Annotated in this window: 56 protein-coding genes and 1 tRNA gene (1 of these 57 running past the window's edge); 9 read left to right on the top strand and 48 right to left on the bottom strand. The window is 63.0% G+C overall.

Annotated elements, in window-relative coordinates; genetic code table 11:
- Positions 1-736: the 5' portion of a MurR/RpiR family transcriptional regulator gene (locus QZS21_RS00285; protein ID WP_295578833.1), read on the bottom strand. Its footprint begins 131 nt before the window's first position; 736 of the gene's 867 nt are visible here — the first part of the coding sequence; it begins with the start codon at positions 734-736; its stop codon lies beyond the left edge, outside the window.
- A 68-nt stretch (positions 737-804) separates the two neighbouring features.
- On the opposite strand from QZS21_RS00285, the gene QZS21_RS00280 reads away from it, so the two are divergent.
- On the top strand, positions 805-951 hold the full coding sequence (locus tag QZS21_RS00280; protein ID WP_295578831.1) for a hypothetical protein: 147 nt from the start codon (positions 805-807) through the stop codon (positions 949-951).
- Between the two features lie 166 nt (positions 952-1,117).
- Here QZS21_RS00280 and QZS21_RS00275 read toward each other — a convergent pair whose 3' ends face one another.
- The 11 genes from QZS21_RS00275 to QZS21_RS00225 all read right to left on the bottom strand — a co-directional run bounded on the left by QZS21_RS00275 (position 1,118) and on the right by QZS21_RS00225 (position 9,680).
- On the bottom strand, positions 1,118-1,825 hold the full coding sequence (locus tag QZS21_RS00275) for a pseudouridine synthase (protein ID WP_295578828.1): 708 nt from the start codon (positions 1,823-1,825) through the stop codon (positions 1,118-1,120).
- Between the two features lie 12 nt (positions 1,826-1,837).
- Complete coding sequence (locus QZS21_RS00270; protein ID WP_295578826.1) at positions 1,838-2,890, bottom strand: D-alanyl-D-alanine carboxypeptidase family protein; 1,053 nt, start codon at positions 2,888-2,890, stop codon at positions 1,838-1,840.
- A gap of 83 nt (positions 2,891-2,973) precedes the next feature.
- On the bottom strand, positions 2,974-3,360 hold the full coding sequence (gene ytfJ / locus QZS21_RS00265; protein ID WP_295578824.1) for a GerW family sporulation protein: 387 nt from the start codon (positions 3,358-3,360) through the stop codon (positions 2,974-2,976).
- A gap of 30 nt (positions 3,361-3,390) precedes the next feature.
- On the bottom strand, positions 3,391-4,038 hold the full coding sequence (locus QZS21_RS00260) for a hypothetical protein (RefSeq protein WP_295578821.1): 648 nt from the start codon (positions 4,036-4,038) through the stop codon (positions 3,391-3,393).
- A gap of 33 nt (positions 4,039-4,071) precedes the next feature.
- Positions 4,072-4,698: an SMC-Scp complex subunit ScpB gene (gene scpB, locus QZS21_RS00255; protein ID WP_295579049.1), complete on the bottom strand. Its 627-nt coding sequence runs from the start codon at positions 4,696-4,698 to the stop codon at positions 4,072-4,074.
- 249 nt (positions 4,699-4,947) lie between these two features.
- Positions 4,948-5,730: a ScpA family protein gene (locus QZS21_RS00250; protein WP_295578819.1), complete on the bottom strand. Its 783-nt coding sequence runs from the start codon at positions 5,728-5,730 to the stop codon at positions 4,948-4,950.
- A gap of 9 nt (positions 5,731-5,739) precedes the next feature.
- Entirely contained in the window at positions 5,740-6,399 is a 660-nt protein-coding gene (locus QZS21_RS00245; protein ID WP_295578817.1) for a site-2 protease family protein, read from the bottom strand.
- 139 nt (positions 6,400-6,538) lie between these two features.
- Positions 6,539-7,312 (bottom strand): AIM24 family protein, encoded by a 774-nt coding sequence (locus tag QZS21_RS00240; RefSeq protein ID WP_295578815.1) that lies wholly within the window; start codon positions 7,310-7,312, stop codon positions 6,539-6,541.
- A 164-nt stretch (positions 7,313-7,476) separates the two neighbouring features.
- The gene (gene tsf / locus QZS21_RS00235) at positions 7,477-8,394 is read right to left on the bottom strand and encodes a translation elongation factor Ts (protein ID WP_295578813.1); all 918 of its coding nucleotides are present in this window, start codon (positions 8,392-8,394) and stop codon (positions 7,477-7,479) included.
- Positions 8,395-8,448: 54 nt separating this feature from the next.
- Positions 8,449-9,183 (bottom strand): 30S ribosomal protein S2, encoded by a 735-nt coding sequence (rpsB, locus tag QZS21_RS00230; protein ID WP_295578811.1) that lies wholly within the window; start codon positions 9,181-9,183, stop codon positions 8,449-8,451.
- Positions 9,184-9,395: 212 nt separating this feature from the next.
- Entirely contained in the window at positions 9,396-9,680 is a 285-nt protein-coding gene (locus tag QZS21_RS00225; protein ID WP_295578809.1) for a YlmC/YmxH family sporulation protein, read from the bottom strand.
- Between the two features lie 142 nt (positions 9,681-9,822).
- Here QZS21_RS00225 and sigG point away from each other — a divergent pair, with 142 nt between their 5' ends.
- Complete coding sequence (gene sigG / locus QZS21_RS00220; RefSeq protein ID WP_295578807.1) at positions 9,823-10,593, top strand: RNA polymerase sporulation sigma factor SigG; 771 nt, start codon at positions 9,823-9,825, stop codon at positions 10,591-10,593.
- A 128-nt stretch (positions 10,594-10,721) separates the two neighbouring features.
- Here the strand turns inward: sigG and QZS21_RS00215 are convergent, their stop codons facing one another.
- Both QZS21_RS00215 and QZS21_RS00210 read right to left on the bottom strand, forming a co-directional pair.
- Positions 10,722-11,324 carry an AAA family ATPase gene (locus QZS21_RS00215; RefSeq protein ID WP_295578806.1) on the bottom strand — a complete coding sequence of 201 codons (603 nt, stop codon included), beginning with the start codon at positions 11,322-11,324 and terminating at the stop codon, positions 10,722-10,724.
- A gap of 10 nt (positions 11,325-11,334) precedes the next feature.
- Positions 11,335-12,726 (bottom strand): MATE family efflux transporter, encoded by a 1,392-nt coding sequence (locus tag QZS21_RS00210; RefSeq protein WP_295578804.1) that lies wholly within the window; start codon positions 12,724-12,726, stop codon positions 11,335-11,337.
- 240 nt (positions 12,727-12,966) lie between these two features.
- Between QZS21_RS00210 and QZS21_RS00205 the strand changes: the two genes are divergently transcribed.
- Positions 12,967-13,377 (top strand): PaaI family thioesterase, encoded by a 411-nt coding sequence (locus QZS21_RS00205; protein WP_295578802.1) that lies wholly within the window; start codon positions 12,967-12,969, stop codon positions 13,375-13,377.
- Between the two features lie 37 nt (positions 13,378-13,414).
- On the opposite strand, the gene QZS21_RS00200 is transcribed toward QZS21_RS00205, so the two are convergent.
- The 11 genes from QZS21_RS00200 to QZS21_RS00150 form a co-directional block, all read right to left on the bottom strand.
- Positions 13,415-15,112 (bottom strand): glutamine--tRNA ligase/YqeY domain fusion protein, encoded by a 1,698-nt coding sequence (locus QZS21_RS00200; RefSeq protein ID WP_295578800.1) that lies wholly within the window; start codon positions 15,110-15,112, stop codon positions 13,415-13,417.
- A gap of 113 nt (positions 15,113-15,225) precedes the next feature.
- Positions 15,226-15,459 (bottom strand): DUF6514 family protein, encoded by a 234-nt coding sequence (locus QZS21_RS00195; RefSeq protein ID WP_295578798.1) that lies wholly within the window; start codon positions 15,457-15,459, stop codon positions 15,226-15,228.
- A gap of 219 nt (positions 15,460-15,678) precedes the next feature.
- Positions 15,679-16,263: a toprim domain-containing protein gene (locus tag QZS21_RS00190; protein ID WP_295578796.1), complete on the bottom strand. Its 585-nt coding sequence runs from the start codon at positions 16,261-16,263 to the stop codon at positions 15,679-15,681.
- On the bottom strand, positions 16,260-17,315 hold the full coding sequence (gene holA, locus QZS21_RS00185; protein WP_295578794.1) for a DNA polymerase III subunit delta: 1,056 nt from the start codon (positions 17,313-17,315) through the stop codon (positions 16,260-16,262). Before holA ends, QZS21_RS00190 begins: the two co-directional genes overlap by 4 nt.
- A complete protein-coding gene (locus QZS21_RS00180; RefSeq protein WP_295578792.1) occupies positions 17,281-19,569 on the bottom strand; it encodes a DNA internalization-related competence protein ComEC/Rec2 in 2,289 nt (762 codons plus the stop codon). The genes holA and QZS21_RS00180 overlap by 35 nt, the downstream gene beginning before the upstream one ends.
- Positions 19,566-19,772, bottom strand: a complete 207-nt coding sequence (locus QZS21_RS00175) for a helix-turn-helix transcriptional regulator (RefSeq protein WP_308588629.1) — start codon at positions 19,770-19,772, stop codon at positions 19,566-19,568. Before QZS21_RS00175 ends, QZS21_RS00180 begins: the two co-directional genes overlap by 4 nt.
- An 899-nt stretch (positions 19,773-20,671) precedes the next feature.
- Positions 20,672-21,010, bottom strand: a complete 339-nt coding sequence (locus QZS21_RS00170) for a histidine triad nucleotide-binding protein (protein ID WP_295578788.1) — start codon at positions 21,008-21,010, stop codon at positions 20,672-20,674.
- Between the two features lie 20 nt (positions 21,011-21,030).
- Positions 21,031-21,204, bottom strand: coding sequence for a DUF4250 domain-containing protein (locus QZS21_RS00165; protein WP_295578786.1), 174 nt, complete (start codon positions 21,202-21,204; stop codon positions 21,031-21,033).
- A 4-nt stretch (positions 21,205-21,208) separates the two neighbouring features.
- Positions 21,209-23,848: an alanine--tRNA ligase gene (gene alaS, locus QZS21_RS00160; protein ID WP_295578785.1), complete on the bottom strand. Its 2,640-nt coding sequence runs from the start codon at positions 23,846-23,848 to the stop codon at positions 21,209-21,211.
- A gap of 260 nt (positions 23,849-24,108) precedes the next feature.
- On the bottom strand, positions 24,109-24,342 hold the full coding sequence (locus QZS21_RS00155) for a hypothetical protein (protein ID WP_295578784.1): 234 nt from the start codon (positions 24,340-24,342) through the stop codon (positions 24,109-24,111).
- Positions 24,343-24,389: 47 nt separating this feature from the next.
- Positions 24,390-24,836: a hypothetical protein gene (locus QZS21_RS00150; RefSeq protein ID WP_295578782.1), complete on the bottom strand. Its 447-nt coding sequence runs from the start codon at positions 24,834-24,836 to the stop codon at positions 24,390-24,392.
- 75 nt (positions 24,837-24,911) lie between these two features.
- Here QZS21_RS00150 and QZS21_RS00145 point away from each other — a divergent pair, with 75 nt between their 5' ends.
- Positions 24,912-25,487, top strand: coding sequence for a DUF5662 family protein (locus QZS21_RS00145; RefSeq protein WP_366557559.1), 576 nt, complete (start codon positions 24,912-24,914; stop codon positions 25,485-25,487).
- Between the two features lie 145 nt (positions 25,488-25,632).
- Here the strand turns inward: QZS21_RS00145 and QZS21_RS00140 are convergent, their stop codons facing one another.
- From QZS21_RS00140 to mltG, 8 genes are all read right to left on the bottom strand, one after another.
- Positions 25,633-25,920 carry a metal-dependent transcriptional regulator gene (locus QZS21_RS00140; protein WP_295578780.1) on the bottom strand — a complete coding sequence of 96 codons (288 nt, stop codon included), beginning with the start codon at positions 25,918-25,920 and terminating at the stop codon, positions 25,633-25,635.
- Positions 25,917-26,528 (bottom strand): class I SAM-dependent methyltransferase, encoded by a 612-nt coding sequence (locus QZS21_RS00135; protein ID WP_295578778.1) that lies wholly within the window; start codon positions 26,526-26,528, stop codon positions 25,917-25,919. Before QZS21_RS00135 ends, QZS21_RS00140 begins: the two co-directional genes overlap by 4 nt.
- Before the next feature lie 77 nt (positions 26,529-26,605).
- Positions 26,606-27,181 carry a TetR/AcrR family transcriptional regulator gene (locus QZS21_RS00130; protein WP_295578775.1) on the bottom strand — a complete coding sequence of 192 codons (576 nt, stop codon included), beginning with the start codon at positions 27,179-27,181 and terminating at the stop codon, positions 26,606-26,608.
- Positions 27,182-27,510: 329 nt separating this feature from the next.
- Positions 27,511-28,284: a helix-turn-helix domain-containing protein gene (locus tag QZS21_RS00125; RefSeq protein ID WP_295578773.1), complete on the bottom strand. Its 774-nt coding sequence runs from the start codon at positions 28,282-28,284 to the stop codon at positions 27,511-27,513.
- Between the two features lie 118 nt (positions 28,285-28,402).
- On the bottom strand, positions 28,403-29,416 hold the full coding sequence (locus QZS21_RS00120; protein WP_295578771.1) for a YeiH family protein: 1,014 nt from the start codon (positions 29,414-29,416) through the stop codon (positions 28,403-28,405).
- Between the two features lie 170 nt (positions 29,417-29,586).
- Positions 29,587-30,984, bottom strand: coding sequence for an NAD(P)/FAD-dependent oxidoreductase (locus QZS21_RS00115; protein WP_295578769.1), 1,398 nt, complete (start codon positions 30,982-30,984; stop codon positions 29,587-29,589).
- A gap of 40 nt (positions 30,985-31,024) precedes the next feature.
- The gene (locus tag QZS21_RS00110) at positions 31,025-32,254 is read right to left on the bottom strand and encodes a U32 family peptidase (RefSeq protein ID WP_295578767.1); all 1,230 of its coding nucleotides are present in this window, start codon (positions 32,252-32,254) and stop codon (positions 31,025-31,027) included.
- On the bottom strand, positions 32,244-33,401 hold the full coding sequence (gene mltG, locus QZS21_RS00105; protein ID WP_295578764.1) for an endolytic transglycosylase MltG: 1,158 nt from the start codon (positions 33,399-33,401) through the stop codon (positions 32,244-32,246). The genes QZS21_RS00110 and mltG overlap by 11 nt, the downstream gene beginning before the upstream one ends.
- A gap of 187 nt (positions 33,402-33,588) precedes the next feature.
- Between mltG and QZS21_RS00100 the strand changes: the two genes are divergently transcribed.
- Positions 33,589-33,807, top strand: coding sequence for a hypothetical protein (locus QZS21_RS00100; protein ID WP_295578761.1), 219 nt, complete (start codon positions 33,589-33,591; stop codon positions 33,805-33,807).
- Between the two features lie 14 nt (positions 33,808-33,821).
- Here the strand turns inward: QZS21_RS00100 and QZS21_RS00095 are convergent, their stop codons facing one another.
- The 5 genes from QZS21_RS00095 to QZS21_RS00075 all read right to left on the bottom strand — a co-directional run bounded on the left by QZS21_RS00095 (position 33,822) and on the right by QZS21_RS00075 (position 37,384).
- Entirely contained in the window at positions 33,822-34,487 is a 666-nt protein-coding gene (locus QZS21_RS00095; protein ID WP_295578758.1) for a thymidylate kinase, read from the bottom strand.
- Positions 34,484-35,203 carry a WecB/TagA/CpsF family glycosyltransferase gene (locus QZS21_RS00090; RefSeq protein WP_295579045.1) on the bottom strand — a complete coding sequence of 240 codons (720 nt, stop codon included), beginning with the start codon at positions 35,201-35,203 and terminating at the stop codon, positions 34,484-34,486. The genes QZS21_RS00095 and QZS21_RS00090 overlap by 4 nt, the downstream gene beginning before the upstream one ends.
- A gap of 139 nt (positions 35,204-35,342) precedes the next feature.
- Positions 35,343-35,684, bottom strand: a complete 342-nt coding sequence (rplS, locus tag QZS21_RS00085; protein WP_295578755.1) for a 50S ribosomal protein L19 — start codon at positions 35,682-35,684, stop codon at positions 35,343-35,345.
- A gap of 157 nt (positions 35,685-35,841) precedes the next feature.
- Positions 35,842-36,423 carry a site-2 protease family protein gene (locus tag QZS21_RS00080; RefSeq protein ID WP_295578752.1) on the bottom strand — a complete coding sequence of 194 codons (582 nt, stop codon included), beginning with the start codon at positions 36,421-36,423 and terminating at the stop codon, positions 35,842-35,844.
- Positions 36,416-37,384, bottom strand: coding sequence for a M23 family metallopeptidase (locus tag QZS21_RS00075; RefSeq protein ID WP_295578749.1), 969 nt, complete (start codon positions 37,382-37,384; stop codon positions 36,416-36,418). The genes QZS21_RS00080 and QZS21_RS00075 overlap by 8 nt, the downstream gene beginning before the upstream one ends.
- Positions 37,385-37,524: 140 nt before the next feature.
- On the opposite strand from QZS21_RS00075, the gene QZS21_RS00070 reads away from it, so the two are divergent.
- Positions 37,525-37,600 (top strand) — tRNA-Pro (locus QZS21_RS00070).
- 325 nt (positions 37,601-37,925) lie between these two features.
- On the opposite strand, the gene QZS21_RS00065 is transcribed toward QZS21_RS00070, so the two are convergent.
- From QZS21_RS00065 to QZS21_RS00050, 4 genes are all read right to left on the bottom strand, one after another.
- Positions 37,926-38,831, bottom strand: a complete 906-nt coding sequence (locus tag QZS21_RS00065) for a recombinase family protein (protein ID WP_295578746.1) — start codon at positions 38,829-38,831, stop codon at positions 37,926-37,928.
- Positions 38,810-39,265, bottom strand: a complete 456-nt coding sequence (locus QZS21_RS00060) for a LytTR family DNA-binding domain-containing protein (RefSeq protein WP_295578743.1) — start codon at positions 39,263-39,265, stop codon at positions 38,810-38,812. The genes QZS21_RS00065 and QZS21_RS00060 overlap by 22 nt, the downstream gene beginning before the upstream one ends.
- Before the next feature lie 359 nt (positions 39,266-39,624).
- On the bottom strand, positions 39,625-40,614 hold the full coding sequence (locus QZS21_RS00055) for a hypothetical protein (RefSeq protein WP_295578741.1): 990 nt from the start codon (positions 40,612-40,614) through the stop codon (positions 39,625-39,627).
- Positions 40,611-41,168, bottom strand: a complete 558-nt coding sequence (locus QZS21_RS00050; RefSeq protein WP_295578739.1) for an RNA polymerase sigma factor — start codon at positions 41,166-41,168, stop codon at positions 40,611-40,613. Before QZS21_RS00050 ends, QZS21_RS00055 begins: the two co-directional genes overlap by 4 nt.
- Positions 41,169-42,801: 1,633 nt before the next feature.
- On the opposite strand from QZS21_RS00050, the gene QZS21_RS00045 reads away from it, so the two are divergent.
- From QZS21_RS00045 to QZS21_RS00035, 3 genes are all read left to right on the top strand, one after another.
- Positions 42,802-44,133 (top strand): ABC transporter substrate-binding protein, encoded by a 1,332-nt coding sequence (locus tag QZS21_RS00045; protein WP_295578737.1) that lies wholly within the window; start codon positions 42,802-42,804, stop codon positions 44,131-44,133.
- A 19-nt stretch (positions 44,134-44,152) separates the two neighbouring features.
- Positions 44,153-47,068: a response regulator gene (locus QZS21_RS00040; RefSeq protein WP_295578735.1), complete on the top strand. Its 2,916-nt coding sequence runs from the start codon at positions 44,153-44,155 to the stop codon at positions 47,066-47,068.
- 136 nt (positions 47,069-47,204) lie between these two features.
- Complete coding sequence (locus QZS21_RS00035; RefSeq protein WP_295578734.1) at positions 47,205-50,000, top strand: ATP-binding protein; 2,796 nt, start codon at positions 47,205-47,207, stop codon at positions 49,998-50,000.
- Between the two features lie 172 nt (positions 50,001-50,172).
- Here the strand turns inward: QZS21_RS00035 and QZS21_RS00030 are convergent, their stop codons facing one another.
- The 6 genes from QZS21_RS00030 to QZS21_RS00005 all read right to left on the bottom strand — a co-directional run bounded on the left by QZS21_RS00030 (position 50,173) and on the right by QZS21_RS00005 (position 55,753).
- Positions 50,173-51,111, bottom strand: coding sequence for a 3-hydroxyacyl-CoA dehydrogenase family protein (locus QZS21_RS00030; protein WP_295578731.1), 939 nt, complete (start codon positions 51,109-51,111; stop codon positions 50,173-50,175).
- A gap of 16 nt (positions 51,112-51,127) precedes the next feature.
- The gene (locus tag QZS21_RS00025) at positions 51,128-51,916 is read right to left on the bottom strand and encodes a sugar phosphate isomerase/epimerase (RefSeq protein WP_295578729.1); all 789 of its coding nucleotides are present in this window, start codon (positions 51,914-51,916) and stop codon (positions 51,128-51,130) included.
- Between the two features lie 155 nt (positions 51,917-52,071).
- Entirely contained in the window at positions 52,072-53,139 is a 1,068-nt protein-coding gene (locus QZS21_RS00020; protein ID WP_295578727.1) for a DctP family TRAP transporter solute-binding subunit, read from the bottom strand.
- Between the two features lie 53 nt (positions 53,140-53,192).
- Positions 53,193-54,482, bottom strand: coding sequence for a TRAP transporter large permease (locus QZS21_RS00015; RefSeq protein ID WP_295578725.1), 1,290 nt, complete (start codon positions 54,480-54,482; stop codon positions 53,193-53,195).
- Positions 54,483-54,484: 2 nt separating this feature from the next.
- Complete coding sequence (locus QZS21_RS00010; RefSeq protein ID WP_295578723.1) at positions 54,485-54,925, bottom strand: TRAP transporter small permease; 441 nt, start codon at positions 54,923-54,925, stop codon at positions 54,485-54,487.
- Between the two features lie 99 nt (positions 54,926-55,024).
- Complete coding sequence (locus tag QZS21_RS00005; RefSeq protein WP_295578721.1) at positions 55,025-55,753, bottom strand: FadR/GntR family transcriptional regulator; 729 nt, start codon at positions 55,751-55,753, stop codon at positions 55,025-55,027.
- Between the last annotated feature and the right edge of the window lie 289 nt (positions 55,754-56,042).

Raw genomic sequence — 56,042 nt, 5'->3', positions numbered from 1 at the left:
GCGCCACCATGGAGTCCACGAAGGAGATCATCTCGCAAGGGGCCAGCAGCGCCGCGTCGGACATCTGGTACACGGGGGAGAGCTCGTTGTCCGTGACGGCAATGATGGAAGCCCCCCTGGCCCGGGCGAATTTGACGGTGTTCATGGTTACTTGGGAGTACCGGGGGAAGCTGATGGCGATCACCACATCCTCCGGCCCGATGCGGAATAGCTGCTCGAAAATCTCGCCCGCGGCGGTGGACTGGACCAGCGTCACGTTTTCAAACAGCAGGTGCATGTAAAAATTCAAATAGCCCGCCACGAAGGTGGAGGACCGGACGCCCAGGATATAGATATGGCGGGCGTTCTGGATGCGGTCCACCACGTCGTCGAACTGCTTGCGGTCGGCGCCAACGGCCACCTCCCGCAGCTTCTCCATGTCGGAGTGGAGCACGGCGCCCAGCACGTCCTGCCGGTCGTACAGCTCCCCCGCCGCCTTGATCCGCTGGGTGGAGGTGAGGCGGCTGCGGATCATCTCCTGCAGCGCCCGCTGCATGCTGGGATAGCCGTCGTAGCCCAGCTCCGAGGCGAAGCGGACCACGGTGGACTCGCTGACGCCCACCAGCTTGCCCAGCTTGCTGGCGGTCATGAAGGCGGCCTTGTCGTAGTGCTCCAGAATGTACGTTCCAATGCGCTTCTGGCCCTTGGAAAAGCCGCCCATGCTGCTCTCGATGCTATGTAAGATACTCTTTGCCACGGTTGATTCCTCCGTGTGTTCCGTCCTCGGAGCGCCCGCCGGGGCGGAACGCATCCTGCCGTATTGGAATGCGTACTGAACAACGCCGAAAGCTCTGTTCAAGTGCAGGTTTTTTCCGCGAATACAGAAAAAACCTCTGCGCTCCACAGGCGGCTTTTGAAAAGCCGCCTGTAGTACACATTGAAGCAATGGCGCAACTCCATAAAAGCGGCTGAAAACGGCCGCCTTGATGGAGTTGCGCGGCATCGCCGCGCGATTCAGCCGCGAAGCGGTTGAGTCAGCAGTCATTATTGTAACACAAAAAGCCGCTGATTCAAACAGCTTTTTGCAGGAATTTTTGTAAAGCTTGCAAAAAGCGCGCGGCTCCCGGCCACGCGCCCTCTACGCCTGCTTCAGCACCGCTACCTCTTCCGCCGTCAGATACCGCCACTCCCCCGGGGCCAGGTCTCCCAGCTCCAGGGTGTGCTCCCGCACCCGCCGCAGCCGCAGCACCATCAGGCCGCAGGCGGCGCACATCCGGCGGATCTGCCGGTTTTTCCCCTGGTGGATGGTGACGGACAGCTCCGCCGTCTCCCCGGACTGCCGCAGCAGCGCCACCCGGGCGGGATGAATGGCCTCCCCCTCCAGCTCCGTCAGGGCGGACAGCCGCTCCGCCGCCCCCTGCACCGCGCCCCGGACGGACACCAGGTAGGTCTTCTCCACCTCCCCGCTGGGATGCAGGAGGCGCTGCATCAGTGCCCCGTCGTTGGTCATCACCAGCAGGCCTTCGGAGTCCAGGTCCAGCCGCCCCACGGGATACACCCGGGCGCCGCACCCCGCCGTCAGCTCCGCCACGGTCCGCCGTCCCCGCTCGTCGGAGAGGGTGGTGACATAGCCCCGGGGCTTGTTCAAAAGGAGATACACCGGGGCCTCCCGGCCCTCCAGCGGCACGCCGTCCACCAGAATCCGGTCCCGCTCCGGGTCCGCCCGCTGGCCCAGCCGGGCGGTCTCGCCGTTGACGCATACCCGTCCGGCGGTGATGTACCCCTCCGCCGCCCGGCGGGAACAGATCCCGGCGGCGGAGAGCAGTTTTTGCAGCCGCTCTTCCATAGCTTCCTCTCCCTAGGACGAAAGTCCCTCTTTCAGCACCGCCAGGGCGCTCTCCACCGCCGGCAGCACCGTCTCGCCGCACAGCAGGCCCACCCGGCCCACCTCCGCGCCGCCCACGGTGAACACCGCCTCCCCCACCCGGGTTCCCAGGAGCACCGGCGCCGTCAGCGGCGCATCCAGCTCCACCCGGGTCTCCAGGGTCTCCCCCTGGGCCAGGGGCCAGGCAAAGCCCTCCGCCGCCACCAGGGGCACCGAGGCGCTCATGCCGCCGGCCACCGCCGCCCGCCGGACCACCTGGCCCAGCACCGCCCCCCGCTGGGCGGGATAGGCGGCGAAGCCGTAGTCATAGAGGCTCTGGTGGTCCGCCCAGTCGTTGCCATCCTGGAGGGTCACCGCCACCAGGCGCTGGCCGCCCCGCTCCGCGCAGCTGACCAGGGTCCGTCCGGCGGCCCGGGTGTATCCGGTCTTCAGGCCGATGCACCCCTCCTCCATGGCGAGGAGCTTGTTGTGGTTGGTCATGGTGCGGCCGCCGATGGTGACGGTGCGGGTGGAGGCGATGCGCACCAGCGTCTCGTTGTCCACCGCCGTCCGGGCCAGGCACGCCATGTCCCGGGCGGTGGAGTAGTGGTTCTCATCGTCCAGCCCGTTGGGATTGGCGAAGGAGGAGTGCTCCATGCCGATCTCCCGGGCGGTGTCGTTCATCATCTTCACAAAGCCCGCCTGGCTGCCGCCCACATGGTCCGCGATGGCCACAGCGGCGTCGTTGCCGGAGCACAGCAGCAGGCCGTAGAGCAGCGTCTCCAGGGTGAGCTGCTCCCCCTCCTTCAAATACATGGAGGAGCCCTCCGTCAGCGCCGCCTCCCGCTTCACCGTCACCACGTCGGAGAGGTCCCCCTCCCGGATGGCCACCAGGGCCGTCAGGATCTTGGTGGTGCTGGCAATGAGCATCCGGGCGTCGGCATTCTGCTCATAGAGCACCCGGCCGCTGTCCACGTCCACCAGAATGGCGGACGCGGCGGAGGTCCCCACCGCCTTCGCCTGACAAGGGAACAGACTGAACAGCACAAGCGCCGCCGCGAAAAAACAGCGGAATCCTTTGGACAAATCCCATCACCTCGTTTGTTCACAGTGATGGTAGTATACCCTTGTCACTCGAATTCTTTTGCTTCCTTTTTGTCGAAATATTTTTCCACTTTATCCATGATATCCGGCACCATCTCCACCACCCGGTCCAGGGTGGACACCGGCGGCACCGCCACCGGCAGCACCCGGGTGGCGCCGTCCTTGATGACCAGGAAGGCCACCGGATCGATTTTCACCCCGGCGGCGCTGCCGCCGCCGAAATTCTCCTGAGGGGCCTTGCCGTAGTCCCCGCCGCCGCCGCCAAAGCCGAAGCTGACCTTGGAGATGGGGATCAGGGTCACGCCGTCCGGCGTGGTGATGGGCTGGCCCACGATGGTGTTGGTGTCCACCATCTCCCGCACCTTGTCCATTGCAGTGCGCATCATGTCGTTCAGCTGGTTTTTCTTGTCCATAGAGCCCTCCATGTCGTCCTCCGTTCTTTCTCACGCAGCCCTGCCGCTAGGCGTCTGGGCCGGCGGCATCTTCTTTTGCTGTTTTTGCAGGCGTAAAAACCACCTCAGCGCGGGGAGGCCCACGCCCGCCGCCACGCCCAGCAGCGTCCCGATGGGAAGGGACACGCCCACGGTGCCCTCCAGCACCGTGTCCGGCCGGTCAAAGTCGAGGCCGGTGTGGATGTACGGGTCCGGAATTACCAGCAGCCGCTCCAGCACCGGCATCCCGGTCCAGACGGCGGCCTGGAGCCTGCCGTACAGCACCGCCCCCGCCGCCGGATCCCCGGCGGCGCCCACCGTCACCGAGAGGCGGAAGGGGCGAACCCGGATGGCCCGCCGGGTCCTCTCCAGGGCCCGCCGCAGCGGCGGCCACAGGGCCTTTACCGCGTCCGCCACCGTCTGGGCGTCCACCTTGGGCAGCACCCGGCCGGCGGCCTCAGCGGTCTCCTCCGCCTCCGCGGCGGTCGTTTCGGCGGCGGCCTTCGGCGTCTCCCCGGCGGGCAGAAGCCGGATGCGGAAGGGACCCAGGCACAAATCCACGGTCAGATTCCCCGGCGCAGCGGAGAGGCGGACGCCCACCCGGGCCCGCAGCAGCACAACCACCAGGGCCGCCACCGCCGCCAGTACCCACCAGATCACCGCCGATCCCCTCCCTTCCTGTCTTTTAAGCCCTCACTCCTCCGCGGGAAAGCCGGCGGTCTCCGGCGTGTCGGCGCCGGTGATCTCCGCCCCCTCCGCCGGGTCCACGATCCGCCCCTCCTCGTCCAGCCGCATCTGGCCCTCGCCGCCCAGGTCCGGCATCTCCGGCAGGTCCTCCAGGCTGGTGAGGTGGAAGGCCCGGAGGAACTGCTTGGTGGTCCGGTACAGGTGGGGCCTGCCCGGCACCTGGAGCCGCCCGCACTCCTCAATGAGCTTCCGCTCCTGGAGCAGGCCCATGGTGTAGGCGCTGTCCACCCCCCGAATCTGGTCCACGTAGGCCCGGGTGGTGGGCTGGTAATAGGCGATGATGGTGAGGACCTCCAGCGCGGGCTGGCTGAGCTTGGCGGGCTTGCGGATTTCAAAGGCCCTGCGGATGATGTCCGCGTAGTCCGGCGAGGAGCACAGCTGCCAGCCGTCCTCAATGTGCAGCAGCCGGATGCCCCGGCGCTCATAGGCGTAGTAGTCCATCAGCTTTTGCAGCACCTGCTCCACCGTGGGCCGGTCCATATCCAGGGCCACGCAGATACGGTCCACCTGGACCGGCTCCCCCGAGGCGAACAGGATGCCCTCGATGGCGGATTCGATCTCTTTCATCTCCATGGGTTCCACGGTTGATTCTCCTTCAGTGATAAATAACGGCGAGTATCAGGCAAAAGAGGAACAGCGCCCCCATCAGCAGCAGGCCGCCTATTTTCCCGGATGTTCGGTACTCGACCCATTCAACAATCCATAGTCCACATACAAAAAGCTCCCTGCGATCAAATTCTTCCCCAAGCAGACCGAGTAGCGTGCACCAATGGTCAGAATGCACCGGATCACGGAAGCGGTTTTCATCAGGGACCTCCCAGCTTACAGGTGCAGGTTCTCCGGCGGCTCGCCCTCCTGGCGCACCGTGCAGTCCGTCTCGGACCCGGCCAGGTGCAGCAGATGGGCCCGGCACAGTTCCAGCACCGCCAGGAAGGTGGCCACCACCTCGCTGCGGCTGCGGTTGCCCCGGAACAGCAGCAAAAACCGGGTGATGCCGTGGTCCCGCAGCCGCTGCAAAATCTCCCGGGCCTTGCTCTCCACCGGATAGGGCTCGTGGCGCACGATGTCCCGGAAGGCGGTCTGGGGCGGCGGCAGCACCCGCTCCGCCCGGCTCTGAATCTCCGCCATGGCCAGCACTAGGTCCCCCCGGTCCTGGCTGTACTCGTAGATCTTCCCCCGCTCCATGGGCTCCGGATTCCGGGTGACGATGTTCCGCCCGAACTCCCCCATGGGCCCCAGCCGGGCCGCCATGGCCTTCACCCGGACGTAGTTCTCGTTTCTCCGCCGCTCCTCCAGGGACTGGAGCAGGGCGTCCATCTCGCTCTTGGCCTCCTCGTCCTCGATGGACAGCAGCATCCGGGTCTTGAGGTACACCAGATGGGAGGCCATGGTGACAAACTCGCTGGCCACTTCCAGGTCCATCCGCTGGCGCTGCTCCAGCCAGGTGATGTACTGCCCGCAGATCAGGGAGATGGAGATGTCCTGAATCTCCAGCTTGTTCTTGCCCAGCAAAAACAAAATCAGGTCCAGGGGGCCCTCAAAGTCCTGCATCTCCTCGGACCGGGAGCGGACCACCTTTTCCAGCTTGTATACGGGATTTTCCAAAGGCTCACCTCAATAGAACAGGTTCATCAGGGCGCTGAACACACCGAAGATGGCGTTGCCGATAAAACCGCCCATGACGCCGAAATAGGACAGGGCCAGCAGCACCAGCATGCCGTACCGCTCGTAGTGCATCAAAAGCCCGTAGGCCCGGTCCGGCAGCAGCACCGCCAGCACCTTGGACCCGTCCAGGGGCGGGATGGGGAGCAGGTTGAACAGCCCCAAGCCCACGGACAGCGGCGCCACCGTGTACAGGCAGAAGTCAAAAACGGTCTGCCACAGTGCGCTGTAAGGGGCATAAAGATAGATCACTTTACTGATTCCAATGAACAGCGCCGCCAGCAGCAGGTTGGACACCGGCCCCGCCAGAGCGGTGAGGGCCATGCCCTGCTTGGGCCGCTTGAAGTACCTGGGGTTCACCGGCACGGGCTTTGCCCAGCCGAAGCCCACCGCAAACATCATCGCAAGGCCCAGCCAGTCGATGTGGCGCAGGGGGTTCAGGCTCAGCCGGTGCATGGACTTGGCAGTGGGGTCCCCCAGGGCGTAGGCCGCCAGGCCGTGGCAGGTCTCATGGACCGTCAGGCACAAAAAAATGGCGGCCACCCGCAGGGCGGCGTTCCCCATGGAGGAAAAGTCCAGGGCGTGATACAGATTTTGCAGATGATGCAGCATAGCCTCTCCCGTCATAATAGCCCGAAATATAGATGTATTATACCAAACAGCGCCGCCCAATACAAGGAAAATCCCGCGTTCTCCCGCCCGGGGCGCAAAAAAGGGGAGGCATCCGCCTCTCCTTTTTTGCGCCCCGGGCTCAGACGTTGGGCATCTTAGCCGTGGGCATCATCAGCACCTTGCCGGTGCCCCGGTACACGTTCACCAGGCCCTCGCCGGAGGCGGCGGAGCCGATGAGGCTCTTGCCGGAGCGCTCCACGGTGAAGTCCAGGCTGCCGCTCCAGGCGATGGCGTAGTTGCCGTCGATTTTCAGGACGTCGTTCTGGAGGGTGATCTCTATCAGCTCCTCCTTGGGGCACTCCGACTCGATGCAGAAGACGCCGCTGCCGCTGAGGCTCAGGTTGAACAGCCCCTCCCCGCCGGCCACGGCGGAGGAGAAGTTGGACCGCATGACCGCCTTGTGCTTGAGGCGGGAGTCGCAGGCCAGGAACAGCCCGTCGTCCAGCACCACAGAGCCGTTCCAGTCGGCGGCGTCCAGGAGGATCAGGTGGCGGTATGTAGGCTCCAGAACCAGGATGCCGTCGCCGGTGTACTCCGGCTTGATGGCGGACTCCCCGGTGACCTTGCCCCGGACGGCCTTGCCGAAGAGGTCCCCCACGCCCTTGATGCCGGTGGTGGCGCTGACGTTGCCCAGCATCCACTGCATGGCCCCCGCCTGGATGGTCACCTGGGCCTTGGACAGGTCGCACACCAGCTGGCGCTTGCGCACGTTCATCTCCGCGCAGTAATAAGCGGTGACGGCGGAAGCGGGGGTCACGCTCAAATCCCGCTGGTACTCGATGACGGAGAAGCCCCCCAGTTGGGAGAGGGTTTTGACGTCGTCGTTGTCGGTAAAATTGGAAATCTGGTACATGTGGTTCCTCCTAAAAGTTGGTTTTGATCCGGTTCGCCCTCCCATCATACCCCATTGGGACCCCGGCGGCAAGTAAAATCGCCGGAAATCTGTGAAAGCCGCCCGGCGGGGACGCAAAAAGGGGACGGACGCATGTGCGTCCGTCCCCTGTCGGGAACACGGGATCAGCCCTTCACCATCGCGGCGATTTCCTCCGCGAAGTTCTCCTGCTTCTTCTCGATGCCCTCGCCCTTCTCGAAACGCACGGCGTTCTTGAAGGTGATGGTGCCGCCCAGCGCCTTGGCGGAGGCGGCGATATACTGCTCCACAGTCATGTCGCCGTCCTTCACGAACTCCTGCTGCAGCAGGCAGTTCTCGGCGTAGAACTTGTTCAGCTTGCCCAGAACGATCTTCTCCCGGACCTGCTCGGGCTTGGAGGCCATCTTGGGATCATTCTCCATCTGGACCATCATGATCTTCTTCTCCTCGTCCAGCACGTCCTGGGTGACCTGGGCCTTGTCCCAGAAGCGGGGGTTCAGCGCGGCGATCTGCATGGCCACGTCCTTACCCACGGCCTCCACCTTCTCGGCGGGCAGGTCGGTCTCCAGGTTCACCAGCACGCCGATCTTACCGCCGGCGTGGACATAGGCGACGGAGGTGCCGTCGGTGAAGCGGGCGAAACGGCGGACCTTGATGTTCTCGCCGATGACCAGGACCATCTCCTGCTGCTGCTGGGTCACGGTCAGGTCGGAGCCGTCGTACTTGCAATCCATCAGGGCGTCCATGTCGGCGGGGTTCTCCTTGGCCACGGTGGCGGCCACGCCCTTGACGAAGGACACGAACTTCTCGTTCTTGCCCACGAAGTCGGTCTCGGCGTTGACCTCCACCACGACGCCCACGCCGTTGACGACCTCTGCCATGGCCATGCCCTCGGCGGCAATGCGGCCGGCCTTCTTGGCGGAGGCGGCCATGCCCTTCTCGCGCAGCCACTCCACGGCCTTGTCCATGTCGCCGTCGGTGGCGGAGAGCGCCTTCTTGCAATCCATCATGCCCACGCCGGTCATTTCGCGCAGGGTCTTGACATCAGCTGCTGTAAAAGCCATTTTTGTTTCCTCCAATATCGTTGTATGGGAGACGCTTGCTCCCCCGGGAGAGACTTACTGGGCGTCCTCGGCCTTCACGGCGGCGTCCTCGGTCTGCTCACCCTGCTTGCCCTCCAGCATGGCGTTGGCCATGATGGAAGAGATCAGCTTGATGGCGCGGATGGCGTCGTCGTTGCCGGGAATGACGTAGTCGATCTCGTCGGGATCGCAGTTGGTATCGGCGATGGCCACCACGGGGATGCCCAGCTTGTGGGCCTCGGCGATGGCGTTGCGTTCCTTGCGGGTATCCACGATGAACAGGGCGCCGGGCAGCTTCTTCATGTCCTTCACGCCGCCCAGGTACTTCTCCAGCTTCTCGATCTCGCCCAGGTGCTTCATGACTTCCTTCTTGGGCAGCATGTCGAAGGTGCCGTCGGCCTGCATGGTCTTCAGCTGGTTCAGCCGGTCCACGCGGGTGCGCATGGTCTTGAAGTTGGTCATCATGCCGCCCAGCCAGCGGGCGTTGACGAAGTACTGGCCGCAGCGGGTGGCCTCCTCGCGGATGGCCTCCTGGGCCTGCTTCTTGGTGCCCACGAACAGCAACGACTGGCCGCTCTCGCTGAGCTGGCGGACAAAGTTATAGGCCTCCTCCAGCTTGCGCACGGTCTTCTGCAGGTCCACGATATAGATGCCGTTGCGCTCGGTATAGATATACGGAGCCATCTTGGGGTTCCAGCGGCGGGTCTGGTGACCGAAGTGGACGCCTGCCTCCAGCAGGGCTTTCATGGATACGACGTTAGAATTTGCCATAGTGTTGAGTTCCTCCAAATCAAATTTAGTTTGAACCTCCGGCGGTTTCCTCCCCCCCGCCAACCCGGATGGGCACAGACGGGAGGTCCACACGCCGTGCGGAATGCTGAAATATAATATCACAGCCGCCTACACCAATGCAAGCATTTTTTCCAAAAACTGCGGAAAAATTTCGGCGATTTCCGGAAATCACGGCACTTTTTTCCGTTTCCTTAAAATTTCCGCCGCCGCTTCCGCTCCAGGGCCGGGTCCCGGCGCTGGAAGGGCTTGTCGATGAGGATGATGTCGTCCCCGATACGCTGGATGCACTCCCAGGGGATATAGAACTCCTCCCCCCTGCCGAACAGGCCGAAGAAGCGGCAGGGGCCGTAGACCACGATGGCGGCCACCTGCCCCTCCGGCACCCGCACGTCCACGTCCCCCACGAATCCCAACCGGCAGCCGTCACAGATGTTGATGACCTCCTTGCACCGGAGGTCCCGGATTCTGCACTGCATAAACACCCCTCCCTGCCCTGACCCTATGCGGCCGAAAGACTGTCCTATGCATCCAGAAAGCGACAAAAGCTTCCAGTATAGGAAAATCCGCCGGGGGTCATACTGACTTTTGAAGTTTCAATTGGAGCGGAGGGCGGCTTTCATGCAGGGAAAAGTCGAAATTGCAGGGGTCAATACGTCCAAACTGAAGGTTTTGAAAAACGAGGAGACCATGGAGCTGCTGCGCCGGACCAAGGAGGGGGACCAGGAGGCCCGCAACCAGCTCATCGAGGGAAACCTGCGGCTGGTGCTCTCCGTGATCCAGCGCTTTGCCAGCCGGGGGGAGAACGCGGACGACCTCTTCCAGGTGGGCTGCGTGGGCCTCATCAAGGCCATCGACAATTTTGACATCCGCCAGCCGGTGCGTTTTTCCACCTACGGCGTGCCCATGATCATCGGGGAAATCCGCCGCTACCTCCGGGACAACAGCGCCATCCGGGTCTCCCGGAGCATGCGGGACACGGCCTACCGGGTGCTCCAGGCCCGGGACCGGCTGGTGGCCCAGACCCAGCGGGAGCCCACCGTGGAGCAGATCGCCAAGGAGCTGGACATCCCCCGGGAGGAGGTGGTCTTCGCCATGGACGCCATTGTGGACCCGGTGTCCCTCTACGAGCCGGTGTACGCCGACGGCGGCGACGCCATCTGCGTCATGGACCAGGTCCGGGACACGAAGAACACCGACGAGCACTGGACGGAGCGCATCGCCTTAAAGGACGCTCTGAAGCTGCTGGACGACCGGGAGCGGCGCATCCTCTCCCTGCGGTTTTACGAGGGCAAGACCCAAATGGAGGTCTCCCAGGAGGTGGGCATCTCCCAGGCCCAGGTGTCCCGGCTGGAAAAGGGCGCCATCAACACCATCAAAAAGCATATTTAATAAGAGGAGGGAGGCCGTACCGGCCCCCCTCCTCTTTGGTTGCGCCTACTGCGCCGGTGCCGCCCGGGAAACGGCGCTGCCCCTCCCTGCCCCACTGCGGACCAAGGAGGCGGAAAGCAGGGGCCTCTTCACCGGGAGGCGGCTCCGCTGCGGTACAGATCCGTCAAAATCTCCGCGCACTTGTCGATGCCCAGCACGCCGCTGTCCAGCGCCACGTGGTAGTTCTGGACCCGGCCCCAGGCCACGTCGGTGTAGAACTGATAGTAGGCGGCCCGGCGCTTGTCCTTGTCCCGCAGGCGCTTTTCCGGCGCCTCGGCGGTCTCGCCGTAGACCCGCACAATCCGCTCCGCCCGCTTTTGTAGGCTGGCGTGGATGAACGCCGTCAGGCAGTCCGCTGCGTCCCGGAGGATGTAGTCCCCGCACCGGCCCACGATCACGCAGGGGCCCTGCTTCGCCAGATCCAGGATGACCCGGCGCTGAAGCAGCCAGAGCTGATCCTGGTTGGTTAGGCCGTTGTCTGGCCGGCTGGCGAGGGCGTTGAGCCAGCCGCCGTAGGGGGCGTACTCCGTCTGCTCTTTTACATAGTCCCTGGTAAAACCGCTCTTCTCCGCCAGCTGTTCGATGAGCTCCTGATCGTAGCAGGGGATGCCCAGCGCCTGGGCGGTCCGGCGGCCCACGGTGCGGCCGCCGCTGCCGAATTCCCGGCTGATGGTGATGACTCTGTTTTTCATAGCTGCCTCCTTAGCACAACGTCCGGTAGGTACAGCGGATTGCCGCCGCCGAGATGAGAAACGTCAAAACGTCCGAGACCGGCATGGACCACAGGACACCGTCCAGCCCCAGAAAGGCCGGCAGCAGCAGGGCGAAGCCCACGCCGAACACCACCTCCCGCACCATGGACAGCGCCGTGGACAGCAGGGCCTTCCCCAGGGACTGAAGGAAGATAAAGGCGGCCTTGTTCACACAGGCAAGCACCAGCGTGCACAAATAGATGCGGAAGGCCCTGACGGCAAAGGCGGTGTAGTAGGTGCTCTCGTTGGCAGCGCCGAACAGGCCGATCAGCTGCTCCGGCAGCAGCTCCGCCGCCAGGAGAGCCACAGCGCCCACGCAGGCCTCCGCCGCCAGCAGGCGGGTGAACAGCCCCCGGGCCCGGTCCCTCCGCCCCGCGCCGATGTTGTAGCCCACAATGGGGATGCAGCCGGCGGCCAGGCCCACCGCCGCGGAGATGACGATTTGGAAAAACTTCATGACGATGCCCACCACCGCCATGGGAATCTGGGCGTAGGTGGCCTGGCCGAACACCGGGTCCGCCGCGCCGTATTTGCGGAGCATGTTGTTGATGGCCGCCATGGCCGCCACCAGGGAGAGCTGAGAGAGGAGACTGCATATGCCCAGGGGGAGGAATTTCCGCAGCACCGCCCCGTCCGGACGGAAGCTGCGCCGTGTCAGCCCCACCGTCTCCCTATGAAAAAGATACCACACCGCCAGGGCCGCCGTCAACACCTGCCCCAGCACCGTGGCCACCGCCGCACCCATCATGCCCCAGCGCAGGCCGAAGAGGAACACTGGGTCCAGCACGGCGTTCACCGCCGCCCCCGCCAAGGTGGAGGCCATGGCGAACCGGGGGCTGCCGTCGGAGCGGATCACCGGATTCATGGCCTGGCCGAACACGTAAAAAGGGATGCCCAGAGTGAGATAGAACAGGTAAATCCGGGACTGGAGAAAGGTCTCCTGGTTCACGCCGCCGCCGAAGGCCCGGAGGAGCGGGTCCCGGAACAGCAGGTACACCGCCGCCAGCGCCAGGCCGGATGCCGCCGACAGCACCACCGCGCTGCCGATGCTCCTGCGGGCGCTCTCCCGGTTCCCCGCCCCCAGGCAGATGCTGACGTAGGCGCAGCAGCCGTCCCCGATCATGACGGCCACGGCCAGGGCCACCACCGTCAGCGGAAAGACCACCGTGTTGGCGGCGTTGCCGTAGGACCCCAGGTAGTCGGTGTTGGCGATGAAAATCTGATCCACAATGTTGTACAGCGCCGCCACCAGCAGCGACACGACGCAGGGCACCGCGTAGCGCCCCATCAGCCGCCCCAGGGGCTCCTGTGCCAAATACGCGTTTTGATGGGTCTCATCCATGAAAAAATCGCTCCTTTTCGCAAAAAATACGGCGCGGGGCTCCGGCCCCGCCCAATTCTGCAAAAAGAAACCGCGTGGGGCCGACAACCGGATTTACGCAGTCAAGCCACACGCTGTATCCCCAGGATACCACCTCCCGCCGCCGGCGGCAAAGGCAGTTTTTCACAAATCTTCCCGGGGAAAATTTGACGCACGGGGAAAAAAAGCGTACAATCAAGCAAAAAAACGAGGAGATGCCCCATGGATTACGAAAAGCTCATCGCATTCCGAAACAGCAAAAACACCTTCTGCCGCCGCCTGGGCATCCGGGTGACGGAGATCGGCCCCGGCCGGGCGGTGGTGGTGAAGACCATGGGGCCGGAGGACCTGAACCCTCTGAACCTGCCCCACGGCGGCGTGTACTTCTCCATGGCGGACACCGCCTGCGGCTCCGCCGTGGTCTCCCACGGACATGCCGCCGTCACGGTGGACGCCGGCTACCACTTCCTGCGCAGCGCCAAGTCCGGGGACACCGTCACCGCCACCGCCCGGGAGGTGAAGGCGGGAAAGACCCTCAGCGTCTGCGATGTGGAGCTGCGGGACCAGGACGGCGTCCTGCTGGGCACCGGCACCTTCACCTTCTTCATCCTGGAGGAGCTGCTGGACCTATAAAAAAGGGGGCCTCACCTGTGGGTGAGGCCCCCTTCTCTCATTTTTTGAAGCTGTCCTTCAGGCTGACGCTGCGGTTGAACACCAGATGGCCGGGGCGGGAGTCCCGGCTGTCCAGGCAGAAGTACCCCAGGCGCATGAACTGGAAGCTGGCGGGGGCCTCGGCCCGCTCCAGCCCCGCCTCCACCTTGCAGCCGGTGAGGGTCTCCAGGGAGTGGGGATTCAGGCACTCCAGGAAATCCTTCTCCGCCGCGTCGGGATCGGCGTCGGTGAAGAGGTTGTCGTACAGCCGCACCTCCGCGTCCACGGCGGTCCCGGCGTCCACCCAGTGGATGGTGGCCCCCTTCACCTTCCGGCCGTCGGCGGGGTCGCCGCCCCGGCTCTCCGGGTCGTACTCCGCCAGGACCTCCACCACGTTCCCCGCCTCGTCTTTCACGCAGCCGGTGCAGGTGATGAGATAGGCCCCCTTCAACCGGCACTCCGGCCCGCTGGGATAGAGCCGCTTGTACTTGGGCACCGGCTCCGCCAGGAAGTCGTCCACCTCAATCCAGAGGTTGCGGGAGAAGGCCACCTCCCGGGTGCCGGCGGCTTCGTCCAGGGGGTTGTTCTCCACGGTGACGGTCTCCTGCTTGTCCGCCGGATAGTTGGTGATGGTCAGCCGGACAGGCCGCAGCACGGCCATCACCCGCTGGGCGGTCTCGTTCAAGTCCTCCCGCAGGCAGTGCTCCAAAAAGCCGTACTCCACCACGTTGCTGCTCTTGGCCACGCCGATGCGCTCGCAGAAATTGCGGATGGAGCGGGGGGTGTACCCCCGGCGGCGCAGGCCGCACAGCGTGGGCATCCGGGGGTCGTCCCACCCGGAGACCCGCCCCTCCTCCACCAGGCGGCGGAGCTTGCGCTTGCTCATCACCGTGTGGTCGATACCCAGGCGGGCGAACTCGATCTGCCGGGGCCGGGCGGGCAGGTCGCAGTGCTCCACCACCCAGTTGTACAGGGGGCGGTGGGCCTCAAACTCCAAAGAGCAGAGGCTGTGGGTGATGCCCTCCAGGGCGTCCTGAATGGGGTGGGCGAAATCGTACATGGGATAGATGCACCACTTGTCCCCCTGGCGGTGGTGGTGCATGTGGTTGATGCGGTAGAGCACCGGGTCCCGCATGTTGAAGTTGCCGCTGGCCAGGTCGATCTTGGCCCGGAGGGTCATGGCGCCGTTGGGGAACTCCCCCGCCCGCATCCGGGCGAACAGGTCCAGGCTCTCCTCCACCGGACGGTCCCGGTAGGGGGAGGTGGCGGGCACGCCGATCTCCCCCCGGTGGGCGCGGAACTCCTCTGGGCTGAGCTGGCAGACGTAGGCCAGCCCCTTCCGGATGAGGCCCACCGCCTGGCGGTAGTCCTCCTCAAAGTAGTCGGAGCCGTAGAAAAAGCGGTCGCCCCAGTCAAACCCCAGCCAGTGGATGTCCTCCTTGATGGCCTCCACAAACTCCTCGTCCTCCTTGGTGGGGTTGGTGTCGTCCATCCGCAGGTTGCAGAGGCCGCCGTACTTCTCCGCCGTTCCGAAGTCGATGGTCAGCGCCTTGCAGTGGCCGATGTGGAGGTAGCCGTTGGGCTCTGGGGGAAAGCGGGTGTGGACGGTCATGCCCTCGTACTGGCCGCCGGGGGCGATGTCCTCCTCTATAAAAGCATGGATGAAGTTCCGGCTCTCGGAGGGCTCCTCCTGCGTGGTTTTGATTTCGTCAGCCATGGCGATCCGTCCTTCCTGTGCAAGTTTTTAGCGTAGGGTTGTATTATACCGAATTCCGCTGGAAATTGCAAGGAAAATCACGCCTCTCCCAGGCCTTGCAGGGCTTTGCACCCTCAGCGCAGAAGCCAGTCCTCCACCACGTCCCCCAGGGCCACCGGCGTCACCCCGCCTTGAATCAGGCGGCGGATCAGCCCCAGGACGCTCCTCCCTGAGACCGTCAGGCGCCGGCGGGCCTCCCGCTCCCCTCCGCACTCCACGGACACCCCGTAGGCCTCCGTTCCGCTCTCCAGCTCCTCCACCAGAAGATAGTAGCACACCGTTTGGGCTTTGCATCTCGCCGTTCCCATCAAACAACGCCGCAAGACCTCTCCTCCTCACATTCAACTTCCTGTGACGGGCAGGAGGCCGCGGCCGATGCGCCGGCAGCCGCGGTCTCTCGCGTCCTGCAACAGAATAGCATTCCAAAACTGCCGGTTCTATCGAATTTCGTCGAATGTGTTCCCTCCGCGGACAAATTTCGGCCCGGTTTCAGCAAGAGACAGGCGCCGATTTCCGGCGCCTGTCTCTCATTCCTCCAGCAGGGCGAAAAAGGCCTCCCGGCCGTACAGCAGGTTCAGCGCCTCCAGCAGCCCGTTGGCGGTGAGGTGCTCCGGCAGCTCCAGCCGCCGCAGCAGCTCCCGGCGCCGCCGGGCGCTGTCCGGCCCGCCGGTGAGTCCCAGCTCGTAGAGGTCCGTCTTGGTGAGCGGCTCCCTGGCCGGGGCCGCCTCCTCGTCCAAAAAGGTGGCGCCGCAGCGCCGCAGCGCCTCCAGCAGCACCTCCGGCCGCATCCCCTCCACCCCCAGCTTCCCCTCCTTGCCGGGGAGGCGCTTGCGCCGCTCCTTGCCGCGGATGTCGGGAATGTAGGCCTGCTTCACCCGGTCCTTGGGCAGGGCGCCCTTGAGATAGTTGCGGATGACGAAGCCCGCGCCGTCGCTGTCCGTCAGAACAATGAGGCCCTGGGTCTGGGCCAGGCGGCGGAGGAAGGCCAGCTTCTCCCGGTCGTTGAACACGGAAAAGCCCCCCAGGGTGACGATGGTGGCATCCACCACCTGGGAGAGGACGTTTTTGTCGTACCGCCCCTCCACCACGATGACCTCCTGGATCTTCCTCATGTCCGCCGCGCCCCCAGCCGCACCAGCAGCAGCTTCAGCTCCCCCGCCGCGTCGATGCCCTTCTCGCTCTTCATCCGCCGGTCCAGCACCTGGCACATCTTCACCGCCCCGGCGCACCAGTCTGCGGTGGTGCGCTTGGCGGCGGTGAGGAGGAGCTTGGCGGGGTAGTCGCTCTTCATCTCCCACAGCTCCATGAGCCAGTACTTGTCGTGGCCGCTGTCGATGGCCATGCGGGCGGTGTAAATCCGGCGGAGCTGGCTGCCCAGGGCAGCCAGAATCAAGATGGGCTCCGTCTGCATCTTCAAAAGGTCCCCCAGGATGGAGGCCGCCAGGTCGTAGTTCCCCTGGAGCACGGCGTCGCTGAGCTTGAACACCTCCGCCGACAACACCGGGTCCGCCACGGCGTCGATGTCCCGCTGGGTGACCGTCTTCCCCTTGGCGTAGGCGCCGATCTTGGCGATCTCCGGAACCAGCCCGGTCATGAGGCCGCCGCAGGTGAAGATCAGGTACTCCGCCGTCTGCCGGTCGATCTCCTTCCCCAGAGCCTTAAAGCGCCGGGTGATCCAGGCCACCAGGTCGCTGCTGTCCGCCGCCCGGAACTCCACCGCCTCCACGTGGCCGCTCACCGCCTGGAAGAGCTTTTTCATGGTCCGGTTGGGCTTATACTCCAGCGTGTCGTACACGAACACGACGCAGCAGTAGGGCGGGATGTCCTCCAGCAGGGCGATCAGCTTCTCCCGCTGCTCCTCCCCCAGCTTGAACAGGTCGAAGTCCGTCACCACGATCAGCGTCCGCTCCGCCATCATGGGCATGGCCTCCGCCATCTCCCCCAGGGCCTGCACCGTCAGGTCCTTCCCCTCCAGCCGGTGGTAGTTGAACTCCTCAAACCCGGCGGGTACCAGCTTTTTCCGCAGCTCCTCCAGATAGTACTCCCGGAGATAGCTCTCCTCGCCGTAAAAGAGGTAGGCACAGCCCGGGGTGCCTGCGGACAGGTCCCCCTTCAGCTTTTGAAATGCCTCATTGCTCTTGGCCGTCTTCTTTCCATATGCCATGATGGTCTCCTCGCTTGATCGAAAAATGAATACTGCCCTGCCGGTCCGTCCGCCAGACTTCGCACCCCCGCTCCGCCAGACGCCGCAGCGTCTCCGGCGCCGGGTGGCCATAGCGGTTGGACCCCACGCTGACGCAGACCGCCTCCGGCCGCAGCGCGTCCAGCAGCGCCGCCGAGGTGGAGGTCCGGGAGCCGTGGTGCCCCGCCACCAGTACCTCGATGTCCGGCAGGTCCCAAGCCGCCAGCAGGCGCGCCTCCGCGGCGGCGTCCATGTCCCCGGTGATGAGGAGGTCTCCCTCCCCGGCGGAGGCCAGGACGGCCAGTCCCCGCTCGTTGTCCGTCTCCGCCTCCTCCGCCGGGGGATACACCGTCAGCAAAGCGCCGCCCAGCTCCAGCACCTGCCGCTCTTCCACCGCCCTCACCGAAACCCCGTGGGCCTCGGCGGCTTTCCAAACAGCCTCTCTGCCGCCGCTGTCGTCCTCCCCCGCCGGCACCAGCAGGGTCTCCACCGGCAGGCGGGCCAGCAGTCCCGTGACGCCGGAGATGTGGTCCGCGTCGTAGTGGGTCAGCAGCAGGTAGTCCAGGCGGCGGCACCCCATGGTCCGCAATTGATGGGCGGCGGTCTCCCCCGGGCCGTACCAGCTGTTGGCGCTGCCGCAGTCCACCAGGGCGAAGGCGCCGCCGGAGGCCAGGGCCACGCTCTGCCCCTGCCCCACGTCCAGCACCACCGCCTCCAGATCCCCCTCGTACCGGGCGGCCCCCAGGCGGACGGTGAGGGCCAAGGTCAGCCCCGCCAACGCCGCCGCCAGAGCGTACTTCCGCCGCTCCCCCTTCCCCAGCAGCCAGGCGGCGGCAAAGAGCAGGTAGGCAAAGGCCAGCCAGTACTGCAAATAGGGGTTGGAGAAATACACCGCGTGGCCCGGCAGCCGGGCGAGGCCGTGAGCCGCCAGCAGGATGTACCGGACCAGCAGCCCCGGCAGAATCCCCGCCGCCGCCCCCAGCGGCGGGCAGACCGCGCCCAGCGCCACCGTCCCCAGGCCGCCCAAAAACACGGCGCCCGCTGCCCAAAGGCACAGCAAATTGCTCAGCGGCGACACCAGCACCAGCGTCCCGAAATAGAGCCCGGACAGAGGCGCCGTAAAGACCAGCGCCCCCATGGTGGCTGAGAAGCCAGCCGCCAGCAAGGAAAATACCTTACCACGCCTCCGCTCCCCTTTCAGCAGCCGGAACAGCCGGGGCGTCAGGAAGAGCATCCCCGCCATGGCGGCGAAGGAAAGCTGCAAGCTGATGGACGCGGCGGCAAAGGGATTGGCCAGCAGAATCAGCAGCAGCGCCGTCAAAAGCGCCGTGGGGCCGTCGCTCTCCCGGCGGAACAGGGGCGCCGCCAGCAGCAGTGACAGCATGACGCAGGCCCGCAGCACCGAGGGGCTGCCCCCGGTGAGGAGGGCGTAAAAGGCCAGCAGCGGAATGGTGCACGCCGCCACCAGACGGCGGCGGTGCCGCCCCGCCAGCAGGTGGACCATCACCAGCAGAAAGCCGCAGTGCATCCCGGACACCGCCAGGATATGGTACAGCCCCGCCTCCGACAAATCCGCGGCGGCCACCTCTGACAGCCCGGACTTGTCCCCCGTCAAAATGGCGGTGAGGAAGGCGGCGGTGTCCCCGTGAAAGCGGACGGCAATGGCCTCCCGCATGGCCCGGCCCAGCCGGAGGGGCCACCAGCGGAGGCTGTCCGCCGTGCCGGGGCTGAGTTCCACTCCGCCCCGGCGGTAGGCCAGGAGGAAGACGCCCTTGGAGGTAAAGGAAGTCACGTCGTCGTCCCGGATGCGGGCGGCACTCTCGAACCGGACCCGCCCCGCCAGGGTCTGGCCGGGGCGGCCGTCCAGCAGCTCCGCGCCGCCGTAGTACATCACCCTGCCCGGCAGGCCCGCCACGGACACAGCGGCCTTGGCGCCGTAGGCAGTGGGCACCGGGTAGTCCCGCAGCTCCATGACAACGGCGGCCTCGGCACCGGCCAGGGCCTCCATGGGCCGCTGAACCTGGCGGGTGTAGAGCCAGTCGTACCCCAGAGCCAGGGAGAGGCCCACAAACAGCAGCAAGCACCGCCTGCGTCCCTCCCGCGGCAGCGCCAGGGCGGCGCAGGCCAGCAGGAAAAACACCCAGGCGGCGGGCAGCAGCCAGGACGGCGGAAGCAGATACCGGGCCAGGAAAATGCCGCCGGAAAAGGCGCCGGCAAACCAGGCCAGCGTTCTCATCTGCCCTTGGGCGGGGCAGGGTCGTCGGTGCGGCCCAAAAGATAGTCCGTACTGACCCGATAGTAAGTCGCCAGCTTATCGACCACCCAGGCGGGTGTCTCCCGCTCCCCACTCTCATAGCGGCGGTAAACGCTGCGATGCATATTCAGCACCGCCGCTACGTCTTGCTGGCTTTTGTCATGATCTTCCCGAAGATCCCTCATGCGTTTGATTTCCATACATATCACCCGGAAAAATGTTACCAAACGGAAACATTCTATCGGGTTATTGTGCCCATTCGGGGCCATTGTATGGGAAAAAAATGGGCCATGCCCATAGACGCGCGAAGGCTTATCCAGCGAGGATGAGAGACGCCGCCCCACGGGGGCGGGACGGGGGATGTGCGGCTTTGCCGCACGGAATGCACCCCCCATTTTCTTTTCGTCTTGCCGAAAAGAAAACGCGCCGTGCACGGTGTAAAAGAAAAGGCGCTGATCCACAATGCACCCTGCGGGCGCAATGTGGGGATGCGGGCCTTAGAACAACCCTTTACGGGTTGGCACAGTGCAAGCGTTTGGCGCGGGTTTGGCCCGATCTCGCTTTGGTTTCCCGCCCGCGACGGGGAATTGCGAACTTTGGGTGCAAAACCGACTTGGCTTGCTCCTCTTTCCGCTGCCGCTGCCCCTACCGCCCGGGCAGCGCTGAGCGAAGCGGGGAGCGCGGAAAGCGGAGCAGGGGCCTTCCGATGACCACCCCGACAAACTGCGTACCCCCAACCGCGGGAACCGCATCCCCAAAATCGTACCATGTCCGGCGCGAGCCGGTAGGAGGCCATCCAAGAACCGGAAGCACCGGCTCCGAAGACCCCCGTTGTGCAAAGCTGACCCCTTTTAGGGGTCAGCTTTGCAAGGAAAAGCGTTTTTCTTTTGGACCGTGCACGGCCCGTTTTCTTTGGCGCAACCAAAGAAAATGGGGGGTGCATTCCCGTGCCGCAAAGCGGCACATCCCCCGTCCCGCCCCGTGGGGCGGAAATCCTTCGTCCCCGCCCGACGAAGGAAATCCCCGTCCCCGCGCCGTGCGCGGAACGCTTCCGCCGGGCGGCGAACTCACACGTCTCTTCCCCTCAGCCCGGAGGCCAGGTCATATCCCGCCCGGACAGCACATGGAAATGCAGGTGCAGCACACTCTGCCCCGCCTGCTCCCCGATGTTGGACACCACCCGGTAGCTCTCCAGCCCCATCTCCCGGGCTAGCTTTGCGATGACCTCCAGCAGATGGGCCACCACGCCGCTGTTCTCCGCCGTCACCTCCGACACGGAGCCGATGTGGGCCTTGGGAATCACCAGAAAATGGGTGGGCGCCTGGGGGGCAATGTCCTTGAAGGCACAGCACACCTCATCCTCATAGATCTTGCTGCTGGGAATCTCCCCCGCCGCAATCTTGCAGAACAGGCAATCAGACATATGGGGCCCTCCTTTGTCATTCAGATAAATTGATTATGAACGGGATCGTACCGGTAGTCAAGCCCCAGAAGGGTTTTCCGCAGGGCCGCCTCGTCGGCGTCCAGGGCGGCGCACAGCTCACCCAGGCTCCGGTACTCGTCCCGCAGCTTCGTGTTGACGACGCTCAAGAGAATATAGGGGTCCTTGGGCAGCATCCTATCACCCCAGTTTGGCCGCCACAAAGTCGTCCACGCTGGCCAGCGCGTCGTCCAGCTTCAGCATGTCCGTGCCGCCGCCCATGGCGCTGTCCGGCTTGCCGCCGCCCTTGCCGCCGCAGATGGCGCACACGTCGCGCACCAGGTCCCCGGCCTTGATGCCCCGCCGCACCGCCTCCGGTCCGCAGACCGCCAGGAAGGTGATCTTCTCCCCGTTGGCGGAGGCCAAAACCGCCACCACGCCGGGCTCCTTGTCCCGCAGGAAGTCGCCCATCTGCCGCAGGGCGGCGGCGTCCATGCCGTTGCGGTTGGCCGTCACCACCCGCAGGCCGCCCACCTCCTTGGCGCTCATCAGGAACTGCCGGGCCTCCCCCAGGGAGGCCTCCGCCTGGAACCTCTCCAGCGCATGGCGCATCTCCTTCATCTCGCCCAGCTGCTGGTTGATCTTGCTCTCCAGCTCGCCGGGGTTGGTCTTGAGCATCTGGGCCATGTGGAAGAGGCGCTGCTGGTTGCGGTTGACGGTCTCCAGCGTCAGCTTGCCCACGGTGGCCTCGATGCGGCGGACGCCGGAGGCCACGGAGGCCTCGGACTTGATGCGGAAGGGGCCGGCCTTGGCGGTGTTGTCCAGGTGGGTGCCGCCGCAGAACTCCATAGAGAAGTCGCCCATCTCCACCACGCGGACGGTCTCGCCGTACTTCTCGCCGAACACCGCCACGGCGCCCTTCTTCTTGGCCTCCTCGATGGGAAGCACCTCCGTCACCACGGGGTAGCCCTCCAGAATGGCGTCGTTCACCATGCGGTCGATCTCGGTGAGCTGCTGGGGGGTGATGGCCTCAAAGTGGGTGAAGTCGAAGCGCAGGCGGTCCGGCTCCACCAGGGAGCCCGCCTGGTGCACGTGGTCGCCCAGGACCTTCTTCAGCGCCGCGTCCAGCAGATGGGTGGCGCTGTGGGCCCGCATGATGGCCTTGCGCCGCTGGGTGTCGATGGCGGCGGTGACGGCGTCCCCCACCTGGAAGGTGCCGGAGAGGACCTTGCCGTAGTGCATGAACTTGCCGCCCTTGTTCTTCTGGACGTTGGTGACCGCAAACCGGGCGTCCCCGGCGGTGATCACGCCCTGGTCGGCCACCTGGCCGCCCATCTCGGCGTAGAAGGGGGTTTGATCCAGCACCAGGATGGCCTCCGCCCCAGCGCCGGCCTCCTCCCGCAGCTCCTCCTCCGCCACGATGGCCAGCACCTTGGCCGGGGACTCGCTGCGGTCATAGCCCACAAACTCCGTGGCGGGCATGTCGCTGCCGAACTCAATGCCGGCCCAGCCCAGATCGCCCAGAGCCTCTCGGGCCTTCCGGGCCCGGACGCGCTGGGCCTCCATCTCCTGGTCGAACCCGGCCCGGTCCAGGGTCATGCCCTCGTCCTCCACCATCTCCACGGTCAGGTCGATGGGGAATCCGTAAGTGTCGTAAAGCTTGAAGGCGTCGGCGCCGGAGAACTCCGTCTCTCCCTGGGCCTTGTGGGCGTCCAGCAGGTCGGAGAAGATCTTCATGCCGCCGTCGATGGTCTTGGCGAAGTTCTCCTCCTCCGTCCGGACCACCTTGGTGATATAGGCCTGCTTCTCCCGCAGGTCGGGGTAGGCGCACTCGTTCTCCCGCACCACGGTGTCCACCACCTCGAAAAGGAAGGGCTTCTCCACCCCCAGGAGCTTGCCGTGGCGGGCGGCCCGGCGCAGCAGGCGGCGCAGCACGTAGCCCCGGCCCTCGTTGCTGGGCAGGACGCCGTCACAGATCATCATGACGGAGGAGCGGATGTGATCCGTGATGACCCGGAGGGAGACGTCCGTCTTGGCGCTCTCGCCGTAGTGGGCGCCGGTGATGGCGCTGACCTGGTTGGTGATGTTCATCACCGTGTCCACGTCGAACAGGGAGTTCACGTTCTGGCACACGCAGGCCAGCCGCTCCAGGCCCATGCCGGTGTCGATGTTTTTATTGGTCATCTCGGTGTAGTGGCCCTCGCCGTCATTGACGAACTGGGAGAACACGTTGTTCCACACCTCAATATACCGGTCGCACTCGCAGCCCACGGTGCACCCGGGCTTGCCGCAGCCGTGCTCCGGCCCCCGGTCGTAGTACACCTCGGAGCAGGGGCCGCAGGGGCCGGCGCCGTGCTCCCAGAAGTTGTCCTCCTTGCCGAAGCGGAAAATCCGGTCCGCGGGGATGCCGATGTCCTGGTTCCAGATGGCAAAGGCCTCCTCGTCGTCCAGGTAGATGGAGGGGTACAGCCGCTCGGGCTCCAACCCCACCACCTGGGTCAAAAACTCCCAGCAGAAGGGGATCGCCTCCTTCTTGAAGTAGTCGCCGAAGGAGAAGTTGCCCAGCATCTCAAAATAGGTGCCGTGGCGGTCGGTCTTGCCGATGTTCTCAATGTCGCCGGTGCGGATGCACTTTTGGCAGGTGGTGACCCGGTTGCGGGGGGGCTCCTCCTCCCGGGTGAACCAGGTCTTCATGGGGGCCATGCCGCTGTTGATGAGCAGCAGGGACTTGTCGTTCTGGGGGATCAGGGAAAAGCTGGGCAGGCGCAGGTGGCCCTTGCTCTCAAAATAGCTGAGGAACATCTCCCGCAGTTCGTTCAGCCCGTAATAGGGATGTGCCATGGTGTCTCTCCTCCTGTATGATGAAAATGCGGATGGACTTCACGCCGAAAAAAAGCCTCCGCCCCACAGATAGGGGCGAAGGCTTGCTTCACGGTACCACCCTAATTATCCCCCCGCGGGGGGACGTCTTAGCCATCCGGTAACGGGGATGGGCCGTTCCGCTCCTCGCGGACTGCTCCAAAGTGGCTGCCCTGCGGCGTGGGCAAGGGGCTTTCACCGTCTCCCCTCTCGCTGCTGCCGGTTTCGCAAAGCTGGCTTTTTCACGGCGTTTCGCTGTTTGACCCACTTATTATATCCTTTTTTTCCTGTTTGTCAAGACGGGCCCCGGGATTTTTCCCGCAGGTCCCCCGCTTCAAAACGCACTCCCCCGTTGCCACGCACTTTCCGCAGCCCACGCAGTGGACGGCGCCGCTTTTCTCGCCGTAAAGCGCGGCCCAAAGCCACGCCGCACCGCCCAGAACCGCCGCCAGCACCAGCCAGCCATACCATGCCATGCCCGCGCACCTCCCTTTCGCCTGTCTCTGTACGATTTATGGAGAGCCTACCACGGGAAGGGCCCCTCTGTCAGCGGCATCTGCAACAGCCACAGTCCCAGCAGGGGCAGCGCCGCCTCCGGCGGCCAGGGCAGAGGCGGCAGGGGGAACTCCTGGGGCTCCACACAGCCGCCGCCGGGCCGGGGCAGCGCCCGCTGGACGCACAGCACCGGCTCCGCCAGGCTGGAAAAGGTCAAGCTGTCCCGGGGGGACAGCCCACAGGTCACCACCGTCTCGGCCGCCACCCGGTCCAGCAGCCCCGGCGGACAGTCCCCCGGCACCAGCAGCTCCCGGCAGCGGACACGGGCCGTTCCCAGCAGGCGGCAGCCCCGGGCCGTCAGGGCCAGCAGGTCCCACTCCGCCGCCTCCAGCGCCGCCGCCGACGCCAGCGGCCAGACCCCGGGCGGCAGCCAGTCCGTCCAGGCCGGGGGACAGTCAAAAAGCCCACACTCCATCCAAAAACACCTCCCGCCTAGTCTCCCTCCCCGGCAAAATTCCATGCAGATTTTCCTCGTCTTTTTCCCGGGACCATGGTATACTGGCAGGTAGATTCTGATTTCGAGGTGACACGCTTGCACTTCTGGGACCATTTGAAAACCATCCACCACCACCGTGCGCTGGTGCGGAAATACTGCTTCCGCCTGGGGCTCTATTGGCAGGGCCTGACCCACGACCTCTCCAAGTACAGCCCTGTGGAATTCTGGGCGGGGGTGAAGTACTTCCAGGGGGACCGCAGCCCCAACGACGCCCAGCGCCGGGAATGGGGCTACAGCGCCTCCTGGATGCACCACAAGGGCCGCAACCGCCACCACTTTGAGTACTGGACCGATTACAGCCCCACCGGCGAGGGCATCACCGGGGTGGAGATGCCCCGGCGGTACGTGGCGGAGATGTTCTGCGACCGGCTGGCCGCCAGCCGCACCTACCGGGCGGACGCCTTCGACCCCGCCGATCCATGGCGTTTCTTCCAGCGGGGCAAGGAGAAGCGGCTGCTGCTCCACCCCGCCACGGCGGATCTGCTGGAGTCCATGCTGGTGAAGCTGAAGGACGAGGGGGAGGACGCCGCCTTTGCCTACATCCGCCACCAGGTCCTGGGCCGGAACTGACGATGCGCCGCAGCGGCCTGGTCTTTCGTGGGCGCCGCCGGCGGCCCCTTTGCCCAGGCCTTTTTCCGGGGCAAGCGATCCCGGAAATCCCAACTGCATCCGCTCTCAGCCCGGAGGCGCGCCGCGTGCGCGCCTCCGGGTTTCTCTACGCCCTCTCCGACGGCTCCCCCTCCAGGCGGCAGGCAATCCATCCCGCCCCGGCCAGGGCCTCCTCCCGGGGTAGTCCCAGCGCCAGCAGCGCCGCCGGCGTCAGTGTCAGCGCCCGCCCGGGCGCCAGCAGTCCCCGGCGCCGCAGCAGCCCCACCGCCCGGGACACGCTGGGCTTGGAGCGGCCCATGGCCTGGGCCACGTCCCTTTGCAGCACCGTGTCCCCGGCCTCCCCCAGGCGGCACACCGTGTGCAGATACGCCTCCTGGGAGGGGGTCAGCTTCACCGCACCCCTCCCGCCACGTAGGCCCGCGTCCCCGCCTGCTTCCAGGTGATCCGGTGAAAGGCCACGCCCAACAGCCCCTCGATCTCCCGCCGGGAGTAGAGCTTCACATCCCCCTCCCGGCTCAACCCCAGCAGCGGGTTCATCACCAGCCGCCCCGGCAGGGGCAGCCAGCAGTCCCCCAGCAAAAACACCCCGCCGAATTCCAGCACCCGGCCCACCTCCTCCACTACCGTCCGGGGGTTGGGATAGTGGTGAAAGGAGTCGCAGCAGTACACAATGTCGAAGCTCCGGTCCGGAAAGGGCAGGTGCTCGCTGTCCCCCCGGACCAGCTCCGCCCGGTCCCCCAGCCGCGCCCGGGCCTGCTCCAGCATCTTCTCCGACAAATCCAGCCCCGTCACGCGGCGGCCGGGATCCTCGGAGAGCACCTGGGCCAGCAGGGCGCCGGTGCCGCAGCCCAGGTCCAGCACCCGGTCCCCCCAGGCGTGTATGATCTCCTGCAACAGGTAGGGGTACAAGTTCCGGGCATGGCTGCCCTGTATGCCGGTGTCATAACCGGCGGCCTGACGGTCGAAGGCCGCCCGGGAGAGCTGCTTGCTGTCTTGTTTCATCTTGTCTCGCTCCTTGATTGAATTTTGTTTACTCGATAGCCGGAAAGCACGCCCGGCCTCTGGCCGGGCGGCGTGTCTTATTCCATCTGGGATGCCAGCAGCAGGTCGATGTAGGACCGGATGCGGTCCAAAATCTCCTCCCGGGGCATCCGGGGATCGCTCATCAGGGCGATCTGGCCGTAGGTCACAAAGGAGATCAGGGTCTCCGGGTCCCGGAAGCGGCGGCCGGTCCGCGCCTCCTCCTGGTGCAGCGCCTCCAGCAGCCGGGGAACCATCCGTCCGCACAGCCGGACGGAGAACTGCTCGTGAAAGCCCTCGTTGCCCCGGCGGTGGAGGAAGTCGTGATAGCGCATCTCCTGCCGCTCTCCCCGGATCGCCTGATACAGCCGGTCCAGCTTGTGCTCCAGGGACAGCGCCGGGTCCCGGAGCACCGGGGCAATCATGCCGCAGCAGGCCTCCACATAGGCGTCCATGGCCTCCTGAAACAGCGCCTGCTTGGAATCGAAATACCGGTAGCACAGCCCCGGCACCACATGGCAGGCCTGAGCGATGTCCCGCATGGAGGTCTCCTCATAGCCCCGCTCCGTGAACAGCACCATGGCCGTCTCCAAAATCTCCTGGCGCCGCAGCTCCGGCGCCTTGGTAATCCGCATCCCCGCTCCCCCCCTTTCTCCAAAGCATACCACATGAATAAACAAAAGTCAATGAATAAAATTCATTTTTTTGCCGCGGCCAAAATTCCGGAGCCCGGACGCCAAGAGGCGCGACAGGCTCCAAGAGCCCGCCGCGCCTCTCACGGGGGAAGCCGCAGATTTACCGGCGCACGGCCAGGGCGAACACACCGTCGGCACGCGGTTCTGATGCGTCCGGGGCGTACTGCCCGCTGTCCACTGAGGACAGGCCGGCCGGATGCGAAATCCACCGCCGGATTGCCCTTTTTCTCTCGGGTGTATAGGAAATTCCCTTGATAGACTTTCCCCCGTTATTTGATGGCGGAGCCGAGAAAGCTCAGGGCTTTCAGCAGGGGCTGCCACAGATCCGGATGGTGCAGGCGCAAAAAGGCCTCCACCTCCCCCGCCGTCAGGCCGCTGCCCCAGAGGAGGACGTGCTCCCCCATGGCGTCCTGGCCCACGGCGGTCTTGCCCAGTGCGGCCACGCCCACGGCGATCTCCTGCCCCATTGCCGCCACGCCGCCGGACCACACCCCCACGGCGCAGGAGCCGAAGGCCGCCAATCCCACCGCCAGGGCGCCCACAGCCGCGCCGCCGGCCGCCAGGGCGCCCAGGGCCAGCAGACCCACGGAGAAGGCCCCCAGGCTCACTCCGCCCACGGCGACGGCGCCGATGGCCACCACCCCGATGGCGGCGTTGCCGATGGCCAGAATGCCCTTGGCCACGCCGCCCCGGAAGCCCCGGCGGGTGATGCGGATGGACACCAGGGGGAGGCCGAAGAGCCGGGTCTTGCTGTCATAGGCATAGCCCCGGAAGTACTGGACCAGGTCCTCCACCCGCTCCTCCAGACGGGCGGTGTCCACCCCGGCTGCGGAAGGCTCCGATTCCAGGTAGTCCTTCACCAGATAGTCCACGCTGACGCCGAACAGCTCCGACAGGGCGACAAGCTTCCCCAGCTCCGGCGCCGCCGCGCCGCCCTCCCACTTGCTGACCGACTGCCGGGTGACCCCCAGGCGGTCCGCCAGCTGCTCCTGGGACCAGCCCTCCCGGCGGCGGAGGGCGGTAATCTTTTCCGAAAATTCCATATGCGGCTCTCGCTTTCTTCATCAGGATGTCCCCAGCATAGGCCACCCGCCGCGCTCAGACAAGAACGCGGCGGGTGGAAGTTTGTCAACCGGCGGTTGCGGCGCTGGGCCGCAGGGCTTACCAAACGCCGATCAGGTGCTGAACCCCCAGGCTGACGCAGGCGATGGCCACCCAGCAGCAAAAGCCCATGAGGATGGGCTTGCCCCCGGTCTTCACCAGCTTTACGATGTCCGTGTTCAGCCCGATGGCCGCCATGGCCATGACGATGAAGAACTTGCTGGCGTTTTTCAGGAAGCTCACCACGGCCGCCGGAATGGGCGCCACGGTGGTGATGATGGAGGCCAGCAGGAACAGCAGCACAAACCAGGGGAAGATCTTCTTCAGGTCCACCTTGGCGCCCTCGGCGGCCTCCCCGGCCTTCTTGGCCCGGCGCAGGGCCAGCACCAGCGTGATGGGAATGATGGCCAGGGTCCGGGTCATCTTGACGATGGCGGCGGTCTCCAGGGTGTTGGCGCCGGGGTGCATCCCGTCCCAGGCAGCGGCCGCCGCGGTGACGGAGGACGTGTCGTTGACGGCAGTGCCGGCGAAGAGGCCGAAGCCCTCGTTGGAGAGGCCCAGCACCCCGCCCAGGGTGGGGAAAATCAGCGCCGCGATGACGTTGAACAGGAAGATGACGGAGATGGCCTGGGCGATCTCCTCGTCGTCGGCGCCGATCACCGGGGCGGTGGCGGCGATGGCGCTGCCGCCGCAGATGGAGGAACCCACGCCGATGAGGGTGGAGATGTTGGCGTCCATATGCATGGCCCGGTACAGCACATAGGACACGATCAGCGACGTGGCAATGGTGGAGACGATGATGGGCAGGGACTGCCCGCCCACCTTCAGCACGTTCCCCAGGTTCATGCCGAAGCCCAGCAGCACCACCGCCAGTTGCAGAATCTTCTTGGAGGTGTAGGTGACGCCGGACTTGGCCCCGCCCTGGTCCTTCCAGAAGAGGGCGATGACCATGCCGATCAAAATGGCGAACACCGGGCCCCCCACCACCTCAAACCGTTTGCCCAGCAGCCAGGCGGGCACCGCCAGCACCAGGCACACCAAAACACCTGGCAGATTTTTTTTCAGCTTTTCCAATGTACGTTCCTCCTCAATTCGATCTGTGTCGTTCTCTCCCGATAAGCCCGCATCTTACCACATCTTCCCGCTTTTGCCAAGAAAAATCTGAAAGAGCGGTCTTCCGGCGCGGCCCGGCGCCGCACAAAAACAGCCGCCGGAAGGTCTTCCGGCGGCTGTACGGGGGCTTTTTAACCCTCTCCGGCGATCTTTCTGCCCATCAGGACGCCCATGACGGAGGCCATCATCAGCCCCCGGGTCCAGCCGGAGCTGTCCCCCAGGCAGTGGAGGCCCTTCAGGCTGGTGTTGAAGTCCGTGTCCATCTTCACCCGGTTGGAGTAGAACTTCAGCTCCGGGGAGTAGAGCAGCGTCTCATAGGAGGCAAAGCCCGGCACCACGTAGTCCATGGCCTGAATGAAGTTGATGATGTTCATCATGGCCCGGTAGGGCATGGCGGCGGTGATGTCCCCGGCCACGGCGTCGGGAAGCGTGGGCTTGATGTTGGACTGGGCCAGCTCCTTCTGCCAGGTGCGCTTGCCGTCCAGAATGTCCCCGAAGCGCTGGACCAGGATGTGGCCCGCGCCCAGCATGTTGGTCAGTTCTCCCACCTTCTGGGCGTAGGCGATGGGCTGGTTGAAGGGGATGGAGAAATTGTGGGAGCAGAGGATGGAGAGGTTGGTGTTGTCGCTCTTCATCTCCTTGAAGGAGTGGCCGTTGACCACCGCCAGGTTGTTGTCGTAGTTCTCCTGGCTGACGAAGCCGCCGGGATTCTGGCAGAAAGTGCGGACCTTGTTCTTGAAGGGCTTGGGATAGCCCACCAGCTTGGACTCGTACAGCACCCGGTTGACGGTCTCCATCACCTCGTTGCGCACCTCCACCCGCACGCCGATGTCCACGGTGCCGGGGGCGTGGGCGATGTTGTGCTCCGCGCACAGTTTCTCCAGCCAGTCGGCCCCCCGGCGGCCGGTGGCCACCACCACGTGCCGGGCGTAGATGTCCAGGTCCGTCTTACCGTCAGAGATGGAGACGCCCCGGCACACGTCGTCCTCCAGAATCAGGTTGCTGCACTCATAGCCGAAGTACATCTCCACGCCGCTGTCCTGCAAAAACTTCTCGATGCCGAAGTAGATGTTCTGGGCCTTCTCCGTGCCCATGTGGCGGATGGGACAGTCCACCAGCTTCAGCCCCGCCTGGATGGCCCGGCGGCGGATCTCCTTCCGCTCGTCCTCGTGGCCCAGGCCCTCGATATGCTCGTCCGCGCCGAACTCCAGATAAATCTTGTCGGCGTAGTGGATGGTCTCCTGGGCCAGATCCTCCCCGATCAGGGTGGGCAGGTCCCCGCCCACCTCGTAGCTCAGGGACAGCTTGCCGTCGGAAAAGGCGCCGGCGCCGGAGAAGCCGGTGGTGATATGGCAGTAGGGCTTGCAGTTGACGCACTTGCGGGTCTTGTCCTTGGGGCAGTGGCGGTTCTCCACCGCCTGGCCCTTCTCCACCATCACAATCTTCTGCCGGCTGCCCCGCTTGATCATCTCCAGGGCGGTGAAAATACCGGCGGGGCCGGCACCCACGATCACAACGTCTGCGTTCATCGCTGATTTCTCCTCTTTTTCTTTATCATCCGCCCGCCGTTCATTTGGCGGACAGGTCCGCCCGGCGGCGTACCAGGGTCAGGGGCGGTACCGGCCGGGGCAACTTCATGCGGAAGGTCATCTGGGGCGTCCGGGGCTCCTCCAGGGGCGCGCCCGCGGCGTCCTCCATGACCGGCACCTCCATGGCGAAGGGCCGAAGGTCCGGCCCCACCACCTCCACTGTGTCCCCCGCCCGGAATTTGTTGCGCAGGGACAGTACGGCGGTTCCATCGCTGTCGCACTCTGTGACAAGTGCAACCACTTGCCACTCTCTGATATACCGGGAAGTCTCGTAATACTGACCCGGCGGCCCGTAGTAGAACCCAGTGGAGTAGGGTCGGTGGCTCACATGCTCCACCTCATCCCGCCACACGCCGTCCGGCGCCCGGCCCTCCGCCGCCGCATCCAGGCAGTGGCGGTAGGCGCCGGTGACGATGGCGGCGTAGTAGGCGGACTTGGCCCGGCCCTCGATCTTCAGGCTGTCCAGCCCCGCGTCCAGCAGATCGTCCAGGTGGTCGATCATGCACATGTCCCGGGAGTTGAGGATGTAGGCGCCCTGCGCGTCCTCCTCAACGGGGAAGTACTCCCCGGGGCGCTTCTCCTCTACCAGGGCATATTGGTACCGGCAGGGCTGGGCGCAGGCCCCCCGGCTGGAATCCCGGCCGGTCATATAGTTGGACAGCAGGCACCGCCCGGAGTAGCTGACGCACATGGCGCCGTGGACAAAGGCCTCCAGCTCCAGCTCCGCCGGGGTCCGCCGGCGGATGGTGCGGATCTCCTCCAGCCCCACCTCCCGGGCCAAGATCACCCGGGAGGCCCCCAGATCGTACCAGGCTCGGGCCGTCACGTCGTTGGAGACGCTGGCCTGGGTGGAGATGTGCCGTTGGCACCGGGGGGCGTACTTCCCCGCCAGGGTGAAGGTCCCCAGATCCGCCACGATCAGGGCGTCCACCCCGGCGTCCGCCAGCCGCTCCAGATGCTCCGGAAGGCGGGCGATCTCCTCGCACCGGGGCATGGTGTTGATGGTGCAGTGCACCCGGACGCCCCGGCTGTGGGCATAGGCCACCGCCTCCGGCAGCTCCTCCGCCGAAAAGTTCCCGGCGAAGGCCCGCATCCCGAAGGCGGTGCCCGCCAGGTACACCGCGTCCGCGCCGTAGGCCACGGCCATCCGCAGCCGCTCCATATCCCCCGCCGGAGCCAGCAACTCCGGCACCGCTCTCTTATCCGCCATACTCTCCGCTGTTCAGGAAGGCGTTGTGCTCCTCCAAGGTCTTGGAGAAGCGGTGCTTGCCGTCCTTGCCCAGGGCGTAATAGTAGTAGTCGCTGGTGGAGGGGTAGAGGGCGGCGTCAATGGCGGTGAGGCCCGGGTTTGCGATGGGCGTGGGGGGCAGACCCGCATACTTGTAGAGGTTGTAGCGGGAGTCCACCTGCATGTCCTCCGCGGTGATGGGTCCCTGGTGGTCCGGCAGGGCGTAGAGCAGCGACGCGTCGATGTTCAGCATCTTGTAGGTGCCGTGGCTGCCGCTGTCGTTCAGGCGGTTGTAGATCACCGAGGCAATCATGTTCTGGTCGGTGCCGTCGGTCTCCTTCTCGATGAGGGAGGCGATGGTGATGATCTCCCGGAGGCTGTGCCCGGAGGCCTGAATCTGGGCCAGACGGTCCTCGTCCAGCTTCCGGTCGAAGTTGTTGATCAGCCGCTCCAGGGCGTTTTTGGGGTCGTGGCCCACGTAGAACTCATAGGTGTCGGGGAAGAGATAGCCCTCCAGGCGGCTGATGTCCCCGGCGTTGTTGTCGATGAAGTCGTAGTCGAAGACGGCGGTCTGGGCGGCCTCCGTCAGCGCCTCCGCCGTGTTGACGTTGTTCTTGGCAAGCAAAGCGATGGTCTGGGCCACGGTGTAGCCCTCCGGAATGGTGACCCGGACGGTGTCCGCGTTCATGTTGCCGGAGGAGCTGCGCATCCCGGTGACCAGGGCCCGGTAGTCCATGTCGGTGTTCAGCTCATAGGTGCCGATGCCGATCTTCTCCCGGGCGTCGGTCACACCGGCGAAGAGCCGGAAAAACCACTTGTACTGGATGAGCCCGGCGTCCTCCAGCTTCTCCGCGATGGTGCCCACGGTGTCGTCCGCCGTCACCTCCACGGTGGCCTTGGTGATGACCCCCCGGTTGAACGCGCAGAAATCCGACATCAGCAGCCAGCCCACGCCCGCCAGGATCGCCGAGGCGATCAGCACGCACAGAAGATAGATCAGCGGATTGATGCGGCGGCGCCGGCGCCGCCGGGTAGTGCCCGCAGGGCGGGCGGACTGCTGCTCTCCCCGGCTGCGGCGCACCTCTCCGGCGTCCCAGCTGGCGGTATCTCCCTTTTTGTAATCAGCCATTGAAACCTCCATGACTCCCCGCCCCGGGTTTTCCCAAAAGCGGCCCGAAATTTTCCTGTTTTGTCTTGTCCAACCAAATTTTTTCCAATGGCCAGGCTCCCTTTCGGGCTCCCGGCGCATAGAATGTCTCAAAGTGAGGTGACAATCCTATGTGCTTTAACAACGGAAACGACAATGGTTCCTGCCTGTGGCTCATCATCATCGTCATCCTGATTTGCTGCTGCTGCGGCAGCGGCAGCATCTGGGGGTCCGGCTGCGGCTGCGGAAACAGCTGCGGATGCGGCTGCGGATGCGGGAACAACTGCGGCTGCGGCTGTGGGAACAATTGCGGCTGCGGCTGCAACGATACCTGCTGCTGATCCGTCCGGCGGAGGGAGGGCGCGAAGCGCCCTTTCTCCAGCCCTGAAAAGGAGACAAGCCTTACAGCAGCTCCCGCACAATGCCGTACACCTGCCGGTGAATCTCCTCCGGCGGGCGGGGCGCCCCATCCCGGGCGCAGCCGATCACCGTCCACCCGCAGGCCTCCGCCACCGCCCCGGCGCTGGTCCGGCACCGGCGGAGATAGGCCTCGTCCCGCTCGTGGATGTCGGCGTGGGTGCCGGTGCGGTCCTCCCGGCTGCGCAGCATCCGCTCCGTGATCTCCGTGGGCATGTCCAGATAGAGCACCAGGTCCGGCCTGGGCAGGCCCAGGCGGTCGTACTCCAGCTGGAAGAGCCACTGGAGGAACGTCTCCCGCTCCCCCTCCGGCAGCTTGGAGGCCTGGTGGACGGCGTTGGACGTCGTGTAGCGGTTGGCCACAATCAGCCCCCCCGCCTCATAAAACCCGCCCCAATCCTCCTTGTAGGAGGCAAAGCGGTCCACGGCAAACAGCACAGAGGAGGCGTAGGCGTTCACGTCTCCCGGCTCCTTTCCCAGGGCCCCCTCCAAATACAGCCGGGCGGGCTCGGCAAAGGGATTGCCGTACCGGGGGAAGTCGATCTCCCGGTAGGCCACGCCCTCCTCGTCCAGGCGGCGGCACAGCAGCCGGGCCTGGGTGGCCTTGCCGGAGCCGTCGGTCCCCTCAAATACAATCAGTTTTCCACTCATCTGCGTCTTCTCTCCTGCTTCACATGGACCAAAAACAGCGGCAGCTTCATCATCCGCCCGATGCGCCGGGGCTCCTTGCACAGGCGGTAAAACCACTCCAGCCCGTGGTCGGACCAGAACTTCGGCGCCCGCTGCACCACGCCGGCGAACACGTCCAGGCTCCCGCCCAGGCCGCACAGCAGCTTTGCGCCGGTGGCCGGGCCGTTTTTCTGCATCCACAGCTCCTGCTTCGGCGCCCCCAGGCACACGAACACCACGTCGGCGCCGCTCTGGCGGATGGCCTCCGTCACGGGGCCGTCCTCCTGGAAGTAGCCGTCGTGGATCCCGGCCAGCCGCAGCCCCGGATACTGCCGGACCAGCCGCTCCGCCGCCCGGGCCGCCACGCCGGGCTTGGCCCCCAGCAGATAGAGGGACTTGCCCTCCTCTGCCAGTCTTTCCATCAAATGGGCGGCAAATTCAACGCCGGGCACTTTTTCCTTCAAGGGCGTTCCCAGCATCCTGGCGCCCTTCACCACGCCGACGCCGTCGGGCAGCACCAGGTCCGCGCCGTTCACCGCCGCCCGGGCCGCCGGGTCCTCCCGGCAGACCTCCACGATCTCCGGATTGGGCGTCGCCACATAGTGGGTGCCGCCCTCCGCCACCAGAGCCATCCCCCGGGAGACGGCCTCCTCCATGGTCAGATTGTCAAAACCGACGCCAAGCACGTCGATGCGCATGGAATCACCTACCACTTACATACTCATACAGTTTTTCATTATACCATAAGGGTCGACCTCTGTGCAACCCAAAACCTTCCTCCATCTGCCCTTTTGGCAAGAAAAAAGAGAGGCATACGCCTCTCTTTGTCCTTTGGGATCAGAGCTTCTCCTTGATCTTGGCACCCTTGCCCACGCGGCCGCGCAGATAGTACAGCTTGGCCCGGCGGACGGCGCCGTTGCGGACGACCTCAATGGAGTCGATGGAAGGAGAATGGACGGGGAACACCTTCTCCACACCGATGCCGTAAGAGATGCGGCGAACGGTGATGGTCTCCTCGATGCCGCCGTGCTTCTTGGCGATGACGGTGCCCTCGAAGACCTGGATACGCTCGCGGGAACCCTCCGTGACCTTCACGTGGACACGCACGGTGTCGCCGATCTGGACCTGGGGCGCCTCGTTGGCCAGGGTTTCCTTGTTCAGTTCCTCAATGAGATTCATGGGGTATTTCCTCCTCAAATATAGGCGTTCTTGCCGCTTTTCCCTGTGCAGATGCCAGTATCCGGCCCGCACACGGCAGAGGACCGCCCTTTCTAGCCGTAATAGGATACCATAACCCCCGCTAGATTGCAAGCATTATTTTACAAAAACCGCCGCCTCACTCCGGCAGGGCCCCCGTCAGGCTCCGCCCCGCCGCCGCCAGCGCTCCCGCCATCGGGGGCAGGAGCCACAGGCTCCCCCCGGTCCGCCACATCAGCCACGCCGCCCCGCCTGCCAGCGCCAGCCCCGTCCCGGCGCCGGTCCAGCGGACGAGCCGGTGCCCCGCCTCCGGCCCGGCGGCCCAGGAGACCAGCAGTCCCAGCGCCCGGCCGCCGTCCAGCGGGTAGATGGGCAGCAGGTTAAAGGCCGCCAGTACCAGATTGGCGCCCACGGCGGCGGACGCCGCCTCTCCCAGGGGGCGCAGGACCCAGGCCAGCAGCAAATTGGCCCCCGGCCCCGCCAGCACCCCCAGCAGCTCCCGGCCGTAGGACAGCCGGACGCTGTCCGTCTCCAGCACCGCCCCCAGCACGCCGATCCGCAGCCCGGTGATCCGGGCGCCCGCCGCCAGCAGCACCAGGCAGTGCCCCGCCTCGTGGACCGCCGCCGCCAGCAGCACCGTCCCCAGCAGCCCCCATCCGTTCACCGCGCCAAACCACAGCACCAGCAGCCAGAAGGCGCCGGAGACCCGGAGTCTACGCAAGGGAGACATAGTAGATGGGATTCAGATAGACGCCGTCCCGGTGGAGCTCGAAGTGCAGGTGGGGGCCGGTGGCCATTCCCGTCTCCCCCACCTCGGCGATCTTCTGTCCCTCCGTCACCCCGGTGCCCGCGGAGACCGTGACTCGGCTGCAATGGGCGTACAGAGTGGAATAGCCCCCGGCGTGGTCCACGATGCAGTATTTGCCATAGCTGCTGCTCTCCCCCACCGCCTTCACCGTGCCGTCGGCAAAGCAGCCGATGGCGGTGCCGGTGTTGGCCGCCAGGTCCACGCCGTAGTGAAACCGCTCCTCCCCCTCCACCGGGTGCTCCCGGTAGCCAAAGTTCGAGGAGAGAACACCGGATACCGGTGTGCAGTAGTCAAAATTCAAAATGGCCTGCTCCATGCTGACGCCCTCCGGCAGATTCTTGTCGGAGTAGAGTACATAGGCCAGACTGGCGGCCTGGGGCGTCTCCGCCGCCTCCGACTCCGGCTGGCTCTCCGGCAGACTCTCCGGCGCCGCTTTCCGGTAGGGCTGCAGCGTACCCAGCGCCGCGCCGTCCGCCAGCTCCCCCAATGCGGCCGTCTCCAGGGCCTCCCCCGCCGCTTGGGGATGGAACACCGCCTGGTAGACCTCCTGAGCGGCGCCGCCCAGGTCCGCCTCGCCGCTGAAGGCCCGCCCCACGGCGGAGAACACCGTCCGGACGTCCATATTCTGCTCCAGAGCCCCCGCCAGCTGCCGGTTCATCTGGGCCATCTTCTCCGGCAGCAGCAGCTTGGCCGCCACCAGCAGCACAAAGACGCTGCCGCAGATCACCAGCTGCACCAGCCGCTGCCGCTCCTTGGACGAGAGGGGCGCGGCCTTCCGCCGGGCCGCCTGCCGCGTGCCGCCCCGCACACCGCCGCGCCGCCGCTTCTCCGCCGCAATGGTACTGATTCTGCGTCCCGCCTGCCGTGAAGTCATAGCCTTCCCTCCCGTTCATCGCTCTTCCGCATCCTATGTCCGTTTTTCCGGGAATATTACCTTGACATTCTCGAAAAAATTCCGTATAATGGATTAGCTGTGGCGGGTGGGAAACCGCCGGGCAGTCATCCCAGCAATTTCCGGGTGTAGCGCAGTTGGTAGCGCGCTTGGTTCGGGACCAAGAGGCCGTGGGTTCAAATCCCGCCACTCGGACCATGCGGAGTGTCCTTCTAGGATTTGAGATCCTAGAAGGACACTCCGCTTTTTTATGCTCAAAATCCATCACGCATTGTTCCGGGGAGCAGCAAACGGCTGCTCCCTTTCTTGGTTGCATGAGGATGGCGGCCTCGGGGATGTCCTTGCGCTTGGGGGCGATAAACGCGCCGATGAAGTGATAATGGATGACCACCCGCTGGCGGGTCACGCTGTCCACCTTCTCCGCGCGATACACGTCGATGTGGTCTATCAGCTCCGTCACCGCGCTGGGTCAGCTTCCGCACGTCGGTATATTGGCGGATCGTATCAAGGAACCACTCGGCGGTCATCGTTTGGCCGCCCTCCTTGCGAAGCTCTTTCCGCAGGGCCTTAATTTTTCCGGCCACTTCTCCCTGCTCCTGCTCGTACTTTTCGCCATGCGGGAGAACCGTTCGTCGCTGGTTTTCCCGGCCACGCTGTCCTCATAGATACGTTCAAAAAGCACATCCAGCTCCTTCACCCGGGCCAACAGGCCATCCAGCTCCTTTTGCCTTCTGGCGCGGTCACGCTCCAACCTTTTCATGGAGCGCCCCACAATGGCCTGTGCAAAATCGTCCTCGTACTCATCGGCAAAGCGGGTCAGGCGGCGGATTTCCTCCAGCACCACTCGCTCCAGGAAGTCCAGCCGGATATAGATATAATGGGTGGACGTGCATTTGTCCTTGCCCCGGTTGTAGTTGCAGCAGCTGAAGTATTTGATGTGGTGATTGCCCTGGTTGAAATGAAAGTTGAGATTGCCGCCGCAGGCAGGGCATTTCAACAGGCCGGTGAAAATGCTCCGCTCCGTGTCGGCCTTGGTGGTGGGCTTCTTGCGGGTGCCGTGCTTCTTCTGTACCTTCTCCCAGGTCTCCAGGTCAATGACAGGCTCATGCACATTCAAGAACACGGCCCGGTTTTCCTCGGGATTGTCTATCTGTTTTTTCATCTTGCAGGACTTGAATAAGGTCTTAAAGTTGATCACATCCCCGCAGTATTCCTGCAAGGCGAGGATTTTTGCAACGGTGGAGTGCCGCCAATCGCTAGGGGAAAACCTGGTCTTTTTCCCGTCCCGGCCCACGCCCATACTCTGCCAGTAGGCGGTGGGGGTGAGGATGCCGTCGGCCTCCAGTGACGGAGCAATTTCACCGATCCCGAAGCCCTCCATGGCCATGCGGAAGATACGGCGGACGTTCACGGCGGCGGCCTCGTCCACGATCCAGCGGGTGGGGGCGGCCTCCGGGTTTTCCTGTACCCATAGGACGGGGGCGAGAGGGGGACGCCGGAATTGCCCTTCAGCTTGTTGACGATCCGGCGCTTCTTGGAGATGTCCTTGGTGTACCACTCATTCATAGAGATACGCACAAAGAGCCGCTTGTTCAGCCCTTCCTCCAATTCATAGAGGCGGGGGCGCAAAATGTACTCTCGGTTTGCCGTTTCAGCATAGACTTTTTGGTTTGCCGCATCGATACAGACAAACTCGCTTTCCTCCAACAGCCGAACCTCGTCCCCGGAAAAAACCGCAATGACCTTTGGGTAAGATGCGGAGAGGCTTTGCACAAGAGCGCCTATTTCGTCCGTCATTTTGTCGGCAACAATGATGATTTTCGGGTTTTTGCAGTTTTCATCTATTTTTACTTCAACTTGCATGATGTCACCTCCTTTCCTCTCGGCTTCTTGCATTTTTAATATAGGGATTTGGAAATTGCCCCACTATTGTTTTTTAATAGGTGGTCGATTTCGGGATATGGGTGGTGCTGCTCACGCAATTTGTATATGCCCCATGAGGTTAGGCCCACGCCTAAAAAGATGAACGCTATACAAATCGGAGTAGTAGCACCTTGACTGACTACATGAGTATTCGGCATTGTGTCGATTATGTGATAGGTCATATTTGAAGTCCAAACTCCAACCGTTCCAAAGAGAATAAGAGTAGCACCGCATACCGCGCCGATTATTGCACCCAAGCGCTTTTTCTTATTATCTATTTTCTTTTCACAAATGGGCGGCTAATTTTCAAGCGGCTTAAATGCGACTGTGATAACCGCTCCCTCTGTGTCGGTTGCCTGTGTCATTGAAAGACCCGACCCTTCATTGAGTACAGCGGAGTAAACAACAGGTTCCGAATCGCTCCCGGCTGGTTCAGCTTGAATTGAGATAGCGCCGCTAAAAGTCGCTTCACCTTCATCGTAGATGGTAAAAGTGATTTCGACAGAAGGCTCATATTTATAATTTTCCTCTGCCTGGGGCGTCCAGTAAAGGGTACTGCCGCTTGGGAGTGATAGTTGTTTGCCCTGCGGATAAGCTGTACCGTCGTGGTCTTGATAGCCTATGAGCGTGCCGGTATCGCATTCTGCTTGAATGGTCGAATAGGGCAAATCAAACTGAAACGGAAATGCGGGGAGTTTGGAGCTTAAAAGCGGCTCATATTCCCACACAACATTGGAGGTCGCACTTGTATCCGGCGAGGTGTTGTCGCTGATCGTCCATTTCCCGGTTTCCGTGTCCTGGGTCAGGTAAAAATACTGCTGCGTGCGGCCGTCGTCCATAAAGGTCTTTGTGTGGTCGTACTCCACATAATAGTCTGCATATACCACAACAAAGTGTTTTGCCAGATACTCGTCCGTCCAGCCCCGCGCCTGGGCAAGCTCGCTGCCGGAATACATGGCCGCGACACGCGCCGTTTCATCTTCATCCACTTTGATTTCATGGACACGCACGCTGACCGTATATTCCTTCCCAGCCTGACCTTCAATCGCGCTTTGGACGGTCTGCACCGGATCGGCAGACGGCTTTTGCAGCCACGGGTCGAACCAGCCCAACTGGTACGCGGCAAATCCGCAAAGGGTCAGCATCGCGGCAATCGCCGCGATGAGCGCCAGCGTCCGCTTCATGCTTCGGGCTTTTTGGGTTGTATTCATAAAACTTCTCTCCTTTGCCTCCATAATGTATTTATCATCGATCGTTCCCAGAGCGTCGAGAATGTGACTTGCGTTCATGCCACTCCCTCCTTTTTTAGATGTGAAAGCAGCTTTGCCCTTGTCCTGCGGAGCATGGATTTTACCTTGCTGGTGCTGAAACCAAAGTCTGTGCTGATTTGCTCGATAGAGTCCAGATACCAATAGCGGCAGAGAAAGACTTGCCTTTCCGTAACCGGCAGATTGGCAGTAAAGCGATTGAGCGATTTTGACAGCTCCGCCGCCATAATTTCATCCTCCACCATGACAGTTGACGGCACACACTCCGAAAGCTCGTCAAGGGCAAGGGAAACTTCGCCGCGGCCACGCTTGTCCCGATGACTATCCCGCCATTTCTTGAGGGATACGCGCCGGGTAATTTTTCCGAGGAAAGAACGAAGGATATATGGACGGTGGGGAGGCATGGCGTTCCACGCGCCGAGATAGGTATCGTTTACGCTCTCGTCCACATCCTCCTGATCGCAGAGAATGTTATACGCAATGGCATAGCAGTATTTCCCATACTTTGACGCAGTTTCCGTGATTGCGCTCTCGTCTCTTGCCCAATATAAATCTACAATTCGGTTGTCCTCCATCCTGCCACCTCCTATGGTCTATGTAAGGGCCCTTCACCTATCTACTTCCCGTTTTCTGTCTTTGGTCGCATGAAATAATGTAATTTTTCCTCTTCATTTTATTTCTTTTTACGCCTGCAGGCAAGGATGCAATAAAGGGATGAATTGCGCGGTTTGCTGTGGTGCCCCCAAACCCGCTGGGTACTTCTGGCCACACTGACCAGAAGTACCCTTATTGTCTGCGGCCTGTCGCTATCGCTCCTGGGCCCTATTTTCCCGCCCACCAAGACTGAAATGTTAGCTTCTGTGGAAAGAATTAAGGGTGGGACATGAAATCATACCACCCCTCTGTCAACCGGCCCCGCAAAGCCTTGGTACAAGCGGGTTTTGAATGCCCGATTGTCCACGCTCCGGCCTTAAATGTTACGCTTTGAAGTTCCAATCAGGGGCAGGCCATAAAAAGATACCAGCCCCCTGCAAACCGGGCCTGCAAAGCCTTGAAGCAAGCGGCTTTTTTCGGGCTATAAGCGTACAGGCCAGCCCTCGTTTTCATGTGTGTTTCGTTTCCACACGCTCCGATTTTTTAATTTGCGGGTTCAACCTTATCCCCCGCCCCTGGTGGATAGCACAGCCGGGGCCGCCCGTCAAGGGCAAGCCGCCGCGAAGCGGCGGTGCTACGTACCCTTGACTGTCAACCCCGCCCGCGCCCAGGGACGGGCGGCGACGGGAGATCTATCACCGGAGCCCGTTTTGTGATGGAAAGCCTCTGGCCACACTGGCCAGAGGCTTAGGGATATAAGGCGCTGCCTGTCATTTCATTTGATGGCGTTTGCCCACAGTTTGGATTTTTGTTGTAAATACCACATACCCACTGCTCGCAGACCATTGTTTTTCCTGGGGTACTCCAAGTCCTATAATTCCGCTCAGCAAAACGCACAAGGCAAAAAAGAGATTTGACCCGAAAAGCCAGTGTTTTCAAGCCTTGCGAGGCCCTCAACCGAGAAAAGTTGAGGGCCTCGCATTTTAGATATTAAGCACCCAGAAAGTCACTCCGGCAGGAGTTGAACTCCCGGCCGGGGAGCACAGTGTAAAAAAGAGAATAGAAGAAACAACGTACCCTCAGGAGCAATTCCACATTGAGTTGCCATCACTATGCGCCAGATCCACAATAGGCTTCGGCGCTTTTTATATTCTTATGTGAAAGCCGCATGTGGAAGAAAACACTCAATAGAATAGGCACGGCACCTAACGGAAAAAAGGATGAGTATATTACAGCAAATTACATGTACGTTGTCAATCTTGTTTCAGTTTACAGCTTGTTAGTGAAAGCGTTTACCGAGAAACGAATATGAACTGTCAAAAAATAAGACACATATTGAGGTTTTGATTTATTTGCGTTATAATATTTTATTAGAACATAACCGAGTGAAACAAGGGCTCCGGCTTGCCGCAGTCCTTCAGTCATAACCGCGGGGCCTTTTAACGGGATCGGAAACCTGGTGGTGAACGCGGACAAGCAGAGGGTATTTTTCGACTCTTACCTCAGCACGTCGTTTCTAGCGGCCTAAGGGGATGCTGAGACAACGCTTTGTGAACCGCCCGAAGAAGTCTGTATATCAACCGAAAACAGCAAATAACGGAATGTTGTTTGTAAATGGAGGAAGAGATCATGAGAAAAAGCGCAGCGGCACTATGTATGGCCGTGATTTTGTGCCTGAGCCTTCTGACTGGATGCGGAAACACTCCGGCTATCGGGGGCGGACAGGTCTTTTTGGAAAATGAGGCCGAGGGTCAAGATGAGCAGGTTCTAAAATTCTTTGCTCCTACGGACAACGATTCCAGCATGGCGCGGTATTACAAGGAGATGATTGACCGCTATAATGAAGGCCATTCAGGACTGCGGGTGACGCTGGAGGGAATTTCGACGGCGGACGGTTTCAATGAATACCTGGAGCAGCGCCTGGACGCCGGCGAAGGAGATGACGTCTTCATCCTCAATGCGGACAGCGTAAAGCCGCTCCACGCCAAGGGATACTTGTACGACCTTTCCGGTCTCCCCGTCTTTGAAAAGCTGAACGGCGCCACCAAGGATCAGGCGATGATCGGGGATATTGCCTATTGCATTCCGGTAAACATGTCGGCTTACGTCATGTTTGTCAATGTGGATCTGCTGGAGCAGTACGGCCTGGAGCCGCCGCAGAATTTGGAAGAGTTCATCACCTGCTGCCGGAGCATCAAGGCCGGCGGCGGTACGCCGCTGAGCCTCAACCGCTGGTATGCGCTGACCGTTCCGGCGATGGCCAACGGCCTCTATCAAATCTACAGCGCGGAGAATTCCAAGGAACTGCTTGCGGGACTGAACAGCGGCGAGGTCAAGATCGGCGATTACATGCTGGAGGGCTTTGAGCTGTTCCAGACCGCAGTGGAGGAGGGGTGGTACGGTGACGGACTGGATGCTGCTGCCGTCAACGCGCTCAAGGCGGGGGAAACGGATTATCCGGACTTTGCCGCGGGGAAAACCGCTTTTTACTTCATTACAGTGGGCAATATAAAACGGATGGATAGCAAACATCCGGAGATCAACTGCATCGCGCAGGGCATCCCCATTCCCGGCGGCACGGTGACCCTGCCGGCTGTGGTATCCCGCCTCAGCGTCAACGCCAACAGCGAGCACCTGGAGGATGCATTGGAATTCGTCTCTTATATCACAAGCGGCGTCTACCGCAAAACCTCCGAGGGCGGGGGCAGTGAGCTGCCGATTTATGACGATGTTGCGTTCGAGCTTAGCAATGAGAGAATGCGGCCGGCCTACGAAACGTATATAAGCGGCGGGCAGATTCCCATCGAGGACATGAGACTTCATTTCACCTACTGGGACACCGTGCGCGAGCTGTGTATCAAAATGTTTGACGGCATGACGGCGCAGGAAGCCGCAGAGGAGTACAACCGCATTCAGGCGGAACAGATTGCGGCGTATACAGGCTGAGAGAAAGCGGGAGGCCAAGATGAAGAAGAGGGAATTCGACGGCAAGAAAATGGTATTTCTGGCCGTCTGCCTATGCCTGATGCTGATGGCCCTGATCGCCCTTTTTATCAACAAAGGTTATGTGCAGTCCATTCAAAGTCTGGTGCGCAGCACGACCAAGTCGAACATCAGCGAACTGACCGTCAGTAAGGCGCAGTATTTGGATGAAAAAATGCACTCCGAACTGCTCTCCCTCCAATCCCTGGCCAGCAGCATCAGCATGAACGGTCCCGAGTTCTTCGACCGGACCCTGGTGGACGAATACGCCGGGCTGCATGGCGCTACCAATCTGTGGATCACGGATCTTAGCGGCAACCGTTGGAGCGTCAGGCCCGCAGATGAGGGCGGGGTTTTCCCAGAGGACAAAAACCTCTCGGGAGCGGCCCTTCGGGGAGAAACCTGCATCTCCGACACCTTCATCGGCGCACAGGGCAAGCGGCAGGTCCTGTTCCAGACGCCCCTCTACGAGGACGGGCGGGTGGCCGGAGGATTGTACGTGGCGCACTCTGTAGAGATGCTGCAAAACACCTACGGAGGCACTACATACAACGACGCCGGGTACAGTTACGTGCTGGATGCCGACGGCAGTATCGTCCTCTCCCCCGTGCGCTTTAGCTCCCTGCAGCTCTACAGCCAGTTCCGCCAAGTGCTGGAGTTGGGCGAGAACAGTCCCGAGTCGATCGCCGCATTTATGGATGCGCTCCAGTCGGGCGCTAGGGGGAGCGCCACCTTCAACATGGAGGAGGAGCAGCAGTTCCTCTCCTTCGTACCGCTGGAGGAAAAGCCCGGCTGGAATTTTGTGACGGTGATCCCGCTGAACATGGTGGAAAAGGACGGCACGGAGATCATTTCGCTGGCAGTCCGGATGGCTGCGGTCGTCATCGCGGCCATTCTTGTCACCCTGGCGCTGGCCGTCTTGATGCTTTACCTCGGCACCAAGCGGCGGCGGGAGTCCGACCTCTATATCCAGAACATCTATCAGGCCATCTCCCAGAATATCGACACCGTCATCTTTATCGTGGACGGTAAAACCGCTCGGGTGGAGTATGTGTTTGAAAATGCACGGGAGGTGCTGGGCATCCCCGCCGGAGACTTTTCCAGTCCGGACGGCAAGGCGGCGGGAGGATTTCAGCAGGCCTTGCAGGTGTGGATGCGTGAGGAACGCCCCACAGAAAAGACGTTTTGGGAGCGCCGGTTCTTCAACGACAGGCTGGGGGCCTATGTGTGGCTGAAGCTCACCGCGCTCCCGGTGAGGCTGCGCGGCGAGGCCAAATACATTTTCGCCGCCACGGACATCACGCAGGACCGGAAGATCCGGGAAGATCTTAATGCCGCCGTGGCGGCGGCGGAGCAGGCCAACGCGGCCAAGAGCCGGTTCCTCTCCAATATGTCTCACGACATCCGCACACCCATGAACGCGGTGATCGGCATGAGCAAACTGGCTGAGATCCATATTGAGGACCAGGCTAAGGTGAAGGACTGCCTCCGCAAGATCGAGGTCTCCTCCAAGCACCTGCTGAACCTCATCAACGACGTGCTGGACATGTCCAAGATCGAGAGCGGCAAAATGACTCTGTCAGCGGAGCCCTTCTCCCTGTCTGAACTCATCGAGGGGGACCTGGCCATCGTCCAGCCCCAGTGCCGGGCCAAGGAGCAGACCTTTGCCGTGGAGACAAAAAATATCCGCCATGAACTGCTGGAGGGCGACCCGCTGCGGCTGAACCAGGTGTTTTTGAATCTGACCTCCAACGCCGTCAAGTTCACGCCGGAGCGCGGCTCCATCACGTTCACCATTGAGGAGCTGCCCCAGCGGCACATGGAGTATGCGCTGTTCCGGTTCCAGGTGGCGGACACCGGCATCGGGATCGCGCCGGAATTTCTGCCCAAGCTCTTTACGCCTTTTACCCGAGAGTCCACCAAAACGGTGAACCACACCGAGGGCACCGGCCTTGGCCTCCCTATCGCCAAAAATATTGTAGAGGCGATGGGCGGACAGCTCCTTGTGGAGAGCGCGGAGGGAAAAGGCACCACGTTCACCGTCGAACTGGAATTTAAGCTTCCGCCCGGCGCGGAGGATGAGCTGGAGGGGGCTTCGGTTTTGAAGGGCCTGCGTGTTCTGTTGGCGGACGGCAATCCCACCGATGCGGAACTCCTGGAGACCTATCTCACCAGCTTTGGTATGACAGTGGACACCGTGCATTTCGGAGAGGAGGCGGTCCGCGCCGCAGGCAATGCCTCATATGCGCTCGTTGTATCGGACTGGAAGCTGCCGGACATGGACGGCATGGAGACGGTGCGCCGCATTCGGGCTGGCGGCGCCGATCCCCGGGCCGTTCTGGTCACAGGCGGAGACGGCTATATGGAAATGGATACGGCAGAGAAGCCCCTGGACGCCATCCTGCAAAAACCGATCTTTAAGAGCGTACTGTGCAGGAGCCTGGTAAAGATATTTACCAATAAGGCCGGCGCGTCTGCCCATTCATCGTCTCAGGATGTGTTGTCCGATAGGCGTTTCCTGCTGGTGGAGGATAATGAACTCAACCGTGAGATCGTTGTCCAGATCTTTGAGCTCTCCGGCGCGTCGGTGGAGACGGCCGAGGACGGAAGGGCGGGCGCGGAGGCCTTTGAGGCTTCGGCCCCCGGCCACTTTGACGCCATTTTCATGGACATCCAGATGCCGGTGATGAACGGCTATGAGGCGACCAGGCGTATCCGCGCCTCGGGCCATCCCCAGGCGCAGAGCATCCCCATCGTGGCCATGTCGGCCAATGTGTTTGCTGAGGACGTGCGCGCCTCCCTGGCGGCCGGCATGAGCGCCCACACCGGCAAACCCATTGATATGGACGATATCTGCCGGATTCTAAAAGAGCTGCTGCCAGGGCGTGAAGAGGCATAATACACCCAAGCGGTTGGGCCGGTCTGGGAGGCGCAACTGTGAGAAAGGGCTGAATAACCGATTGAATTTTAAAAGTATATGGAAAAATATGTATCCATCAGGTTGTGCGCACCATCTCGGGAAAGGGGAACGCGAAATGAAAAATTTGAGACGGGCTGCCCGGCGGTACGGGGTCCTGCTGCTGATTCTGGCCGTCGCGCTTCCATCCGTCCTTTCCGTCGGCGTCCGGGCGGCGGCGTCCGGGCGCGTGTTGAAGGTCCCCTTCCCCCAGGTGCCTGGGTTCACGGAGACGGATGAATTCGGCAACCGGCACGGCATCGTGGTGGACTATCTCAACGAGATCGCCAACTACACCGGCTGGAAGTATGAATATGTGGATACGGACGGCGACTCGGTCCTCTCGGGCTTTATGAATGGAGAATACGACCTGCTGGGCGGGGCCTATTACCAGCCGGTGCTGGAGCAGTACTTCGCCTACCCGGACTATAACGCGGGGTACACCAAGTCCATCCTACTCTCCCGCAGGGACGATGAGAGCATACGGCCCTACGACTGGGAAAGCATGGCCGGAAAGACCATCGGCGTTTACGACCGCGCCGGGGAGAACATCCGCAGGCTCCAGGATTTCCTCACCGTCAACAAGATCGACTGCACCATCGTCTACTACGGCGCCGAACAGATGTCGGAGAACGGGAACCTGTACCAGCATTTGAAGGATGGAGAGGTCGACATGCTGCTGGGCAACCACTCCGACGGCGACGAGGCCTTTCGTCCTGTGGCCGTGTTCGATTCCCAGCCCCACTATATCGTCACGACGCCGGACCGCACGGACATCCTGGAGGGGCTCAACATGGCGCTGGAGAAGATTGCCGACTCCAATCCCAACTTCGCCAAGGAGCGCTACGACGCCAACTTCACCGACAGCGGCATCGCAAATATTTTTTTAAACGATGAGGAGAAAGCGTACATCAGCCAAAAGCAAACCGTATCGGTGGCAGTGGTGGCCCAATGGCATCCCCTCTACTGTTTGGAGTCGGCCAACGACCTCCACAATGGGCTGATCCCGGATGTCCTGGACCGGGTGGCGGCATACACCGGTCTTACCTTTACTTACGTGTCCGCGGATAGCTATGCCGAAGCCATCGAGTTGGTCCTCCGGGGCGAGGCGGATATGCTGGGCGCCTTCCTGGGTACGACGGATGAAGGTGTAGAGATGGATATGGCCCTGTCCAGCACCTATGCCGCCCTCAACGACATCGTCGCCCGGAACAAGTCGGTCAGCTTCCCTGCCGAAGGCCTGGTGGGTGCGGTCATGGAGGGGCGGCACCTCCCCGCCAGCATCCGGGCCGCCGAGGAACGGGCATACCGCAGCGTGCCTGATGCCTTGGCAGCCGTAAACCGGGGCGAGGTGGATTTTGTTTACGGCATCTCCGCCCGGATCGAGCAGGTCATCCAAGAGCACCACTACTCCAACGTGGTGCCCAACACCCTCGTCAACAACCGCAATGACATTTGCTTTGCCCTGCCCCGTCCCACCCAGGTGGAGCTGCTCACCATCCTAAACAAGGCCGTCAACAGCCTGAGCAGCGAGGACAAGGTCACCCTGGTCAATCAAAACCTGATCTCGGCAGGGGTCGGCCATCTCTCCGTGGTAGAGCTGGTTTACGCCAACCCCTTCCTCTTCATTTCCGTGTGCGCCGGCATCTTCCTGCTGCTGGGCATCCTGCTGCTGGTGGTGACCCGCTCCCGTATCCGCGCCGCCCGCATGGCGAGCGAGCTGGAGCGGGCGGAGGCCGCCAGCCGGGCCAAAGGGGAGTTTCTCTCCCGGATGAGCCACGAAATCCGTACCCCTATGAACGCCATCGTGGGCCTGAGCGAGCTCACCTGCCGGAGAGAGGATGTCACAGAGGGCGTGCGGGAGAATCTATTGAAGCTTCGCGCCTCTTCCCACTACTTATTGAGCCTCATCAGCGACATCCTGGACATGAGCCGCATCGACAACGGCATGATGACGGTCTCCAGCGAACCCTTCTCCCTGGGGCGGCTTCTGACCGACCTGGAGAGCATGATGACCCCGGAGGCGGGACGGCGGGAGCTCAGCTTCTCGGTGGAGCGGGACCTCACCGACGACGCCGTGCTGGGGGACGCCGTGCGCCTCAAGCAGGTTCTGAGCAACCTGATCTCCAACGCCTTTAAGTTCACCCCCTCCGGCGGACGGGTCCGCCTTACCGTCACCGAGACGGAGCGGGGGGACGGGCGGGGGAGCTACCGTTTCCAGGTGGTTGACAGCGGCGTGGGTATTGCGCCCGAGCATCAGGAGCGGATATTCGGCGCCTTTGAGCAGGTGGGTCCCAACCTGGCCAAAAGTCAGGGGACCGGCCTGGGCCTTGCCATCAGCCGGACCCTGGTGGAGCTGATGGGCGGAGAGCTGAAGCTCAGGAGCGCACCGGGCGAGGGCAGCGAGTTTTACTTTGAGGTATCCCTTCCTCTGGGCGTCGGCGAGTCCGCGCCGGAGCCCTCCGAGTGGACCCAGTCCCTGGAAGGGATGTGCATCCTGCTGGCTGAGGACAACGACCTGAACGCCGAGATCGCGACCGAGCTGCTGAAGTTCCAGGGCGCCAAGGTGCGCCGGGCCGAGAACGGGGCGGTGGCCGTTTCCCTCTTCCGGGACAGTGCGCCCGGGGACTTTCAGGCCGTCCTGATGGACATTCAGATGCCGGAGCTGAACGGACTGGAGGCCGCCCGGGCCATCCGGGCCATGGATCGTCCGGACGCCGGGAGCGTGCCCATCATCGCCATGACGGCCAACTCCTTTCAGGAGGATGTGGATGCGGCCATGGAGGCGGGAATGAGCGGTTTTGTGGCCAAGCCGGTGGATGCCGCCTATCTCTATCAGGTGCTGCACCAGGCGGTGAACATTCCTGGAATTTGAGACCCTTGACTGTCAATCCCGCCTGTGCTTTTTATATATTTGCAATCGGCTCCAGACAACAAGGCAATTTGATCCGGCACCCTTACAGACAAAGGAACGGCGGGAGCATCGTTTGCGATGCCCCCGCCTTTTCATTTTCCGTTCCCCAGTACGCTCTTCCCTGCCGTCCGGCTCACTTCCGCCCGTACAGCACCTTGGCCAGCTCGATATAGAGCCGGTCCCGCTCCCGGATGGCCACGTCCGCCCGATCGCCGGAGTAGTCGTAAAACCCGGCGCCGGACTTGACGCCGTAGCGCCCCTCCGACACGATCCGGGCCAGCAGGGGGTCCCCGTCCTTCCGGTCGCACAGCGTCTCATTGAGGTAGCGGTTGACCCGGTCGTAGGTGTCCAGCCCGCCGAAGTCACAGACGCCAAAGGGCCCCAGCGCCGCGTACCGCAGGCCCAGGCCCGCCTTGAGCACGGTGTCGATGTCCTCCAGCTCCGCCACGCCCTCCTCCACCAGGTACAGCGCCTCCCGCAGCATGGCGTATTGCAGGCGGTTGAGGATGAAGCCGTTGATGTCCTTTTTCACAATGACCGGCTCCTTGCCCAGTCCCTTCACCAGATCGTACATCCGCTGCACGTAGACATCCTCCGTCCGCTCCCCCCGGATGATCTCGCACAGCGGCAGCAGATGGGGCGGATTCAGCCAGTGCTGGCCCATAAACCGCTCCGGCCGGTGGACCGGGCGGGCCACCTCCGTGATCAGCATGCCGCTGGTATTGGTGGCCAGCAGGGCCTCCTCCGGGGCGATGCGGCTGGCCTCCTCCCAGAAGGCGTGCTTGGCCTCCATGTTCTCCACGATGGCCTCCACCATCAGCGCACAGTCCTCCATGCAGGCTTTGGAGGTGGTGTAGGTGATCCGTCCCAGCAGGGACAGGGAGTCCGCCTCCGTCAAAATCCCACCCTTGCAAAGGGTCTCCTGGTTCAGCGCGATGAGGTTCTTCGCCCGGTCCAGGCCGGACTCCGACCCGTTCCAAAGCGCCACCTGATAGCCCGCCTGGGCATAGACCTGGGCCAGGGACGCGCCCATCATGCCGGCCCCCGCCAAAACAATCCGGTTTTGATCCATTCCGTCTCTCCTCCTGTCAGTTCCCGGCCCCGCAGGACCGGCGCATGATGCGCAGTGCCGTCTCCAGGGCGGCGGGGGTCAGCTCCGCCGCGTCCGGCTCCAGGCTGACGGTCCCATCGTATCCGCTGTCCAAAATCGCCCGGAAGGTCCGGGCGCAGAGGGCCTCGTCCCCCGGGCCGTACAGCCCGCGGCGCAGCCCCTCCCCCACGGTGCTGACATGGAGGTGGCGGGTCCAGGGGAGATACCGCCCCAGCGCGGACCAGTTCTCCCCTTGGGTCTCCATGTGGTATAGATCCACCACCAGCCCCACGTTCTCCAGATCCACCCGGCGCACCATGTCCAGGGCCTCCTCCGTCCGGTTCATGTAACTGCACATGCCCTGCTGGATGGCCTCCACCAAGACCTGAATCCCATAGGGCGCCGCCGCCTGGGCCGTGATGCGGAGGAACGCCTCGCACTGCCGGTCCGCAAGGTCCCGGTCGTAGCCCTCCGGCAGCCGGCGGGCCGGGGGCGCCCCCACGCCGACACAGGCCGCTCCCAAAACGGCGGCCTTTTCCATCAGGCGCTGGGCGTAGGACGCCGCTTGCCCAGCGTCCGCCCCCTCCCCCACGATGGCGGGAACGCCCCTGCAATAGGCGTTGAGCCGCAGGCAGGGCACCCCCAGGCGCCGGAGCGTTTCCGCCGCTGCCGCCAGTGCCTCCGGCGGCAGGGCCTCCACCTCCCAGGCGGGAAATTCCACATACGCGTATCCGGCGCGGACCGCCGCCTCGTATTGGTCCATGGGCACACAGCATCCGATCTGCATGGTCCTCCTCCCTCTCTCCTCAAAAATCGGGACAGGAAGCCCTTCTGTTTCCGACAAAAAGGCTCCCTGTCCCCGTCACCGCCGCAAAGCGGATGCCCTGCCGGGCCTCATGCCGCGGCGGTCGCCGTCACGCCGGTGCGCGCGGGCCGAAGGGCTCAGGATCTGCCGGTGATCTGGTCGATCTTTTCCAGCAGCGCGGGAGAGACCTGGTCCGCACCGTCGCCCACATAGGTGTCGTACACGCTCTTGGTGGCCTCCACGAAGGCCGCCTTGTCCGGATAGTTGATCTCCATACCGGCGTCCATCAGGTCCTTCATCATCTGCTCTTCCTGCTGGCTGCAGTACTCTCGCTCCCACTGGCAGGCCTCGGTGCCGGCCTCGTCCACGATGGCCTGGAGATCCGCGGGCAGCGCGTCATAGGCGGCCTTGCTCACCATGAGCGGCGCGGGAGAGTACAGGTGCTCCGTCACGCTCAGGTAGGTCTGCACCTCGTTGAACTTGCTGGAGGTGATGACGCTCAGCGGATTCTCCTGGGCGTCGATGGTGCCCTGCTGCAGCGCGGTGAACAGCTCGCCGAAGGCCATGGGGGTGGGGTCGGCGCCCATGATCCGGAAGGCGTCCATGTGGACGGGGTTCTCCATGGTACGGATTTTAATGCCCTTGAGGTCGTCGGGGGCGTTGATGGGACGGACGCTGTTGGTGATGTTGCGCATGCCGTACTCCATGAAGCCCAGGCCCTTGATGCCCACGTCGTCCAGCGCCGCCAGCATATCCTGGCCGATCTCGCTGTCGCAGACCAGGCGGGCCTGCTCGTTGCTTTCAAACAGGAAGGGCAGGTCGAAAGGCAGGAACACATCGGTGAAGCCCGCCAGCGCGGAGGCCACCATGATGCCGGACTGGATGGTGTTCATCTGCATGCCCTCGATGCAGTCCCGGTCGCTGGCCAGCTGGGCGCTGTGGAACACGTCCATATGGATGCGACCATCGCTCTTCTCCTCAATCAGCTCGGCGAATTTCATGACGCCCTGGACCGCGGGATGCTCCTCCGTGTTGGCGCAGGAGGCCACCCAGGTGAACTCCGCTCCGCCGCCGGCCGCGCCGGCATCCTCGGGCGTCTGCTGTTCCGGCGTGCCGCCGGAAGGCGTCTGGGCTGTTCCGCCGCATCCGCTGAGCATTCCAAGGCTCAGCGCCAGCACCAGGCAAAGGGTAACCATTCTTTTCATGACAAAACCTCCTTCTATTTTATGCGCCGGAAAACGGCGGCATAATCCAATGGTCACTTGATCAGTCCCATCAGCGTGGGAATGAGCAGGGAGATGGGTTCGATGAATGTAATGAGCAGCAGGGCGGCGATGTTGGCAATGAGGAATTTCACCAGCGCCCTGGAGTTCTCCTCGATGGAGATCTTGGCGATGCCGCAGGAGACGAACAGATTGACGCCCAGCGGCGGCGTGGACATGCCGATGGCCAGGTTCACCACCATGATGATGCCGAAGTGGACGGGATTGATCCCGAACTGGGCCACGATGGGCATGAAGATGGGCGTCAGGATGATGATGGAGGCCGTGACGTCCATCAGGCAGCCCACGATCAGCAGGAAGGCGTTGATGACCAGCAGAATGACGTACTTGTTGTTGGACAGGCCGATCATAAACGCGGCGATGGCGTCCGGAATCCGGGCGGAGGTCAGGATCCAGCCGAAACTGGAGGCCGCCGCCACGATGATCATGACCATGGCCGTGCTCTTGCCCGCGTTCATCAGAAGTTCCGGCAAATCCCGGAGCTTCAGCTCCCGGTAGACCACGGTGCCCACCACAAAGCCGTAGATGGTGGCCACCGCGGCGGCCTCCGTCGGCGTGAAGACGCCGCCGTAGATGCCGCCCAGGACGATGACGGGCATGAGCAGGGCGAACGCCGCGCTCTTGAAGCACTTCCACACATTCCCCCAGGAGAAGGGCGTCCGGTTCTCCAGGCCGAAGCCGTTGCGCTTAGAGGAGACGTAGGCCACCCCCATCAGCACCAGGCCCACCAGGATGCCGGGCCCGAAGCCCGCGGCAAACAGCGTGGAGATGGAGACGGAACCCGCGATGCCGTAGTTCACCATGGGGAGGGACGGCGGGATGATGACGCCGATGGCCCCGGCCACCGACATCAGCGCGGCGGAGAAGGGCTTGCTGTATCCGGCCTTCACCATCTCCGGAATCATGATGCCGCCGATGGCGGCGACGGTGGCGGGGCCGGAGCCGGAGATGGCGGCAAAGAGCATGCACGTCAGCACCGCCACCATGGCCAGTCCCCCGGTAAAGCCGCCCAGCAGGGAGTTGCAGAAGTTGATGAGCCGCCGGGAGATGCCCCCCCGCTCCATCAGGTTGCCCGCCACCATGAACAGGGGGATGGCCAGCAGCGGGAAGGAGTCCACGGAGGTGAACATCCGCTGGGCGATGACCAGCATGGGCGTGGAGGACGCGGCGCTGATCCCGGCAAAGCAGGAGGCCGCCAGCACGATCCAGATGGGAAAGCCCAGCACCGCCGTCACCGCAAAGGTCACAAACAATACCGTTGCCATTGTTACAGCACCTCCTCTTTCTCCTCGCGGAAGGTCTTCACCGCGCGGCAGATCTCCACGATATAGCGCAGGATGCAGAAGGCCATGCCGATGGGGATGGCGATGTACACGGTCCACATGGGAATCCGCATGGCGGGCGAGACCTGCCCCGACGCCATTTGGGCCAGCACGATGTCCGCGCCGAACTTCATAATCAGCGCGCACACGCCCATGCCCACCACCTGCGTCAAAATACCCAGAACCTTCCGCCCCGTCTTGGGCAGCAGCAGCGTGAAGGCCTCGATGCCCAGGTGGGCGCCGGTTTTGATGCCGTAGGCCGTTCCGAAGAAGGTGATGTACACCTGCAAGTACCGGGACAGCTCCTCCGACCAGGGCAGCGACGCCTTCAAAATGAACCGGAACACCACCTGCAAGAAGACCACGACGCACATCAGCCCAATCATGACTGCACAGCAGTATCCCTCAAAGTTGCCCGCTATTTTTTTTACCGTCTTCATGATTTCTCCATCTCTCCCTCCAAAATGAACCCGCACGGGTCCCGCCTAGGACTCCCGCTTCTCGGATAAAAGCCGCATGCGCTTGAACCGCTCCATGTTGTCCTCCAGATGCTTCTGCATTACGGCCCTGGCCTGGGGGGCGTCATGGCGGCGGACGGCGTCCAGAATCAGCCCGTGGTACTTCACGCCGTTGCCGCTGCCGATGGTGGCCGTCATATCCAAAATGGACGGCCCCAAAAGCCCCTCGTAGGAGTGGAAAATCTGAACCGCCAGGGTGTTCTGGGTGCACTCGCTGATCAGCATGTGAAACTCCAGGTCCGTGTGCACGTACTGGTCCAGCACCTCCACCTCCTGCTTCATCCGCTCGTAGTTCTCCTCCAGGCGGCAGATCTGCTCCTCCGTGGCCTTCAGGGCGGCCACCTCCGCCACGCCGCTTTCAAACATCTCCCGGAACTCGAAGATTTTTGCCATCTCCTCCTCGCCGATGGTGAAGAGGGGGACCGTGGTCTGAAAATAGTGGTCTAGGCCCGTGGTCTGGACAAAAGAGCCCTCGCCGTGGCGGGTGGCGATCAGCCCCTCCCCCGCCAACTTCTGCACCGCCTGCCGCACCGTTCCGCGGCTGACGCCGAAGAGCCCCATCAGCTGGTTCTCCGAGGGAATCTTCTCCCCCGGCTTCCACTCCCTGCTGAGGATTTGGTTTTTCAACTGGTGGTAGACCTGTTCGCCGATATTGATTTTTTGAATCTCCACAATGCCCATATACTTATTAGACAACCTCCAATAGACAACCATTCACTTCATGTTCAGTATACCGGGTCTCCGCCGGTTTTTCAATTGATGGCAATTCAGAAAAACCGGCACCGATTTTGTACAGAAACACTCGTATATTACTGTACAACCTTATTTTTTTCTACAAATTCACCACGTTTCTTATAGAAAACAGACGAGCGGGACACCCCCAAAAGGGGTGTCCCGCTTGCACGGCATTCGCCGGTTGGTTATTTGGCAGCCTTGGCGGCCTTGATGGCCTCGGTGAGCATGGGGGCAACCTTGAAGAGGTCGC

This window comes from uncultured Oscillibacter sp. (assembly GCF_900544955.1).
Taxonomy (GTDB): domain Bacteria; phylum Bacillota; class Clostridia; order Oscillospirales; family Oscillospiraceae; genus Oscillibacter.
This window is presented reverse-complemented; position numbering and strand designations above follow the sequence as displayed.

Coding starts and splice junctions, on each gene's coding strand:
- QZS21_RS00280 (WP_295578831.1), top strand. CDS start 805: ATGCGTACTGAACAACGCCGAAAGCTCTGTTCAAGTGCAGGTTTTTTC.
- QZS21_RS00275 (WP_295578828.1), bottom strand. CDS start 1,825: ATGGAAGAGCGGCTGCAAAAACTGCTCTCCGCCGCCGGGATCTGTTCC.
- ytfJ (WP_295578824.1), bottom strand. CDS start 3,360: ATGGACAAGAAAAACCAGCTGAACGACATGATGCGCACTGCAATGGAC.
- scpB (WP_295579049.1), bottom strand. CDS start 4,698: ATGGAGATGAAAGAGATCGAATCCGCCATCGAGGGCATCCTGTTCGCC.
- QZS21_RS00245 (WP_295578817.1), bottom strand. CDS start 6,399: ATGCTGCATCATCTGCAAAATCTGTATCACGCCCTGGACTTTTCCTCC.
- QZS21_RS00240 (WP_295578815.1), bottom strand. CDS start 7,312: ATGTACCAGATTTCCAATTTTACCGACAACGACGACGTCAAAACCCTC.
- tsf (WP_295578813.1), bottom strand. CDS start 8,394: ATGGCTTTTACAGCAGCTGATGTCAAGACCCTGCGCGAAATGACCGGC.
- rpsB (WP_295578811.1), bottom strand. CDS start 9,183: ATGGCAAATTCTAACGTCGTATCCATGAAAGCCCTGCTGGAGGCAGGC.
- QZS21_RS00225 (WP_295578809.1), bottom strand. CDS start 9,680: ATGCAGTGCAGAATCCGGGACCTCCGGTGCAAGGAGGTCATCAACATC.
- sigG (WP_295578807.1), top strand. CDS start 9,823: ATGCAGGGAAAAGTCGAAATTGCAGGGGTCAATACGTCCAAACTGAAG.
- QZS21_RS00215 (WP_295578806.1), bottom strand. CDS start 11,324: ATGAAAAACAGAGTCATCACCATCAGCCGGGAATTCGGCAGCGGCGGC.
- QZS21_RS00210 (WP_295578804.1), bottom strand. CDS start 12,726: ATGGATGAGACCCATCAAAACGCGTATTTGGCACAGGAGCCCCTGGGG.
- QZS21_RS00205 (WP_295578802.1), top strand. CDS start 12,967: ATGGATTACGAAAAGCTCATCGCATTCCGAAACAGCAAAAACACCTTC.
- QZS21_RS00200 (WP_295578800.1), bottom strand. CDS start 15,112: ATGGCTGACGAAATCAAAACCACGCAGGAGGAGCCCTCCGAGAGCCGG.
- QZS21_RS00195 (WP_295578798.1), bottom strand. CDS start 15,459: ATGGGAACGGCGAGATGCAAAGCCCAAACGGTGTGCTACTATCTTCTG.
- QZS21_RS00190 (WP_295578796.1), bottom strand. CDS start 16,263: ATGAGGAAGATCCAGGAGGTCATCGTGGTGGAGGGGCGGTACGACAAA.
- holA (WP_295578794.1), bottom strand. CDS start 17,315: ATGGCATATGGAAAGAAGACGGCCAAGAGCAATGAGGCATTTCAAAAG.
- QZS21_RS00180 (WP_295578792.1), bottom strand. CDS start 19,569: ATGAGAACGCTGGCCTGGTTTGCCGGCGCCTTTTCCGGCGGCATTTTC.
- QZS21_RS00175 (WP_308588629.1), bottom strand. CDS start 19,772: ATGAGGGATCTTCGGGAAGATCATGACAAAAGCCAGCAAGACGTAGCG.
- QZS21_RS00170 (WP_295578788.1), bottom strand. CDS start 21,010: ATGTCTGATTGCCTGTTCTGCAAGATTGCGGCGGGGGAGATTCCCAGC.
- QZS21_RS00165 (WP_295578786.1), bottom strand. CDS start 21,204: ATGCTGCCCAAGGACCCCTATATTCTCTTGAGCGTCGTCAACACGAAG.
- alaS (WP_295578785.1), bottom strand. CDS start 23,848: ATGGCACATCCCTATTACGGGCTGAACGAACTGCGGGAGATGTTCCTC.
- QZS21_RS00155 (WP_295578784.1), bottom strand. CDS start 24,342: ATGGCATGGTATGGCTGGCTGGTGCTGGCGGCGGTTCTGGGCGGTGCG.
- QZS21_RS00150 (WP_295578782.1), bottom strand. CDS start 24,836: ATGGAGTGTGGGCTTTTTGACTGTCCCCCGGCCTGGACGGACTGGCTG.
- QZS21_RS00145 (WP_366557559.1), top strand. CDS start 24,912: ATGGTATACTGGCAGGTAGATTCTGATTTCGAGGTGACACGCTTGCAC.
- QZS21_RS00135 (WP_295578778.1), bottom strand. CDS start 26,528: ATGAAACAAGACAGCAAGCAGCTCTCCCGGGCGGCCTTCGACCGTCAG.
- QZS21_RS00130 (WP_295578775.1), bottom strand. CDS start 27,181: ATGCGGATTACCAAGGCGCCGGAGCTGCGGCGCCAGGAGATTTTGGAG.
- QZS21_RS00125 (WP_295578773.1), bottom strand. CDS start 28,284: ATGGAATTTTCGGAAAAGATTACCGCCCTCCGCCGCCGGGAGGGCTGG.
- QZS21_RS00115 (WP_295578769.1), bottom strand. CDS start 30,984: ATGAACGCAGACGTTGTGATCGTGGGTGCCGGCCCCGCCGGTATTTTC.
- QZS21_RS00110 (WP_295578767.1), bottom strand. CDS start 32,254: ATGGCGGATAAGAGAGCGGTGCCGGAGTTGCTGGCTCCGGCGGGGGAT.
- mltG (WP_295578764.1), bottom strand. CDS start 33,401: ATGGCTGATTACAAAAAGGGAGATACCGCCAGCTGGGACGCCGGAGAG.
- QZS21_RS00095 (WP_295578758.1), bottom strand. CDS start 34,487: ATGAGTGGAAAACTGATTGTATTTGAGGGGACCGACGGCTCCGGCAAG.
- QZS21_RS00090 (WP_295579045.1), bottom strand. CDS start 35,203: ATGCGCATCGACGTGCTTGGCGTCGGTTTTGACAATCTGACCATGGAG.
- rplS (WP_295578755.1), bottom strand. CDS start 35,684: ATGAATCTCATTGAGGAACTGAACAAGGAAACCCTGGCCAACGAGGCG.
- QZS21_RS00075 (WP_295578749.1), bottom strand. CDS start 37,384: ATGACTTCACGGCAGGCGGGACGCAGAATCAGTACCATTGCGGCGGAG.
- QZS21_RS00060 (WP_295578743.1), bottom strand. CDS start 39,265: ATGCAAGTTGAAGTAAAAATAGATGAAAACTGCAAAAACCCGAAAATC.
- QZS21_RS00055 (WP_295578741.1), bottom strand. CDS start 40,614: ATGAACGCAAGTCACATTCTCGACGCTCTGGGAACGATCGATGATAAA.
- QZS21_RS00050 (WP_295578739.1), bottom strand. CDS start 41,168: ATGGAGGACAACCGAATTGTAGATTTATATTGGGCAAGAGACGAGAGC.
- QZS21_RS00045 (WP_295578737.1), top strand. CDS start 42,802: ATGGAGGAAGAGATCATGAGAAAAAGCGCAGCGGCACTATGTATGGCC.
- QZS21_RS00040 (WP_295578735.1), top strand. CDS start 44,153: ATGAAGAAGAGGGAATTCGACGGCAAGAAAATGGTATTTCTGGCCGTC.
- QZS21_RS00035 (WP_295578734.1), top strand. CDS start 47,205: ATGAAAAATTTGAGACGGGCTGCCCGGCGGTACGGGGTCCTGCTGCTG.
- QZS21_RS00030 (WP_295578731.1), bottom strand. CDS start 51,111: ATGGATCAAAACCGGATTGTTTTGGCGGGGGCCGGCATGATGGGCGCG.
- QZS21_RS00025 (WP_295578729.1), bottom strand. CDS start 51,916: ATGCAGATCGGATGCTGTGTGCCCATGGACCAATACGAGGCGGCGGTC.
- QZS21_RS00020 (WP_295578727.1), bottom strand. CDS start 53,139: ATGAAAAGAATGGTTACCCTTTGCCTGGTGCTGGCGCTGAGCCTTGGA.
- QZS21_RS00015 (WP_295578725.1), bottom strand. CDS start 54,482: ATGGCAACGGTATTGTTTGTGACCTTTGCGGTGACGGCGGTGCTGGGC.
- QZS21_RS00010 (WP_295578723.1), bottom strand. CDS start 54,925: ATGATTGGGCTGATGTGCGTCGTGGTCTTCTTGCAGGTGGTGTTCCGG.